A 54338-nucleotide genomic window follows, 5' to 3' on the forward strand; every position below is an offset into this window, starting at 1 on the left:
CAGCTGGCGCGCAACGTCGGCAAGGTCGTCTTCTTCGCCAAGCACGTCGACGTGATGGACCAGGCCGAGGCGCTGTTCGCCAAGCGCGGCATCAAGTCGGCCTCGGTGCGCGGCGACCAGACGCCCAAGACCCGCCAGGCCAACATCGACGCCTTCGTCAACGACCCCGAGGTCGCGGTCGCGGTGTGCTCGTTGACCGCCGCCGGCGTCGGCCTCAACCTGCAGGTCGCCTCCAACGTCGTCCTCGCCGAGCTGTCCTGGACCGACGCCGAGCAGACCCAGGCGATCGACCGCGTCCACCGGATCGGCCAGGACCAGCCGGTCACCGCGTGGCGGATCATCGCCGCCCAGACCGTCGACACCAAGGTCGCCGAGCTCATCGACAGCAAGGCCGGCCTCGCCGCCCGCGCGCTCGACGGGTCCGACGAGGAGGTCGGCTCCTCCGCCGACATCCAGACCGAGGCCCTGGTCGCCCTGCTCACCGACGCCCTCGAGGCGCGCGGCGCCTGAGCCGGAGCGCCCTAGGGCACCAGCACGACCTTGCCCTGCACGCCGGTGGTGAGCTCGGCGTGCGCGTCGGCGGCCTTGGCGAGGTCGAAGACGGCCGACACGTGGGGCACGAGCAGGCCCTGCTCGACCAGCCCGACCAGGGCGCTCAGCGCCGCGGGATCCGGGCGGACGTCGATGCGCTCCACCCGGACGCCGCGGGCGTCGGCGGCCGCCTGTGTCGCGTCGTCGACGCCGAGGAGCACGGCCAGCACCCCGCCGTCGCGCACGGCGGCCAGCGTGGCGGCCCCTCGCTCACCCCCGAACGGGTCGATGGCCACGTCGACCGGCTCGACCCCGGTGAGGTCGCTGGTCGTGTAGTCCACGACCTCGTCGGCGCCGAGCGAGCGGACGAACTCGGTCTTGCGCGGGCTGGCGGTCGCGACCACGCCGGCGCCGAGCGCCTTGGCGATCTGGACGGCCAGGTGGCCGACGCCGCCGCCGGCTGCCGGCACGAGCACCCGGCTGCCGGGCCCGATCGGCCCGGCGCCGAGGAGGGCCCGGTGGGCGGTGAGGCCGGCCAGCGGGAGGGCGGCAGCGTGCTCGTCGTCGAGGGCATCGGGCGTGCGAGCCAGGTCGGCGACGGGCGCGACGACCTGCTCGGCGTACGTCGCGGCCTGGGCCGGGTAGCGGGGCATGCCGAAGACCCGGTCGCCCACGGCGAACGCCGTGACGCCGTCGCCGAGCTCCTCGACGACGCCGGCGACGTCCCAGCCGACGGTGAAGGGTGCGTCGCCGAGGAGGGGGAACGCCCCGGCGCGGACGGCGGCGTCCACGGGGTTGACGCCGATCGCGCGGGTGGCGATGCGGACCTCCCCGGGACCGGGGGTGGGGGTCGCGGTCTCGGTCACCTCGAGGACCTCGGGTCCGCCGACGGTGAGCTGGGTGATGGTGCGCATGGTTCCTCCTGGTTGACGCGGCTGGATGGGTGTGACCACTATTGGTTCCCTAGGAACCACAAGTAAGTAGGCACCTGGAAGTGCCTACGGATCGGGGAGGACCCCATGGCGACGATGACCGCGGCCCAGCGCCGCGACGAGGCGAGGCTCGCCTTCGACGCCTACCTCGCCGAGTGCCCGTCACGGCACCTCTTCGACCTGATCGGCAACAAGTGGGTGGGGCTGGTCATCACCGCCCTGCACGACGGTCCGCTGCGCCACGGCGAGCTGCGCACCCAGATCGCGGGGGTCAGCCAGAAGATGCTCACCCAGTCCCTGCGCGAGCTCGAGCGGGACGGCCTGGTCACCCGCACCGTCACCGCATCCGTCCCGCCCCGGGTCGACTACGAGCTGACCGACCTCGGCCAGGACCTCCACACCGTCATCCAGCCGCTCAAGCACTGGGCCGAGACCCACATGGGCGAGATCCTCGACCGCCGGGCCCAGGCCGGCACGTCGGGCGGGGGTTCCTGACGGCGGCGCCTCGGCCGGGATGCGCGGCGCGGGTGTGAGGCCGTGGAGCCCGCCGCGCGGAGCGCGGCACGTCGGGTCGCGGCGGGGTTCCTGACGGCGGCGCCCTGGCCAGGGTGCTCGCGGCGCGTGGCGTCGACGGCGTGGTGCTCGGGCCCCCGGGTGACCGGGCCCAGGTGACGGTCGGGCGCCGTACGACGGCCGTCGGCGCCACGCGCAGCGCCCCGGCCGGGGCGCCGCCGTCAGCCCGCCGTGACCCGACAAATCCAGCACGGCGAGACGACAACTTCAACACTGTCGGTCCCCCCGCCTAGGATCCTGCACGTTCGGACGGCCGCTCCCACCTGCGAACTGGAGGACCCCTTGCGCGCCAGGCTGCTCGCTCGCGTCCCCCTGGTCGGACGCGTCGCCCTCGTTGCCGTGCTCACGGCGCTGCTGGTCGCTGTCACCAGCGGCGCGAGCGGCGAGCGGGCCGGTGGGATCGTGCGCAGCGAGCTCGGGGGCCAGGCGGTCCAGGTCACGCTGCCCACCGGCGACGCGGAGCCGCGCGGGCTGGCCCTCTACTTCCACGGCCAGGGCGGCGGCGTCGACGACCGCCTTGACGGTCCGTGGCTGGGGGCGCTGCTCCGCTCCGGGTGGGCGGTGGCGTCCTCGGCGTTCCACGACGAGTCGTGGGGCAACCCCGCCTCCACCGCCGACACCGAGGCGCTCATCACCTGGGCGGAGGAGGAGGCCGGGGTGCCGGTCAGCCTGTGGGTCTCCGGCTCGATGGGCGGCGCGGTCTCGCTCAACGCCCTGCTGCACGGCGCCGAGCAGCCCTCGTGCTGGTACGGCGTGAAGCCGGCGATCTCGCTCACCGAGATGGACCGGGTCAACGGTGCCAACCGGTTCATCGCCGAGGCCTACGGCGGACCGGTCCCGCGCGACCGCAACCCGGTCCGCAACCTCGCCCGGCTGCCCGACGACGTCCGCTACCGCGTCGTCGCCTCGCCGGACGACGAGCTGGTCGACCTCGGCCAGAACGGCGGAGCACTGATCTCCGAGCTCACGCAGCGCGGCGACGACATCACCTACCACCTGGTGGTCGGTCCGCACGAGGACCCGTCGCACTTCAGCCCCGAGGACCTCGTCCAGTTCGGCGACTACTGCCTCGGCGACGGCGACTCCCCGCCGTCCGACACCCCGCCCTCAGGCTGAGCCGACGAACCTCGACACCGTGATCCTGATCGCCACCCGCTCCGGGTTGGGCTGCGGGGTGCGGTAGCGGGCGGCGTACCGCTCGCAGGCGCGGGCCACCGACGCCGGGTCGTGGACGACGACCCCGGTGCCCTCGAGCGTCGACCACCGGCCGCCGTCGACGGCGCACGCCGCCAGCGGACCGCCCTCGGGCCCGGCCGCCAGCAGGTTGCGGACCTTGCGCGACCCACCGCGCGTGATCACCCACGCGCACTCCTGCTCGAGGTCGAGCGCCACCCCGACCGGTACGACGTGCAGCCGCCCGTCGGGGCGCAGCGTCGTGAGGCTGCACAGGTGTCGCTCGGTCCAGAACTCCAGCAGCGACGGCGGGAAGGCATCCCAGCCGGGGGTCCACGACGTCATGCGGTCACGCTAGTGCCCTCGTGGTCGGGGTCAGGGGAGGTGCTTGCCCAGCGGTGGTTTCGAGACGGTTGCTAGCGCAACCTCCTCAACCACCGTCGGGGAATCGGCCGTCGTACGAGGCCGCGACCCACGCTGGTCGAGCCGGGCGAGCGCCAGCGAGCCCGAGTCGAGACCCCAGCGAGGTGCTCGCCGACGGTTCGGATCGAGGTCACGACCGAGGCCCGGGGGTTCCGACGCGCTCGCGCGGGTTCGCAGGCTCACCCGCGTCGCTTGCTCAACCTGCGCACGCCACGGCCCTCCGCTCGTTCCTCGCGGAGCGCCTGCGGGCTTCAGATCCAGCGGGAGAACCACATCCGGTCCAGCCAGTCCGACTTCGGGATCGTCTCGTAGGACAGCACGGGGTAGAAGTAGGCGAAGTTGAGCACGACGAGCACGAGGAACGATCCCGCCACGACCACCCCGGTCGTACGCCGGGTCGAGGGGTCGCGGGACGGGCCGATGAGGCGGCCGAGGACGAGGGTGATCGCCAGCACCAGGAACGGCAGGCACGCGATCGCGTAGAAGAAGAAGATCGGTCGGTCGTCGTACATCAGCCAGGGCAGCCAGGTCGACAGGGTGCCGACGACGGCGACCCCGAAGCGCCAGTCGCGGGCGCCGAGCCACAGGAGCCCGGCCGCCACCAGGGCGATGACGCCGCCCCACCACAGGATCGGCGTCCCGATCAGCAGCACCTGGCGGTAGCACTCGCTGCCCTCGGGGGCGTCGCACCCGGCGGCGTCGGGCGGGATGTCGAGCTGGGTGGCGGCGCCGACGGGGCGGTTGATGAGCAGCCAGCCCGACGGCTGCGACTGGTAGGTGTGGCTGCTGCAGTTGAGGTAGTGGGTGTGGAACGTGTAGACGTCCTGGTGGTAGTACCAGAGCGACCGCAGCGACTGCACGACCTCGGCCGGCCCGCTCGCGTCCGGCTCCTTCGCCGTCGGCCAGGTGGCGCCGTCGCGGCTGAGGTTGTCGTAGGTGAGCTTGCCGTCCTCGCCCTCGATGCAGTCACGCTCCTCGTAGAAGCCGGTGTACTGCGTCGACGACAGCGACTCCTCGAACTCGTCGGCGTGCACCAGCCAACCGGTCCACGACGCGACGTAGACGACGAACGCGACCAGGACCAGCTGCACGAACGCCGGGACGCCGTCGACCAGCACCGCGCGCAGCGTCGCCCACGACACCCCGAACGACCGCCGGGCGCCACCGCTCCACAACCAGACGAGCAGGCCGAACGCGGCCAGCGGGTAGAGCGCGGTCCACTTGGTGCCGATGGCCAGGCCGAAGCAGACGCCGGCGGTGACCAGCCACGGCCGGAACAGCAGGCCCCGGACGGGGCCCCAGCCCCCCGGCTCGACCGGCCCGTCGCCGACCAGCCGGGCGAGCCTGGCGCGGTGCCAGTCGCGGTCGTTGACGATGGCCGCGACGCCGCAGAGCAGGAAGAACGCGAGGAAGATGTCGAGCAGCGCGAGCCGGGACAGCACGAAGTGGAGGCCGTCGAACGCCAGCAGCAGCCCGGCCAGGCAGCCGAGCAGCGTCGACCCGGTGAGGCGGCGCGCCAGCCGGCACATCACCAGCACCATCAGGGCCCCGACCACGGCCGCGGAGAACCGCCAGCCGAACGGGTCCATGCCGAATGCCTTCTCGCCGAGGGCGATCACCCACTTGCCGACCTCGGGGTGCACCTCCATCGACGGGCCGTCGTCCCAGATGCCCTGGGTGCGGCCGTCGAGGATGGCGTCGTTGATCTCCTGGCCGCCGGGCTGGTCCTGGTAGTCGCGCACGAAGCCCTGGTTGAGCAGGCCCCAGGCGTCCTTGGCGTAGTAGGTCTCGTCGAAGGCGAACCGGTCGGGCCGGCCGAGCTGCCACAGCCGCATGCCGAGGGCGAGTGCAAAGATGCCGAGCGCCGTCGACCAGGCGAGCAACCGGCCCTCGAGCCGCGCGTCGGCGGCCGTGAACCGCCCGCGGGCCCGCTGCCACGCCGTCGGCACCGGTCGACCGCCCGCCGTCTCGGACAGCCCGGTCCCGGGCGGCTCCTGCAGGGCGGTCACGAGGCGGAAGCCTACGTGCGCGACCCCCTGCGATGATCGACGGCGTGAGCGCGACGGAGCCCGGGGTCCTGGTCCTGGCGGCGACCCCGATCGGCCGGGTCGCCGACGCGCCGCCGCGGCTGGCCACCGAGCTCGCCGACGCCGACGTCGTCGCCGCCGAGGACACCCGGCGGCTGCGCCGGCTGACCACCGACCTCGGCGTCACGGTCTCGGGGCGGGTCGTGTCCTACTTCGAGGGCAACGAGCAGCAGCGCACCCCGTCGCTGCTCGAGGCACTGCTGGCCGGCGAGCGGGTGCTCCTGGTCACCGACGCCGGCATGCCCAGCGTCTCCGACCCCGGCTACCGGCTGGTCGTGGCCGCGGTGGCCGCCGGCGTCCACGTCACCGCGGTGCCCGGCCCGAGCGCGGTGCTCACCGCCCTGGCGGTCAGCGGGCTGCCGGTCGACCGCTTCTGCTTCGAGGGGTTCCTGCCCCGCAAGGCGGGGGAGCGCGCACGCCGGCTGGCCGAGCTCGGCGACGAGCGGCGCACGATGGTGTTCTTCGAGGCGCCGCACCGCACCGCCGCCACCCTGGCCGCGATGGCGCAGGCGTGGGGCGACGACCGGCCGGCCGCGGTGTGCCGCGAGCTGACCAAGACCCACGAGGAGGTACGCCGCGGCGGGCTCGCCGAGCTCGCGGCCTGGGCGGCCGACGGCGTCCGCGGCGAGGTGACGCTGGTGGTGGCCGGGGGTGACGACGTGCCGGCCGTCTCGTCCGACGAGGCCTCGCTGCGGGCCGCGGTGGTCGAGCGGGAGGATCGGGGCATGAACCGCAAGGACGCGATCGTCGAGGTGGCGCGACTGGCCGGGGTGCCCAAGCGCGAGGTCTACAACCTGGTCCACGGGGGCGCGCGATGACCGCGGCCGGGCGGGTCACGGAGTACGACCACGACGGGCTGACGTTCGACGTGCTCGACGCCGGACCGGTCGACGGCGACCCGGTGGTGCTGCTGCACGGCTTCCCCGAGCGGGCGACCTGCTGGCGCGACGTCGCGCCGCTGCTGCACGCCGAGGGCCTGCGCACCTACGCGCCCGACCAGCGCGGCTACTCCCCGCGCGCCCGGCCGGGGCGCCGCCGCGACTACGTCATCGACCGCCTGGTCGAGGACGTCGTCGCGCTGGTCGACCGGATCGGCCGGCCGGTCCACCTCGTCGGCCACGACTGGGGTGCGGCGTGCGGGTGGATGGTCGCGGCCAAGCGGCCCGACCTGGTGCGGTCGTGGACGGCGGTCTCGGTGCCGCACCCGCGAGCCTTCGTGCGCTCCTTCCTCACCTCCACGCAGGGGCTGCGCTCCTACTACATGGCGCTGTTCAACGTGCCGGTGCTGCCCGAGCTGCTGGTCGACCGGGCGCCGCGGCAGTTCGAGCGGGTCCTGCGCGGCTCGGGGATGACGCGCGCCGACGTCGAGCGCTTCCGCCGCGAGATCGTCGCCGACGGCGCGTTCCCCGGCGGGCTCGCCTGGTACCGCGCGCTGGTCGTCCCCGACCCCTCGCTGCGGCTGCCCCGGGTGACGGTGCCGACGACGATGGTCTGGAGCGACGGCGACGTCGCCCTGGGCCGCAAGGGCGTCGACCTGACCCGGCAGTGGGTCGACGCGCCGTACGAGCTGGTCGTGCTGGAGGGGGTCAGCCACTGGATCCCGACCCACGCGCCCGAGGCCCTCGCCGAGGCCGTCCTGGCCCGGGTCGGGTCGGTGTGAGCGAGCGGGACGCCCGCCCGCCGGCTCCCGAGCCGCTGCCGCACCCGGTCGTCGACAACCACTGCCACCTCGACATCGCCCGCGACGGCGGGACCGTCGACGTGCCGGCGGCCCTCGCCGCCGCGGCGGCGGTCGGCGTGCCGCGGATCGTGCAGATCGGCTGCGACCTGCCGGGCGCGCGCTGGGCGGTCGAGGCCGCGGCGACGTACGACGCGCTGGTCGCGGGCGTCGCCCTGCACCCCAACGAGGCGCCCCTGCTGGCGGCGCAGGGGCGGCTCGACGAGGCGCTCGCCGAGATCGAGGCGCTCGCCCGCAGCTCCGACCGGGTGCGCGCGGTGGGGGAGACCGGCCTCGACCACTTCCGGACCGGGGACGACGGGCGGGCCGCGCAGGTCGCGTCGTTCCGGGCCCACGTCGACCTGGCCAAGCGCCTCGACAAGACGCTGGTCATCCACGACCGCGATGCCCACGACGACGTCCTGCGGGTGATCGACGAGGAGGGCGCGCCCGAGCGCTGGGTGATGCACTGCTTCTCCGGCGACGCCGCGTTCGCGCGCCGCTGCCTCGACCGCGGCGCCCACCTCTCCTTCGCCGGCACCGTGACGTTCAAGAACGCCCAGCCCCTGCGCGACGCGCTGGCCGTCACGCCGCTCGACCGGGTGCTCGTCGAGACCGACGCGCCGTTCCTCACCCCGACGCCCCACCGCGGCCGCCCCAACGCCTCCTACCTCGTGCCGTTGACGGTCCGCGCCATGGCCGAGGTCCGCGGCGACGACCTCGAGACCCTCTGCCGCGCGATCGACGCCAACACCGAGACCGCCTTCGGGGGCCCCTGGTAGGCCGACCCGTCGTACATGTACGACGGGTCAGCGACGGGTGAGGCCGGTGTGACTGGTGTGACCTCGAAGGGGTGACTTCGGCCACCAGGTGGTCCACAGGGGCGTGTCGGGGTTTGCATTCGCGGCGGGGGCGCTGCTGTTCTAGACGGGTTGGCCGGGATCGGGAAGACCCGTCCGGCGCGCGTCGGGTCCGTCCCGACACCCGCAGACGAGCGGTCCCGACCAGGGCCTTCACGTGCGCGGGGTGCCGGCACCCGAGGCCCGGGGAGCACGACGTACGGAACCAGATGCCAGTTCACGACCAGTCCACCCCGTCCGCAGACCCGCAGCCGGAGCAGACCCGCGGCCGATTCCGCCGCGCTCTCCACAGCCGTGCCGTCCTCCTCGCCCTGGTGGCCGCCGTCGTGCTGGCCGTGGCCGGTACGACGGTCGGGTACGCATCGCTGTCGAAGTCGCTGACGGTGACCGTCGACGGCGAGGCCCGCGAGGTCAGCACGCGGAGCGACACGGTCGGTGAGGTGCTCGAGGCGGAGGGCATCGAGGTCGGCGAGCACGACTCCGTCGCGCCCGCCCTCGACGAGTCCGTCGAGGACGGCACGCTGATCAACGTCCGCTACGGCCGACCGGTCGAGCTGACGGTCGACGGCGAGACCACGACGCACTGGGTCACCGCGACCGACGTCGCCACGGCACTGGGGCAGATCGGCACCACCTACAGCAACGCGCGCCTCGACACGAGCCGCGGCCTCGAGATCGGCCGCGACGGCCTCGAGCTCGAGGTCGTCACCTCCAAGCGCGTCACCTTCCGCCTTGCCGGCAAGAAGCCGGTCACCCGCTGGGTGACCGCGCTGACCGTCAAGGAGGCCCTGCGCCAGCTCGGCGTCCGCCTCGACGCGCAGGACACCACCACGCCCGCGCCGGCGGCCGAGCTCGAGACCGGCGACCGGATCGTCTTCACCGACAAGCGGTTCATGCGCAAGGTCGTCGAGGGCGAGCCGATCGACTTCTCCACCGTCGAGGAGGAGGACGACTCGATGACCGAGGGCACCACCGAGGTCGTCCGCGAGGGCCGCGCCGGCCTGCGCGACGTCGTCTACCGGCTCATCATGGTCAACGGCGAGATCACCGAGCGCCGGGTGCTGGAGTCCACGGTCGTGCGCGAGCCGGTCTCCGAGCTCGTCGCGATCGGCACCGCCGAGCCCCCCGCCCCCGAGCCGGAGGTCGACTACTCCGGCGGCGGCACGGTCTGGGACTCCCTGGCGCAGTGCGAGTCCGGCGGCAACTGGGCCATCAACACCGGCAACGGCTACTACGGCGGCCTCCAGTTCAACCTCGGCACCTGGCAGGCCTACGGCGGCTCCGGGCTGCCCAGCGACAACTCCCGCGAGGCGCAGATCGCCGTCGCCGAGCGGCTCCGCGACGCCACCGGCGGCTACGGCTCGTGGCCCGGCTGCGCCGCCAAGCTGGGCCTGCCCCGCTGACGATGAGCCCCGCTCGCTAACCTCGCACGCATGACGCCGGCCGCTCCGAGACTCCTCGGGGCGGCCGACGTACGTCGGCTGGCCGACCAGCTCGACCTGCGCCCGACGAAGCAGCGCGGGCAGAACTTCGTCATCGACGGCAACACCGTGCGGCGCATCGTGACGACCTCCGGCATCACCGGCGACGACGTCGTCGTCGAGGTCGGGCCCGGGCTGGGGTCCCTCACGCTGGCGCTGCTCGAGGTCGCCCGGCGGGTGGTGGCGATCGAGGTCGACGACAAGCTCGCCTCGCTGCTGCCGCAGACCGTGGCCGAGCACGCGCCCGAGCAGGTCGCGGCGTTCGAGCTCGTCCACGCCGACGCCCTGCGGGTGACCGGGCTGCCCGGGCCGCCGCCCACCGCACTGGTCGCCAACCTGCCCTACAACATCTCGGTGCCGGTGCTGCTGCACCTGCTCGCCCTGCTGCCCAGCCTCGAGCGGGGCCTGGTGATGGTGCAGTCCGAGGTCGCCGACCGGCTGGCAGCCAAGCCCGGCAGCAAGACCTACGGCGTCCCGTCGGTCAAGGCCGCCTGGTACGCCGACGTGCGCCGCGCCGGCGCCATCGGCCGCTCGGTCTTCTGGCCGGCGCCCAACGTCGACTCGGGCCTGGTCGCCTGGACCCACCGCGAGCCGCCCGCCACCACCGCCACCCGCGAGCAGGTCTTCGCCGTCGTCGACGCGGCGTTCGCCCACCGGCGCAAGGCGCTGCGCGGCGCCCTCCGCTCGCTGGCCGACGGCGAGGTCGTCGACCGGGCGCTGGCGCAGACCGGCATCGACCCCCTCGCGCGCGGCGAGATGCTGGGCGTGGAGCAGTTCTCCGCCCTCGCCGAGCACCTGGGCGGGGCCGCCGCATGATCTCGACGTCCCACGCGGTCACCGTGCGCGCCGCCGCCAAGATCAACCTGCACCTCGGCGTGGGTGCGCCCCGCGACGACGGCTACCACCCGCTGACCACCGTCTACCAGGCCGTCGGGCTGTGCGACGACGTCACCGCCCACCCCGCCGACGACCTCTCGGTCGAGCTGAGCGCCACCGACTGGATCGACACCGCCGTGATCCCGCTCGACGCCGACAACCTCGCCCACCGCGCCGCCGTCCTGCTCGGCGTCCACCACCACCGCACCCTCACCGGCCGACTCCTCGTCGAGAAGGCCATCCCGGTGGCCGGCGGGCTCGCGGGCGGCTCGGCCGACGCCGCGGCGACGCTGGTGGCCCTCGACCGGCTGCACGACCTGCGCACCAGCGACGACGACCTGCTCCACATCGCCGCCGAGCTCGGCAGCGACGTCCCCTTCGCCCTGGTCGGCGGTACGGCGCTCGGCACCGGCCGCGGTGAGCTCGTCGAGCCGGTGGCCGACGTCGGCACCTGGTGGTGGGTGATCGTGCCGAGCGTGGAGGGGATGTCGACGCCCGCCGTCTACCGCCACTTCGACAAGCTCTTCCCCGACGCCGACCCCACCCCGCCCGACGCCGACCTGCTGCTCGGCGCGCTGCGCACCGGGCAGCCGCTCAGCCTGGCGCGTGCACTGCACAACGACCTGCAGGAGCCGGCCATCGACCTGCGTCCCGAGCTCGGGACGCTGGTCGAGCAGGGTGAGTCAGAAGGTGCGCTGCGCGGGCTGGTCTCCGGCTCCGGCCCGACCGTGGTGTTCCTGTGCGAGTCGGCCGACCACGCCCGCGACCTCGCCGGCGCGATGATGCGCTCGGGCCACCCCGTCGTCCTGGTCGCCAACGGCGCCGTCGCCGGATCCCACGTGGTGCCGGCCCATGTCTAACCTCCTCAACCTCGAGTCCGTCTCGAAGTCCTACGGCGTCCGCCCACTGCTCAGCGACGTCTCCCTCGGCATCGGCGCCGGCGACCGGATCGGGATCGTCGGCCGCAACGGTGACGGCAAGACGACCCTGCTCGAGGTGATGACCGGGCTCGAGGAGCCCGACGGCGGCCGGGTCTCGCGCAGCCGCGGCCTGCTCGTCGGCTACCTGCACCAGGGCGACGAGCTCGACGACACCCACACCGTCCGCGAGGCGGTGCTCCGGGGCCTGCAGGACCACGAGTGGGCGGCCGACGCGACCCTGCGCGGCATCGTCACCGAGCTCCTCGCCGGCGTCGAGCTCGACCGGGCCGTCCACGGTCTCTCCGGTGGCGAGCGTCGCCGCTGCGCCCTGGCCGCCCTGCTGCTCGGCGACCACGAGCTGATCGTCCTCGACGAGCCCACCAACCACCTCGACGTGGAGGCCGTCGCCTGGCTGGCCGGCCACCTGCGCCGTCGTACGTCGGCACTCGTCGTGGTCACCCACGACCGCTGGTTCCTCGACGAGGTCTGCCAGTTCACCTGGGAGGTCCACGACGGCGCCGTCGACGTCTACGAGGGCGGCTACGCGGCGTTCGTGCTGGCCAAGGCCGAGCGCTCGCGGCAGGCCGAGGCCAGCGAGACCCGCCGGCAGAACCTCGCGCGCAAGGAGCTCGCCTGGCTGCGTCGCGGACCGCCGGCGCGGACGTCGAAGCCGCAGTTCCGCATCGACGCCGCCAACCGCCTCATCGAGGACGTGCCGCCGCCGCGCGACCGCCTCGAGCTGCAGCGGTTCGCCACCCAGCGCCTCGGCAAGGACGTCGTCGACCTCGAGGACGTCGACCTCGTCCGCGGGGAGCGGCGCCTGCTGACCGGGGCGACCTGGCGGCTGGGTCCCGGCGACCGCGTGGGCATCGTCGGTGTCAACGGCGCCGGCAAGTCCTCGGTGCTCAACCTGCTCTCCGGCGGGCTGGCGCCGAGCGCCGGCAAGGTCAAGGTGGGACGCACCGTCGCCCTGCAGCACCTCACGCAGGACGTCACCGCCGAGGACCCCGAGGCCCGGGTGCTCGCGACGATCGAGGGCCAGCGGCAGGTGGCGAGGACCGCCGACGGCGAGATCACCGCGACCTCGCTGCTAGAGCGGTTCGGCTTCACCGGCGACCGCCTCACCGCCCGGCTCGGCGACCTGTCCGGTGGCGAGCGGCGCCGGTTCCAGCTGCTGCGGCTGCTGCTCACCGAGCCCAACGTGCTGCTGCTCGACGAGCCCACCAACGACCTCGACATCGAGACCCTCACCGTGCTCGAGGACTTCCTCGACGGCTGGCCCGGCACCCTCGTGGTCGTCTCGCACGACCGCTACTTCCTCGAGCGTGTCACCGACTCGGTCTGGGCGCTGCTCGGCGACGGCCAGGTCTCGATGCTCCCGCGCGGCGTCGACGAGTACCTCGAGCGCCGCGCGGCCACCGCCACCGCCCCCGTCGTGCTCGGCGGTTCGGGGTCCGGCTCGTCGTCGTCGGCGTCCGCGTCGTCCACGTCGTCGGCCAAGGTCAAGAGCGGCTCTGCCGAGGAGCGCACCGCCCGCAAGAACCTCGCCCGCCTCGACAAGACCCTCGCGCGCCTCACCCGCCGCGAGGTCGAGCTCAACGAGGCCGTCGTCGCCGCCGGCTCCGACTACGCCCGCCTCGCCGAGGCCTCCGCCGAGCTCCAGCAGGTCCTCGCCGACAAGGAGTCCGTCGAGCTCGAGTGGCTCGAGGCGGCCGAGCTCCTCGAGTGACCCCGGCGGGGTGGTCCCGGACGAGATGGCCCCAGAAGACCGGCCTCAGGGGCCATCTGGTCCGGGACTATCCCGACGCCCTCTCCCCGAACGGCACCAGCAGCTCGCGCAGGAGCGCGGCGAGCCGGGCCTGCTCGGGGGCGGGGAGGCCGGCGAGGAGGTGGCGCTCGGCGTCGAGGAGGGCCTCGAAGGCGCCGTCGACCGCGGCCTTGCCCTCGGCCGTGAGCCGCACGATCACGCCGCGGCGGTCGGCGGGGTCGGGGTAGCGCTCCACCAGGCCGCGGGCGGCCAGCCGGTCGACCCGGTTGGTCATCGTCCCGCTGGTCACCAGGGTCTCGCGGAGCAGCCGCCCCGGCGAGAGCTCGTACGGCGTCCCGGCGCGGCGCAACGCGGCCAGCACGTCGAACTCCCACGGCTCGATGCCGTGGGCGCTGAACGCCGCGCGGCGGGCCAGGTCGACGTGCCGCGAGAGCCGGGAGATCCGGGAGAAGACCGCGACCGGGTCGAGGTCGAGGTCGGCGCGCTCACGGGCCCAGGCGTCGACGAGCTCGTCCACCTCGTCGCGCACCCGGTCCGTCACGACCCCCACTCTAGCCAAACGTCGAGAATCTTGATATCAAGATACACATGGTCAAGACATCTCACTCCTGGGACCCGGCCCGCTACCTGACCTACGCCGACGAGCGCGGCCGCCCGTTCGTCGACCTGCTCGCCCGCGTGCCGGCCCCCACGCCCGCCGCCGTGGTCGACCTCGGGTGCGGCCCCGGCAACCTGACCCGGCTGCTCGCCGAGCGCTGGCCCGGCGCCACCGTCACCGGCGTCGACAGCAGCCCCGAGATGGTCGACCGCGCCCGGCGCGACGTGCCCGGCATTGCCTTCGAGGTCGGCGACCTGCGCGACTGGCGCGGCCGCGCCGACGTCGTCGTCTCCAACGCCACGCTCCAGTGGTTGCCGGACCACCTCGACCTGCTGCCGTCGCTCGTCTCCGCCGTGACGCCCGGCGGCTGGCTCGCCTTCCAGGTGCCCGGGAACTTCGACGAGCCGAGCCACACGCTGCGCACCGCGCTCGCCGCCGAGCCGGCGTACGCCGAGCACACCCACGGCGTCGCGGTCCCCTCGAGCCACGACCCCGTGACCTACCTCGACGCGCTGACCGGCCTCGGGTGCCGCGTCGATGCCTGGGAGACGACCTACCTGCACGTCCTGACCGGCGACGACCCCGTCTTCACCTGGGTCAGCGGCACCGGGGCCCGGCCGACGCTGCAGGCCCTGCCCGACGACCTCCGGCCGCGGTTCGAGGTGGAGTTCCGCGCTCGGCTCGCGGCGGCGTACCCCACTCGCGACGACGGCACCGTCGTGCTGCCGTTCCGCCGGGTCTTCGTCGTCGCCCAGGCGCCGGGAGGCCAGCGATGAGGCTCCACCACGTGCAGGTCGCCTGCCCGCCCGGCGGCGAGGACGCCGCCCGCGCCTTCTACGCCGGCGCGCTCGGCCTCACCGAGGTCGCCAAGCCCGAGCCGCTGGCCGGCCGGGGCGGCGTCTGGTTCCGGGCCCACGACGACGCCGGCACCGTCGTCGCCGAGCTCCACGTCGGCGTGGAGGACCCGTTCGTGCCGGCAGCCAAGGCCCACCCGGCCTTCGAGCTCGCCGACGAGGAGGCGCTCGACGCCGCGGCCGCACGGATCGAGGCCGCGGGGTGCCCGGTCGACCACGCCGAGCGGACGACGTTCCCCGGCTACCTCCGGGTCCACGCGCGCGACCCGCACGGCAACCGGGTCGAGCTCGTCACACCGACCCGGGGACCGGCTGTCCCGTAACCCGGTCGGGCGTGCGCCGTTGTGCCTGACGATCCGACGTCCGCTGGGGGGCGTCGACGCCGGGAGGCGGTGGGCGACGAGGGACGACGAGGGACGACGAGGCGACATGGCAAGTGAGACCGACCGCGCCGCGGTCGTCAACCGGGTCAAGCGGGCCCAGGGACAGCTCGCCGGCGTGCTGCGGATGATCGAGGAGGAGCGCGACCTCTCCTCGGTGCTCCACCAGATCAAGGCCGTCTCCAGCGCCCTCGACCGCGCCGGGTTCGCGATGGTCGCCGCCGAGTGGCGCACCAGCCTCGGCGACGAGGCCGACCTCCCGCGCGAGCGGCTCGAGGAGCTGGAGCGGCTGTTCCTGTCGCTGAGCTAAGTTACCGTGCGGTAACGATCTGCCCTAGAGTGGCGGCATGAGCCAGGTCCTCTCCGTGTGGCGCACCGCCAGCGGCCTCCCCGTGGTCGGCAGCACGCTCGGCAAGCGCGTGTTCTCGGTGCTGTTCAGCCAGAAGGCGCCGTACTTCGCGAGCGTGCGGCCGCGCTTCGTCGAGATCCGGCCCGACTACGCCGAGCTCGTCGTCCCCAAGCGGCGTGGCGTGCACAACCACCTCGGCACCGTGCACGCGATCGCGCTCTGCAACGGCCTCGAGGCCGCGATGGGCGCCCTCGCCGAGGCCACGATCCCCGCCGACAAGCGGTGGATCCCCCAGGGCATGGAGGTCACCTACACCGCCAAGGCCACGAGCGACATCACCTGCACCGCCGAGACCGACCCCGAGCAGTGGACCGGCGACGACCCCCACGTGCCCGTGCGGGTCACGGGCGTGCGCGACGACGGGACGACCGTGATCGAGGGCGTCATCAGGCTCTGGGTGACCCCGAAGCCGGCGAGGTAGCCGGGAACCTTTCCCCGCGCCCCGGCATCCTGACTGTGATGGACCGGGACGACGACTTCTCCGCCTATGCCGCGGCGCGCTGGCTCACGCTGGTGCGTGCCGCGGTCTCCCTCGGGTGCACGCTGCACGAGGCCGAGGACGTCGCCCAGGCGACGTTGGTCAAGTGCTACGTCGCCTGGGGGAAGGTCAGCCGGGCCGACCACCGCGACGCCTACGTCTCGAAGGTGCTGCTCAACGCCCACCGCGAGTCAGTACGCCGCCACCGCCGACGCCCGGAGACACCGGTCGAGCTGCTCCCGGAGGTCGTCGAGCCCGACGAGGCCGACCGCGTCGACTCCGCCGACGCGCTGCGCCGGGCCGTCGCCGGACTCACCCAGGGTCAGCGCGAGGTGGTCGCGCTGCGCTACTACGTCCGCCTCACCGTGCCGCAGATCGCCCAGGTGCTGGGCATCGCGCCCGGCACGGTCAAGAGTCGGCTGTCCCGCGCCCTCGCCACCCTCGCCGCCGACAGCGGCCTCGCAGAGCTCCGCGACGGAGGACCCGCATGACCGACCACCCGACCGACCACCCGACCGACCACCCGACCGACCACCCGACCGGCGTCGAGGACCACCTCCACCACCTCGGCCACGACATCGCTCCGCCACTGCCGCCGGGCCTGCTCGCGACGGCGAGAGCCGCGCGCCGACGTCGAGCGCACGGGCGGCTGGCCGTGCTCGGCGGGGCGGCCGTGGCCGTGGTCGCCGTGGTCGCCGTGGCTGCCCTGGCGCTGCCCGCCGACCCGGGGAGGACGGTCGATCCCGAGCCGCCGGTCGCCACGCCACCGGACGCCGCCACGCCACCCACGGCGCCGCCCTCCGCCGACCCCACCCGCGCGCCGGTCGCACCCCCGGGCCGTACGGTCACCGACCGCGGCGACGTGGTGGGGGACTGGGAGGTCGTGGAGGTCCGCGGCGGACCGGTGCCCCCGGGCGCCGAGCGCGACTTGTGGATCCGCCGATCGGGCGCGCGGGGTATGGCCCTGGGCTGGAGCGACGGGCTCAACAGCCTCCAGGTGACCCGCCGACTCGGTCCGGACGGCGCCCTGACCGGAGGCAGCCTCGCGTCCACCCTCGTCGGGTGCATTCCGGCCACGCAGTGCGCTCGGCCCAGCGGGTTCGGCGTCCCGGGCGCAGCTCGGCTGCTCCTCACGCCCGGCGGCGACCTCGTCCTCGTCAGCCGCGCGGGGCGCGCGCTCGCGGTCTACGCACGGGTCGGCTGAGTCATCCCTGCCAGGTGCGGCTCAGGTGGCAGGGACGACGGCCTCGGCAGCCGCCGGGTCGGCGCTCCCCGCCTTGGAGCGGCTGAGCCGCCGCTCGACCAGCACCGCGAGCCGCGAGAGCGTGTAGTTGACGAGGATGAAGAGCAGCCCGATGACGAAGAGGACCTGGATCGGGTTGTCGAGGGTCTGGTAGAGCCGCTGGCCGGTGTCGAGCAGCTCGGCGTACAAGGCCACCAGCGCCGCCAGCGAGGTGTCCTTGAGGATGACGACGAACTGGCTGATCAGCGCCGGCAGCATCACCCGGAACGCCTGCGGCAGCAGCACGCTGCGCATCACCTGGCGCTCGGACATCCCGACCGCCAGCCCCGCCTCCCGCTGCCCCGACGGCAGGGACAGCACCCCGGCGCGCAGGATCTCGGCGATGATCACCGAGTTGTAGAGGGTCAGGCCGATGACGAGGTACCACAGGCCGTCCTTGCCCGGCAGGAACCCGATGTCGATCTTGAGCTGCTCGAAGGCGCGCCAGACGAAGACGATGGTGATGATCACCGGCAGGCCGCGGAACAGCTCGATGAAGCCCACGAGCGGGATGCGCGTGACGCGCCCCGTCAGCAGTCGTGCCGCCCCGAGGAGGGTGCCCACGATGATCGAGGAGGTGATCGCGAGGCCGGCCGCGACCAGGGTCGCCCTAGCGCCCTCGCCGATGAGCGACCAGACCCGCGGGAACTCCTCGGCGGAGGGGTCGATCAGCGGTGCCCACAGCTCGCGCTCGAACTGTCCCCGGTCGGCCAGCCGCATGACGACGACCGCGACCAGCGCGGCGATCAGCAGCAGACCCAGCACCGTGGCGATCAGGGCGCGACGCCGCGCCCGGGGGCCCGGCTCGTCGTAGAGCACCGAGGTCATCGGACGATCGCCACCTTCCGCTCGAGGACCCCGAGCAGTGCTCCCGCGGTCAGGGTGATCGCCAGGTAGCCGACGGCCACCCCGGTGAGCACCGGGATGTAGTCGTACCCCTGGGCACTGGTGAGGTTGCGGCCGACGCTGTAGAGGTCGCGTCCGACGCCGAACGCGCCGAGGACGGCGCTGTTCTTGAACATCGCGATCAGCACGCTGCCCACCGGCGGCACGGAGGTGCGCAGCGCCTGGGGGAGGATGACGCTGCCGAGGTTCTGGGTGAAGGTGAGGCCGATCGCTCGGGCGGCCTCGGCCTGGCCGGCCGGTACGGCGTTGATGCCGGCGCGCACCGCCTCGCACACGAACGCCGAGGTGTAGATCACCAGCCCGAGCACCCCGAAGAAGTAGAACGAGCTGTTGATCCCGATCTCGGGCAGGCCGAAGGCCATGCCGAACAGCACGACCGTCAGTGGGCAGTTGCGGATCAGCGTCACCCAGGCGGTGCCGAAGGCTCGTAGCGAGGCGACGGGCGAGACCCGGAACGCCGCGATCAGCGTGCCCAGCAGCAGCGAGCCGACCAGGCCCCACAGGCAGATGCCGAGGGAGCGGAGGAAGCCCGACCAGTACAGGTCGAGGTTCTCGGTCACCGCGTCCACGGGACTCCTTCAGGGTCGGGACCGGTGGGGGACGCCGCGACGTCCCCCACCGGGCAGCAGGGCGTCAGGCGCAGGTGTCGGGCTCGGGGAGCTCGGGGGTCTCGGTGCCCTCGACCTGCCCGGCGGTCTCCTCCCAGGCCGTGACGTAGGCGTCCTCGTTGTCCTGCAACGTCTTGTTGATGAACTCGCAGAACGCGACGTCGCCCTTGGCGATGCCGATGCCGTAGGGCTCCTCGGTGAACTGCTCGCCGACCAGCTTGAACTCGTCGTCGGACTCGCTGACGAACCCGGCAAGGATGACGTTGTCGGTGGTGACCACGTCGACCTGGCCGTTGCTCAGCGCGTCGGCGCACTTGTCGTAGATGTCGAAGAGCACCAGCTGGTCGTCGCTGGCGAGGTACTCCTTGATCTGCTCCGACGGCGTCGACCCGGTGACCGAGCAGACCTTGCTGTCGGGGTTACCCGCGAGGTCCTCGGGACCGGCGATGTCCTCGTTGTCGGCGGCCACCATCAGCATCTGGCCGGCGGTGTAGTACGGCCCGGCGAAGGTGATCCGCTGCTTGCGCTCGTCGTTGATCGTGTACGTCGCCACGACCATGTCGACGGCGCCGTCCTCGATCACCTGCTCGCGGATGTCGGAGGGTGTCTCCTCCCACGTGATGTCGTCCTCGGCGATGCCCATCGCCCCGGCGATGATCTTGGCGACCTCGACGTCGAAGCCCTCCGGGTCGTCCTCGAGTCCCTGCAGGCCGAAGCCCGGCTGGTCGAACTTGGTGCCGATCGTCATCGTGCCGCGCTCGGAGATCTCGGCCATGGTGGTGCCGGCCTCGAACTCGGCGTCCGTCACGACCTCCGTGTCGCTGCCGCCCTCGTCGTCGCCTCCGCAGGCGGCCAGGGTGCTGGCGACCAGGACGACCGCGGCGGCGGCCTTGAACCTCGTGGGGATGCGCATCCGTTGCTCCTTCAGTGTTTGAGGATCTTGCCGAGGAAGTCCTTGGCTCGATCGCTCTGGGGGTTGGTGAAGAACGACTCGGGCGTGCCCTCCTCGGCGATGGCGCCATCGGACATGAACACGACGCGGTCGGCCGCCGTCCGGGCGAAGCCCATCTCGTGGGTCACCACGATCATGGTCATCCCGCGCTCGGCGAGGTCGATCATGACGTCGAGGACCTCCTTGATCATCTCGGGGTCGAGCGCGGAGGTCGGCTCGTCGAAGAGCATCACCTTCGGCTCCATCGCCAGCGCCCGCGCGATCGCGACACGCTGCTGCTGACCCCCGGAGAGCTGCGCGGGGTACTTCTCCGCCTGGTGCCCGACCCCGACCCGGTCGAGCAGCTCGCGCGCCCGCTTCTCGGCATCGGCCTTGGGCAGCTTGCGCACCTTGATCGGCCCCAGCGTGACGTTCTCGAGAATCGTCTTGTGCGCGAACAGGTTGAAGCTCTGGAAGACCATCCCGACCTCGGCCCGCAGCCCGGCCAGGGCCTTGCCCTCCTGGGGGAGGGGCTGGCCGTCGAGCGTGATCCGGCCCCGGTCGATCGTCTCGAGCCGGTTGATCGTGCGGCACAGCGTCGACTTGCCCGACCCCGACGGGCCGATCACGACCACGACCTCGCGCCGCTTCACGGACAGGTTGATGTCCTTGAGCACGTGGAGGTCGCCGTACCACTTGTCGACGCCCTCGAGCACGACCAGCGGATCGCCCTTGGCGCCACCGGCACCGGGTTGGGAATCCTTGTCCAGCACCGTCATGCGACCGGACCCTAGTCCCCCCTGGCCCGATCGGGCCATCACCACGCGCACCGGCGGGCTCGGGTTCCCCGCCCTAGGGTGGGCGGGTGAGCGACCCCGACCGCGAGTCCTGGCTGCGCCGGATCCCGGTGCTGGGCTTCGTGGGGGTGGCGTTCATGGTCCTGGGGCTGGTCGTGCACGACCGGTGGGCCTTCTACGTCGGCGGCGCGCTGCTGGTGATCGCCTCCCTGCAGTGGGGTCGCCCGACGTCCTGATGCCCCGTCGGGGCCGTGCTCGATTCCGGTCGACCCGCGCCACCGCCGTAGGCTTGGCGACTGTCATGCGCACCTACGAGGTCCGCACCTACGGGTGCCAGATGAACGTCCACGACTCCGAGCGGCTCAGCGGTCTGCTCGAGGACGCGGGCTACGCCGCCGCACCTGCCGGCGCGCAGGCCGACGTCGTCGTGTTCAACACCTGCGCGGTGCGCGAGAACGCCGACAACAAGCTCTACGGCAACCTGTCGCACCTCGCGCCGGTCAAGGCCAAGAACCCGGCCATGCAGATCGCGGTCGGGGGCTGCCTGGCGCAGAAGGACCGGGCCACCATCACTGAGCGGGCGCCGTACGTCGACGTCGTCTTCGGGACCCATAACATTGGCTCGCTGCCGGCGCTCCTCGAGCGGGCGCGGGTGCAGGAGGAGGCGCAGGTCGAGATCCTCGAGTCGCTCGAGGTGTTCCCCTCGACCCTGCCCACCAAGCGCGACAGCGCCTACGCCGCCTGGGTCTCGGTCTCGGTCGGGTGCAACAACACCTGCACGTTCTGCATCGTCCCCGCCCTGCGCGGCAAGGAGAAGGACCGCCGCCCGGGCGACGTGCTCGCCGAGGTACGGGCGCTGGTGGCCGAGGGCGTCTCCGAGGTCACCCTGCTCGGCCAGAACGTCAACGCCTACGGCGTGGAGTTCGGCGACCGGCAGGCGTTCTCCAAGCTGCTGCGCGCCTGCGGAGCGATCGAGGGGCTGGAGCGGGTGCGCTTCACCAGCCCGCACCCGGCCGAGTTCACCGACGACGTCATCGAGGCGATGGCCGAGACGCCCACCGTGATGCCCCAGCTGCACATGCCGCTGCAGTCGGGCTCCGACCGGCTGCTGCGCGCCATGCGCCGCTCCTACCGCCGCGAGAAGTACCTCGGCATCATCGAGCGGGTGCGCGCGGCCATCCCCGACGCCGCGATCACCACCGACATCATCGTCGGCTTCCCCGGTGAGACCGAGGAGGACCACCAGGCCACGATGGACGTCGTGCGCGAGGCGCGGTTCGCCGGGGCGTTCACCTTCCAGTACTCCAAGCGGCCCGGCACGCCGGCCGCGACGATGGCCGACCAGGTGCCGGCCGACGTGCTGCGCGACCGCTACGACCGCCTGGTCACCGTGGTCAACGACGTCGCCTGGGCCGAGAACAAGGCGCTCGTCGGCCGCACCGTCGAGCTGATGGTCTCCGAGGGCGAGGGCCGCAAGGACGCCGCCACGCTCCGGCTCTCCGGCCGCGGGCCCGACAACCGGCTGGTCCACTTCGCCGCGCCGTCCGGCGACCTGCCGCCGGTGCGCCCCGGTGACGTGGCGACGGTCGAGATCACCTACGCCGCCCCGCACCACCTGGTGGCCGACCGGGTCGTCGCGACGCGGCGTACCCGCTCGGGCGACGCGTGGGAGGCCCGGACGCTGGCTCCTGTGCCCGCGTCCGTCGGGGTGGGGCTGGGCATGCCGGCGGTCGGCGTACCCGCGCCGCTGCCGCCCGCGCCGGCCTGCGGCTAGGACGTGCCGAGGCCGTGCCCTAGGTTGGCGCGGTGCCCTCGGACACCCCGACGATCCTGGCCACCTCGGGTGGCGTCACCTACGGCACCCGGACCCGGTGGTCCGCCGGTGCCCTGACCCGCCACGCGGTCGATCTCGCCGGCGTCGAGGGACGGGCGCCCCGCGTCTGCTACCTCGGCACCGCGTCGGGCGACTCGACCGAGGGCATCCGCAACTTCTACGACGTGGCGATCGAGGAGCGGTGGCACGGCTCGCACCTGCAGCTGTTCACGATGCCCAACGTGCCCGACGTGACCGAGCACCTGCTCGAGCAGGACGTGGTGTGGGTCTTCGGCGGCAGCGTCGCCGGCCTGCTCGCGATGTGGGAGCTGCACGGCGTCGGCGAGGCGATGCGGACGGCGTGGCAGGCCGGGGTCGTCCTCACCGGTGTCAGCGCGGGTTCGCTCTGCTGGCACGTCGGGGGCACCACCGACTCCTTCGGCCCGGACCTGCGACCGATCACCAACGGGCTGGGGTTCCTCCCGTTCTCCAACGGCGTCCACTACGACTCCGAGGAGCAGCGCCGGCCGGTCTACCACTCCCTGGTCGCCGACGGCACCCTGCCGGCCGGCTACGCCACCGACGACGGCGCCGGCCTGCTCTACCGCGGCACCGAGATGGTCGAGGCGCTCGCCGAGACTCCCGGCGCCGGGGCCTACTTCGTGGAGCGCGGGCCCGACGGCGCCGCGGTGGAGACGGCCCTGGAGACGCGGCTGCTGGGGTGAGGCCCGGTGTCGGGCCGCGCCGGACTCAGCCGTCCTCGGGACGCCGGTCGACCTCGCGCTTGCCGGCCGCCGACGTCGGCTCGTCGCCGTCGGCGCGCGGGTCGGTATCGGAGTAGCCGGCCTTGGGTGGCAGGCCCTGCGGGTTGGCCTCGTGACCGCCGGCCGACTGCTCCGGCGGTACGTCGGCGGCGGGGTCGCGGTCGGCCGGGCCGACGTCGCGGACGCCGGTCGTGCCGTGCTGGCCCGGACCGGTCGGCCCCTCCCGCTCGGAGCTGACGCCCATGCCGCCGGCGGTGTCGATGTCGGAGTCGGTCAGGTCGTAGGTGTCCGCGTCGCCGGGCGTCTCGGTGCTGGCGTGCGCGGTCATCTCCTCGTGCGCGTCGTCGGGCTGGCCGTTCACTCGGTCTCCACCTCGCTCTGCTCGGTGCCCTCGTAGCTGTCGCCCTCGCCGCCCTCCGCGGGTCGCCTCGGTGGAGGTGTCCTCGCCCTGCTTGATATCCAGCGGGATCTCGCCGGTCTCGGGGTTGTCGTCGGGGTCGAGGTCGCGCGGCGTCGGGTCGGCCTCGGCGTCCTCGCCGTCGACCCCGTCGGCGTGGGGGACGGAGTCGACGCCGCCCGGGGCGGGCTCGCCGGGCTCGATCTCGGCGTCGGGCTTGGGGCCCAGGTCGGGGTCCGGCATGAAGTCCTCCGTGCTTGTGAGCGTGCTGGTGGCGGTCAGAATCCGAAGGTGCTGCAGGGCTCGATGCTTCCGTTGCGCAGACCCTCCAGCACCACCCGTTCGTGCGGCACGACGGGGTCGGGCAGGTCGTCGAGGGCGAACCACCGCAGGTCGGCGCACTTGGTCGGCTCGATGATGCGCGGCTCGCCCGACCAGGAGCGGGCGGTGAAGAAGAAGTCGATGCGCTCGTCGATCGCCCGGTCGCGCCGGGTGCGCTGCATGGCGGTCACGAACTCCAGGTCGAGCCCCGAGACGCCGACCTCCTCCAGCGCCTCTCGGTGCGCCGCGTCGTACGCCGTCTCGCCGCGCTCGACGTGCCCCGCCGCCGCGGCCGCCCAGTGGTCGTCCATGTAGCCGGTGCCCCGGCGCAGCTGGAGCAGCACCTCGCGCCGTCCGTCCGCACCGGCACGGAGCAGGAACACGTATGCCGCCGGCACCACGACGAAGCGGCCGTGCTCGGCGGCGTACGACTCGGTGTAGCCCTCGGTCGTGGGGCCGGTGTCGGCGTCGGCCACTAGGAGTCGATCGACGGCTGGTCGAGCGTGGTCCCGGCGTTCTCCTCCTGCAGCCGCTCCTCGTCGGAGTGTCCGTCGGCCGGGCCGGGCGCCTCGCTCACGTGCTCGCCGGGCGGGGCCTCGTCGACGTCGTAGGCCTCGTTGTTCTCCTCGGGAACGGGCTGCGTCATCGGGTCCTCCTCGGTGTCGATGGTGGGACGTCGTCACACTACTGACATGGCGCAGCCCCCGATCGTCGCGGTCGTCGGACCCACCGCGGCGGGCAAGACCGGGCTCTCCCTCGATGTCGCCGAGCGGCTCGGCGGCGAGGTGGTCAACACCGACGCGATGCAGGTCTACCGCGGCATGGACGTCGGTACCGCCAAGCTCCCACCCGCCGAGCGGCGTGGCATCCCGCACCACCTGCTCGACCTGCTGTCGGTGCGCGAGCCCGCGACCGTCGCCCAGTTCCAGGGCTGGGCGCGCGCGGTGGTCGCCGACCTGCGGGCGCGGCGTACGACGCCCGTGCTGGTGGGCGGTTCGGCGCTCTACACCCGGGCGATCCTCGACCGGTTCGAGTTCCCCGGCACCGACGACGTCGTGCGGGCCCGCTGGGAGGCCGAGCTCGCCGAGGTGGGTCCGGCGGCGCTGCACCGCCGGCTGGTCGAGGTCGACCCGGAGGCGGCCGCGCGGATCCTGCCCGACAACGGCCGCCGGGTGGTGCGGGCGCTGGAGGTCGTCGAGATCACCGGCCGCGCCTACTCGGCGTCGCTGCCGCAGCTGACCTACGCCGACCCGCGCACGGTGCAGGTGGGCGTCGAGATCGACCGGCCCACCCTCGACGCGCGGATCGCCGACCGCGTCGCCCACATGTACGACGCCGGGCTGGTCGCCGAGGTCGAGCGACTGCTCGGCCAGGGGCTGGCCGAGGGGCGCACGGCCTCCCGCGCGATCGGCTACCAGCAGGTCGTCGCCCACCTCGCCGGCGAGCTGTCCCTCGACGAGGCGCGCGAGCGGACCGTCGCGGCGACCCGGAGGTTCGCCCGGCGGCAGATGGGGTGGTGGAGCAAGGACCCGCGCATCGTCTGGGTGCCGTACGACGCCGACGACCGGGTGGAGCGGGCCCTGGCCGCGGTGTCAGCCGTCGACGTCGGCTAGCACCGACCGCACCCGGCCGACCCCGCCGCCGCGCTGGTCGAGCACCCGCGCGGCGATGCCCCGTCCCTCGCGCACCATGCCGCGCAGGAGGTCGGCCGGGGTGACGAGGTCGTGTCCGAGCTCGGTGGCCGCCGCCGCGGCCAGGTCGACGGTCTTGCGGCAGCGGGCGGTGAGCAGCGGGGGGCGGGTGACCTCGACCTCGCCGCGGCCCACCATCGCCAGCGCCGTCTCGAGTGCGTCGTCGGCGGCGACCCCCAGCGCCTCGGCCAGGGGCGCGCTGGTGCGCAGCACCCCGACCAGGACGTGCTCGGTGCCGACGTAGTGGTGCCACTGCGCCATCGCCTCCGTGCGCGCGCGCTCCAGGGCTCCGCGGGCGTCGTCGTCGAGTCCGGCGAGGTCATCGATGTCGTAGGAGCGGCCGGCCTCGCGCTGCTGGGCGCGCTGCTGGGCGGCCTGCTTGGTCACCCCGAGCGCCGAGCCGATGTCGGCCCACGACGCCCCGCCCTCCCGAGCCCGGGCGACGTAGTGGCCGACCAGGTCGTCGGCCGTGGCGGTCAGCTCCTCCGACCCCAGCGCGGCGAGCGACAGCCGCCGCAACGCGTCCTCACCCGGCGTCGCGGTGTCGATCTGCTGGACGAGCTGCTCGAGCGAGAGGTGGACCATGCGTCAACGGTGCCTTGACGGGGGCATGTCCGTCAAGGGTCGGTTGACGCCGGCCGCGGGATAGTTCGTGACGTCATCAACGTCCTGGCGCCCGTACGACGTCGATGACGTCACGGAGTATCCCCGCCGGGTGCAGCAAGAACGGTCGGGCACACCCACGCCGTACGACGGCACGATGGACGTCATGACCACCCCGGGCCGCGACCGCCTGCGTGAGCTCCTCGACGCCGTGCTCGACGAGGACAGCACCGACCTCGAGGCGATGGCGGGCCGCGCCTACGCCTCGCCGTTCCACTTCAGCCGCCAGCTGCGGCGGGGGGCGGGGGAGCCGCCGGTGGCGATGCGGCGGCGGGTGATGCTGGAGCGGGCGGCGTGGCAGCTGCAGCGGGGGAGCAGCGTCACCGACGCGGCCTTCGCCGCCGGCTACGAGTCGGTCGAGGGGTTCGCCCGGGCCTTCGCCCGCGCCTACGGCCACCCGCCGAGCGAGACGGCGGCGACGCAGCGCCGCGACACCTGGCTCCCGGCGCCCAACGGCATCCACTTCCACCCGCCCACCTCGCTGTGGGTGCACACCACGGAGCAACCGATGAACCCGGTCACCGAGCTGATGGTCGCCCACGACCTCGACGACACCCGCGCCCTGCTCGACGAGGCGAAGTCCCTGTCCGAGGAGGCCTACCGCCGCGAGCGGCTGCCCGCCCACCAGGTGCTCGCCTGGGACGGCGAGGAGGGGTCGGTGGCGGCGGTCCTCGACCACCTGGTGTGGAGCAAGGAGGTCTGGCTGGCCGCCATCGACGGCGACGACCTCCCCGGTCGCGGCGGTGACGACCTCGCCGCCCTCGTGGCCCGCCACGACGACGTCGCCCCGCGGTGGCGGGCGGCCTGGCGCGACGTCGACCGCCGCGGTGCCTGGGACGACGTCCTCGTCGACGCGCTGTGCGACCCGCCGGAGAGCTTCGTGCTCAGCAGCGTGCTCGCCCACGTGCTGACCTACTCGGCCCACCGTCGTCAGCTGGTGCGGCTGATGCTGCGCGCCGGCGGCCACCCCGCCGACGACGGCGACCCCATCACCTGGCTCCGCAGCCGCACCGACCCGCAGGAGGACCCCGTCCCGTGACCCGCTACCGCTACTACACCGCCACCAGCCTCGACGGCTTCCTCGCCGACGAGCACGACTCCCTTGCCTGGCTCTTCGTCCAGGACCTCGACGACGCCCCCGACGCGCCGGGCAGCATGGACGCGTTCATGCCGGGCATCGGCGCCATGGTGATGGGCGCGACGACGTACACCTGGATCGGCGACCACATGGCCGCCGAGGGCGAGCCGTGGGCCTACGACATCCCGTGCTTCGTCTTCACCCACCGCACGCTGGAGCCCCTGGGCGACGGCATCCGGTTCGTCTCCGGCACGCCTGCCGAGCACCGTGCCGCGATCGAGGAGGCCGCGGGCGACAAGGACGTGTGGATGGTCGGCGGCGGCGCGCTCGCGGCCGACTTCGCCGAGGCCGGCATGCTCGACGACGCGGTCGTCTCGATCGCCCCGGTCACCCTGGGCGCCGGCCGGCCGATCTTCCCGCGCCGCTTCGACCTGAGGCTGCGCGAGAGCGGTCGCAACGGCGCGTTCCTGGTGGCGACGTACGACGTCGTCGGCCCGGGGAGCTGGGAATAGCCGACCCCCGCGCACGGTTGGTGGCGGTCGCGCGACCACCCGCCCCACGAAAACCACGTGCCGATGAGTCCGCCACCCTGAAAGGGTCTGACCCACCATGACGACGCCGCCCGACGCCTCCAAGCCGGTGGCGCCCACGACGACCACCGCCGCCGACTACGGCGTGCTGCGCTGGCTCGTGGCCGCCACCTTCATCGTGATCCTCAACGAGACGATCATGATCAACGCCATCCCGCGCCTGACCGTCGAGCTCGAGGTCAGCAAGTCCACGGCCCAGTGGCTGACGAGCGCGTTCATGCTGACGATGGCGGTGGTCATCCCGATCACCGGCTGGTTCCTGCAGCGGGTGACCACCCGCCAGGCCTTCGGCTCCGCGATGGCGGTCTTCGCCACCGGCACCCTGCTCGCCGGGCTCGCCCCGACGTTCGAGGTGCTGCTCGCGGCTCGGATCGTCCAGGCCTCCGGCACCGCGATCATGATGCCGCTGCTGATGACCACCCTGATGTCGGTCGTGGCCGAGCAGGACCGCGGCCGGGTGATGGGCAACGTCACCCTGGCCATGTCGGTCGCCCCCGCGCTCGGTCCCACCGTCTCGGGCGTGATCCTCGAGGTCGCGTCGTGGCGCTGGATGTTCCTGCTGGTGCTGCCGGTCTCGGTCGCGATCGCGGTGGTCGGGCTGCGCCGGCTGACCGACGTCGGCGAGACCCGTCCCGGGACCGTCGACTGGCTCAGCGTCGCACTCTCCGCGCTCGGCTTCGGCCCGCTGGTCTACGGCCTCTCCGAGCTCGGCGGCGAGGACGGCGCCACGGCGACCGCGTGGCTCACCCTCGCCGTGGGCGTCGCCGCGATCGCGGCGTTCGTGCTGCGCCAGCTCTCGCTGCAGCGCACCGGCACCCCCCTGCTCGACCTGCGCACCCTGCGGCACCGCACCTTCACCATCGGGCTGCTGCTGATGTCGGTGGCGTTCATGGCGATGCTCGGCTCGATGATCCTGCTGCCCTTCTACCTCCAGGACGTGCACGGCCTCGACGAGCTCGAGTCGGGCCTGATGATGATGCCGGGCGGCCTGGCCATGGGCCTGCTCGGCCCGCGGGTGGGGCGCATCTACGACAAGGTCGGCGGCCGCCCGCTGCTGGTGCCCGGCTCGATCGGCATCCTGGTGGCGCTGGTGCTGTTCACCCAGGTCTCGGTCGAGCAGTCGGTGTGGCTGGTGCTGCCGGTGCACGTCCTGCTGATGGTCTCGCTGGCGCTGGTCTTCACGCCGGTGTTCACCCTCAGCCTCGGCGCACTGCCGCCGCACCTGTACTCCCACGGCAGCTCCACCCTCGGGGCCCTGCAGCAGGTGGCGGCCGCCGCCGGCACGGCGATCGTGATCGCGGTGCTCACCGCGCGCTCGACCGCGCAGGCCGAGGGCGGCGCCGACCCGCTGCACGCCCTGGTGGGCGGCATGCGCTGGGGCTTCGGGGTCGGTGCGGCCCTCGGCGTCGTGGTGCTGGCGCTGGCGTTCGTGATGCCGGGCCGACTGCCGGCGTCCGAGAGCGCCGCCGACGAGCAGACGGCGCCCGCCTCCCACTGATCGGGGAGGCGGACGCCGTCCGGGCGTCGCTGCGGTTCGGTGGCCCGAGGGGTCAGCGCACCGCGTCGTGGTGGTGGTGCTCCTGCTCCACCAGCCGCTTGGCCGCCGGGCGTCCGCTCGGCACGTCGATGGTGCGGGTGCTGCGACCCAGGCTCATCGTCAGGTGCGCGATCGCGTTGGAGAAGATGTCGACCGAGCGGCGGCTGACGTTGTCCAGGTCGTCGCGCGGCGTGTGGTAGTTCGGGTCGTACTGGATCCCGGCCGTGCCGCCGAAGAGCTCGACCTCGCGCTCGGTCTTGATGCCGTCGGCGCCGCTGAACAGCCCGCCCGAGGCCACGCCGTTGACGATGAACGCCTGGTAGTCGGAGCGTCCGGAGAACGCCGTGTCGACGACCGGCTGCCGGATCGCCCGGAAGTAGCGCCGGATCGCGCGCTCGGTCTCGATCGACCCGGCCGGCACCGGGGCGCTGGCCGCCTCGCCCGACTCGTCGGCGTCGTAGACCCCGACCCGGTAGTTGGGCGAGCCGACCATGTCGAAGTTGAGGTAGACGGCGATGTCGTCGAGCGCGGCGGGACGGTTGGTCACCAGGTCGTTGACGTACGCCGTGGAGCCGACGAGCCCCACCTCCTCCGCGCCCCACCAGGCGAAGCGGACCCGGTTGTTGAGCCGCTTCTCCTGCTTCTTCAGCTGCACGGCGATCTCGAGGAGCGTCGCGCTGCCGGAGCCGTTGTCGTTGATGCCGGCCCCGTCCTGGACGCCGTCGAGGTGGCCGCCGAGCATGACGACGTTGTCGGCGCGGCCGCGGCGGGTCTCGGTGATCACGTTCCAGGTGCGGCGCTGCTCGACCAGCACGCGCAGGTCGACGGTCGCGGTGACCGGGCCCTCGGCGAGCTCGGCCACCAGCGCCTGGCCGTCGGCCTGGTCGATACCGGTGGTCGGGACGACGCCGGTGAGGTCCTCACCCAGGGTGCCTCCGGTGAACGGCGACGCGGCGTTGTTCCACAGCACCATCGCGACCGCGCCCGCGGCGCCGGCGGCCTTGGACTTCTCCGCGAACGTGCAGGAGCCGCGGTTGACGAGGGCGATCTTGCCGGTGGCGTCGATGCCCGCCCAGTCGGCGGCGGCGCAGCCGAGGCCGGCGGGTGCGACCAGCTCAGCGGTGACCCCGCCCTCGGGGGTGCTCGGCGACCCGGTCAGCACGACGTTGCGGATCTCGTCGCCGTCGACGGTGACGGTGTTGGCCAGCACGCGGGTGTAGGTGAACGGGAAGTACTGGCGGCGTGGCTGGTAGCCGGCCTCGCGCAGCACGTGCTCGACGTACCGCGACGAGGCGGCGTAGCCCTCCTGGCCGGCCGCGCGGTCGCCGTAGCGGTCGGCGACGACCTGGAGCTGGCGCAGGTGGGACATGATCGCCGGCGTCCGGACGGCGCGCTGCAGCTTGGTGCTGTCGTTGCCGAGGGGCGGCTTCGGCGGCACGGCCGAGGTGGCGCGGTCGCCCGTCGGGGGGGCTGAGGTGGCGGTGGTGCTGGCCGTGAGGGTGGCCGCGGCGCTGGCTGCGATGACGGTGGCGACGGCGATGGCCGCGCGACCTCGTGATGCTCGCACGAGTGTTCCTCCGAGAGTTCCGAGAGCCCGAGAAGGCCCGATGGGCACCGGGCGGGTAGCCCGGTGTCCACACCTTGTCCTGCCGGGGCGCGTTGGTCCAGGGGTCACCCGGTCGTCATGTCCCGGCACCCTCCCCGCTGCCCGTCCGTCACTCGCGCGTGCTCGCGGCTGTCGGTCCCTCGTGGCAGGCTGCACGGAGCGTCCGATCTCGGGAGGATCCATGCGTCGTCGCCCCACCGTCCTGTCCACCCTCGTCCTGGCCCCGGTCGTGGCCCTGACCGCCGCCGGCACGACCGCCGTCGACGCGGCCGGCCCCGGCGGGTCGCCCGGGTCGCCCGGGTCGCCGCCGGCAGCGGCGTCCGCTGCCGTGAGCGCCGAGCGCGTCCCGCCGCCGGCCAAGCGCGCGGTCGCGGTCGGCCGCGGTGGCGGGGTCACCTCGGTCGACGCCGACGCGTCGCGCATCGGCCTGCAGGTCCTGCGCCGCGGCGGCAACGCCGTCGACGCGGCCGTCGCCACCGCGGCCGCGCTCGGCGTCACCGAGCCCTACAGCGCCGGCGTCGGCGGGGGCGGCTACTTCGTCCTCTACCAGGCCCGCACCGGACGCGTCCGCACCGTCGACGGTCGCGAGACCGCGCCCCGGGCGATCCCGCGCGACGCGTTCCTCGACCCGGCCACCGGCGAGCCCTACCCCTTCACCCCCGACCTCGTCACGAGCGGCGTGTCGGTCGGGGTGCCCGGCACGCCCGCCACCTGGCGCGCCGCGCTGCGCCGCTGGGGCACCCGCTCGCTGGCGCAGGTGCTCGAGCCCAGCGCGCGCCTGGCCGAGCGCGGCTTCGTCGTCGACAAGACGTTCCGCTCCCAGACCGACGACAACCGCGAGCGGTTCGCGGCGTTCACCAGCACCAAGCGGCTGTTCCTGCGTGGCGGCCTGCCGCGCGTCGGCACCCGCTTCCGCAACCCCGACCTCGCCCGCACCTACCGCGCCCTCGGCCGCAACCCACGGCTGTTCGCCGAGGGCGCGCTCCCGCGCCAGATCTCCGCGACCGTCCGCCGCCCACCCACCGTGCGCGGCACCGACCTGCCGGTGCCGCGCGGCTACCTCCGCCCCGACGACTTCCGCCGCTACCGGGTCTCGGTGCAGGCCCCCACCCGCACCCGCTACCGGGGCCTCGAGGTGGTCGGCATGCGCCCGTCGTCCAGCGGGGGCACGACCGTGGGTGAGGCGCTCAACATCCTCGAGCGCCGCGACCTGCGCTCGATGTCCGCCGGCAACTTCCTCCACCACTACCTCGAGGCCAGTGCCCTGGCCTTCGCCGACCGGGGTGCCTACGTCGGCGACGCCCGCTACGTCGACGTGCCGGTCCGCGAGCTGCTCGACCAGCGGTTCGCCGACGAGCGCGGCTGCGGCATCGACCCCGAGACCGCCGCCACCAAGCCGCTGCCGGCCGGCGACGTCGACGACTACGACGGCGTCTGCGGGGGCTCGACCCGCCCGACGTCGCCGGAGGACCACGAGAACGTCTCGACGACCCACCTCACGACCGCCGACCGCTGGGGCAACGTGGTCTCCTACACGCTGACCATCGAGCAGACCGGCGGGTCCGGCATCGTGGTGCCCCGCCGCGGTTTCCTGCTCAACAACGAGCTGACCGACTTCAGCCTCGTCCACGACGCCGACGACCCCAACCGGCTGCAGCCCGGCAAGCGTCCGCGCAGCTCGATGTCTCCGACGATCGTGCTGCGCGACGGCAAGCCGTTCCTCGCGGTCGGCTCGCCCGGCGGGTCCACCATCATCACCACGGTGCTCCAGGTGCTCCTGCAGCGGCTCGACCGCGGGCTGCCGCTCGCCCGCGCCGTCGCTGCGCCGCGGGCCGCCCAGCGCAACACCCCCACCGTCACCTCCGAGCCGGCGTTCCTCGAGCGCTACGAGGCGGTGCTCGAGGCCTACGGCCACGACCTCGTGCCCGCCGGCGACGCGTTCACCAGCGCGGCCGAGATCGGCGCGGTCACGGCGATCGAGATCTCGCCGGGCGGCAGGCTCACCGTGGTCGCCGAGCCGACGCGTCGCGGGGGAGGGTCGGCGCGGGTGGTCAGGCCCACCGGCTGAGGCCGGTCGGCGTACCGTGGACGGGTGACCGAGACCCTCGCCACCGACCGCTCCGCCTGGACCGAGGTCGCCGACGCCGCCGCGCTCGTCGCGCTGCTCGGTGAGCCGAACCAGCGTGCCCGGGACAAGGGCCGTCCCGCGCTGCTCGAGGTCGACCGGCAGTGGCTGGCCGCCTCGCCGTTCTGCGTGATGGCGACGGCCGGTGCCGACGGCAGCTGCGACGCCTCGCCGAAGGGCGACCCGGCCGGCACGCTGGTGCACGTCCTCGACGACACGACGATCGCGATCGCCGAGCGGCCGGGCAACCGTCGCGCCGACGGCTACCGCAACATCCTGGCCAACCCGCACGTCGGGCTGACGTTCGTGATCCCGGGCCGGGGCGACACCCTGCGCGTCAACGGCCGGGCACGGCTGGTCAGCGACGCGCCGTTCTTCGACGAGATGGTGGTCAAGGGCCACCGGCCGGTGCTGGCAGCGGTGGTCGACATCGACGACGTGTTCTTCCACTGCGCCAAGGCGTTCCTGCGCTCGGGGCTCTGGGAGCCCGAGACCTGGGACCCCACCGGCGTCGTCCCGCGCCGCGCCGTCATCGCCGCGGCGGTCGAGCCCACCGGGCAGACGGTCGAGCAGCTCGACGACTACTACCGGCCCGAGAACTACGCGAGGGGGCTCTACGGATGAGCTACCCGTTCCTCAAGGGCCACGGCACCCGCAACGACTTCGTGCTGCTCCCCGACCTCGACGGCACGGTCCACGGAGACCTCGCCGCCGAGCGGGTGCGCGCGCTGTGCGACCGCCGCGGCGGCATCGGTGCCGACGGCGTGCTCCGGGTCGTCCGCGACCAGGGCCGCTGGTTCATGGACTACCGCAACGCCGACGGGTCGGTCGCCGAGATGTGCGGCAACGGCATCCGGGTCTTCGCCCGCTACCTCGCCGAGGAGGGGCTCGTCGACGACCACTCGCCGCTCGAGGTCGACACCCGCGACGGCGTCAAGACGATCACCTTCGACGGCGACCAGGTCACCGTCGACATGGGCGTCCCGCGGGTGCTGGGCGAGAGCAAGGTCGCGGTCGGCGACCGGACCTGGGTCGCGACCCACGTCGACGTCGGCAACCCGCACGCGGTGGCGTTCGTCGACGACCTCGCCGAGGCCGGCAGCCTGCTGGAGGCGCCGGCGTACGACGCGGGGGTCTACCCCGACGGCGTCAACGTCGAGTTCGTCGTACGCCGCGGCGACGCGCACCTCGCGATGCGGGTGCACGAGCGCGGGTCGGGCGAGACGCAGGCGTGCGGCACCGGCGCCTGCGCCGTGGCGGTCGCTGCGATGCCGGCGGCCGGGGAGGCGTCGTACCGGGTCGACCAGCCGGGCGGCACCGTCACCATCTCCCGCACGAGCGAGGGCCGGGTGCTGATGAGCGGGCCGGCCGTCATCGTGGCGCGGGGCACCACCGACCTCTGAGGCGGGCCCACCGGTCGTGACAGCGACGGTGTCACGGTGATTATGCTCCGGGTCATGGACCTCACCGGATCTTCTGCCCTCGTCACCGGCGGCGCCTCGGGCATCGGCGCCGCGAGCGCCCGCCGCCTCGCCGCCCTCGGCTGCACCGTCGTGGTCGCCGACCTCCAGGCCGACAAGGGCGAGGCCCTGGCCGAGGAGATCGGCGGCGTCTTCGCCCGGGTCGACGTCACCAAGACCGAGCAGATCACCGGCGCGGTCACCGCCGCCGCCGACATCGCACCGCTGCGCGCGGTGGTCAGCTCCGCCGGCATCGGCTGGGCCCAGCGCACGATCGGCCGCGACGGCCAGATCGAGTCGGCCCACGACCTGGAGGCCTTCACCCGGGTCATCCACATCAACCTGATCGGCACCTTCGACGTCGTCCGCCAGGCGGCCACCGTGATGAGCCGCAACGAGCCCGACGTCGACGGCTGCCGCGGCGCGATCGTCAACCTCGCCTCGGTCGCGGCCTTCGACGGCCAGATCGGCCAGGCGTCGTACTCCGCCTCGAAGGGCGGTGTCGTCGGGATGACCCTCCCGGTGGCGCGCGACCTGTCGGCGTCCGGCATCCGGCTCAACACCGTCGCCCCGGGCCTCATCGACACCCCGATCTACGGCGAGGGCGAGGCGGCTGAGGAGTTCAAGGCCAACCTCGGCAAGAACGTGCTCTTCCCCAAGCGCCTCGGCACCGGCGACGAGCTGGCCTCCATGGTCGTCGAGTGCCTCACCAACTCCTACATGAACGGCGAGACCGTCCGCCTCGACGGCGGCATCCGGATGCCCCCCAAGTGACCCCCCGACGCTGACCCGTCGCATCGTTGCGACGGGTCAGCGCCAGATCAACGGTGACCCGTCGCATTGATGCGACGGGTCACCGTCATTCGGGGGTCAGTCGGCGAGGTCGGCGCGCTCCTCGGCGGTGTACGCCGGCATCGGCGCGGCGGCGTCGGACATCCGGGCAGCGCGCATCTGGCGGATCTTCTCGCTCTTCTTCGACATCGCCTCGCGGCTCTTGCCGCGGCCGTAGGTCATCGACTGGGCGGCCGGGACGCCGAGGGCGGTGCCGACCTCGACGGCGTCCTGGTCGGCGCCCATGTACATGAACTGCCAGCCCCACTGCTGGGTCTGCTGCTCGACGAGGGCCTTGACGGCGGGGCCGGTCCACTCCTTGCTGGCGTTCTCGAGCCCGTCGGTCATGATCGCGACGATCACGGTGCCGGGGCGTCGCTCCTCCGGCAGCGCGGCCAGCTCGGCGCCGGCGTCGGTGACGAGCCGGCCGATCGCGTCGTGCAGCGCGGTCCGGCTGCGCGGCTGGAGCACCAGCGGCGGGACGTCGGCGACGTCGCGGCCGGCGTAGACCACGTCGTACTGGTCGTCGAACTGCGCCAGCGTGACCCGGCACGAGCCGGGGGTGCCGCGCTGCTCGTCGACGAACGCCGCGAAGCCGCCCTCGATGTCGGACTTGATGGACTGCATCGACCCGCTGCGGTCGAGCAGGAAGTAGAGGTGGGTGAGGGTCTGGTCGGTCATGTGCTGCTGCCTCTCGTCGGGCGGCGCGCCTTGAAGCGCATCGGTGCGGGTGTGGTCGGCCTGGGTGCCGGGGGAGGGGCGCCGGTCTCGGCGTCGTAGCGGGCGCGCTCGACGCCGGCCGCGGTGACCCGGCCGTCGTCGTTGGCGTAGGCGCCCAGGGTGGAGGTGCGGGCGAGCCGGGGGCCGACGGCGTTCTCCGAGAGCCCGGCCTTCTGCCCGGCGGCACGGATCGACGCCCGCTGGTGGACCACGGCCTCGGCCAGCGACTCGTCGATCAGCCCGGCGAGCCGCTCTGCGGCCTCCCGCAGGTGCGGGAGTGCCTCGTCGGGCTCGAGACCGGCGGCGGTGTCGAGGGCCTGCCGGACGTCGGCGTAGGCACGGGGGTCGGGACTCATGACGGGAACTATGCCGCACAAACTGCGGATACGCAAGTGATGCGGATCCGCGGTTGCTGCGTATGGGCTGCTGGGATCGGGATGGTCCCGGACCTCCTGGCCCCTCAAGACGCGTCTCAGGGGCCATTCGGTCCGGGACTATCCCGCCGGCAGGTCCGTCAGGTCGATGACGAGGTCGGCCCGGGCCGCCGCGGCCTCGACGAGGCGGGCGTGGGGGTCGTCGACGCGGGCGACCCAGGCCCGGGCCTCGTCGAGGGTCTTGCCGAACTCGACGTGGCGGGCGAGGAGGCGCTCGCGGCGCAGGTCGTCGTCGGTGCGCAGGTGCCAGACGACGTCGAGCTGCTCCCGTACGGCGTGCCAGCGCGGCTCGTCGAGCAGCAGGTAGTTGCCCTCGGTGACGATGGTCCCGGTGGCCGGCACGGGCAGTGCGCCCGCCAGCGGCTGCTCCAGCACCCGGTCGAACGCCGGTGCCACCACGTCGGCCTCGCGCGCGGCCACCCGGCGGAGGAGGGCGGCGTACCCCTCGGCGTCGAAGGTCTCCGGTGCGCCCTTGCGGTCGAGCAGGCCGCGCCGGACCAGCTCGACGTCGGCGTAGTGGAAGCCGTCCATCGGCACCACCGGCAGGCCCAGCGCCGCGGCGTACGTCGTCTTGCCGACGCCGGGCGCGCCGGTGAGGCCCAGGAGCCGGACGGCGGGGGGTGTCGGCGGCGTCATGTAGGAAGCATGGATGAGCTCGACCAGCCGTGCGCGGATGAAAGCCGCTCGTCAGAGTGTTGCCCCGGAACTAACCTGGAGGCATATGACTCACCAAGCGCACGACTTCACCCTCGACGCCGAGCTCGAGGAGACCGACGACTGGGCCGAGGACGACGACTTCGTCTCGGGCTACGACGGCGAGCCCGACCCCGAGGTCGTCGACCCGACGACCGGCGCGATGGACCTGGCCGAGCGCCACCAGCTCCGCCGGGTCGCCGGGCTGCGCACCGAGCTCGAGGACATCACCGAGGTCGAGTACCGCCAGCTCCGGCTCGAGCGCGTCGTGCTCGTCGGGGTCTGGACCGACGGCAGCGTGCAGGACGCCGAGAACTCGATGGCCGAGCTCGCGCTGCTCGCCGAGACGGCCGGCTCGGAGGTGCTCGAGGCGATCTACCAGCGCCGGCAGACGCCCGACCCCGCGACGTACATCGGTCGCGGCAAGGTGGAGGGCCTCGCCGAGATCGTGCAGGCCACCGGTGCCGACACCGTGATCTGCGACGGCGACCTCGCGCCGAGCCAGCTGCGCAACCTCGAGGACCGCACCGGGGTCAAGGTCGTCGACCGCACCGCGCTGATCCTCGACATCTTCGCCCAGCACGCCAAGTCGCGCGAGGGCCAGGCACAGGTCGAGCTGGCGCAGCTGCAGTACATGAAGCAGCGGCTCCGCGGCTGGGGTGGCAACCTGTCGCGCCAGGCCGGTGGCCGCGTCGGCGCCGACGGCGGCGGCATCGGTGGTCGTGGTCCCGGTGAGACCAAGATCGAGACCGACCGGCGTCGGATCAACGACAAGATCGCCAAGCTGCGCCGCGAGCTCAAGCACATGAAGGGCACCCGCGACACCAAGCGGGCCGACCGCAGGCGCCACCAGATCCCCTCGGTCGCCATCGCCGGCTACACCAACGCCGGCAAGTCCTCGCTGCTCAACCGGCTCACCGACGCCGGCGTGCTGGTGGAGGACTCGCTGTTCGCGACCCTCGACCCGACGACGCGCCGCACCACGACGTCCGACGGCCGGGTCTACACGATGAGCGACACGGTCGGCTTCGTCCGGCACCTGCCGCACCAGCTGATCGAGGCGTTCCGCTCGACGCTGGAGGAGGTCGCCGACGCCGACCTGATCCTGCACGTCGTCGACGGCTCGCACCCCGACCCGGAGGGCCAGATCTCGGCCGTGCGCGCGGTGCTCGCCGACGTCGACGCCGCCGAGGTGCCCGAGCTGATCGTGATCAACAAGGCCGACGCCGCCGACCCGATGGTGATCGCCCGGCTGCGCCAGCACGAGCAGCGCTCGGTCGTGGTCAGCGCCAAGACCGGCGAGGGCATCGCCGAGGCGCTCGCGACCGTCGAGCGCGAGCTGCCGCGTCCCGGCGTGGAGTTCAGCGCGCTGCTGCCCTACGAGCGCGGCGACCTGGTCAACAAGCTGCACCAGCACGGCGAGATCGACTCGATGGAGCACACGGGCGACGGCACGCTCGTGCGGGGGCGGGCCAACGCCGACCTCGCCGGCGAGCTCGAGGCCTACGCCGTGGTCGGCTGACCCGTCCGGCGGTGCGTCGGTCTGCTCGGGCCCGCCACCGCTCCGCGCGTCGCCACCGCCCCGCCGTCGCCGCGGCGGGGCTGCTGCTCGCCGCGGCGCTGCCCGCCTTCACCCTCGGGGCCGGCGACGGGGGCGACCGCGCCGGCGACCCCGGCCTGGTCTCGGGCTGCACGCGTGCCCACGTGGTCGCCGCGGCCCGGCGCGCCCACGACACGGGCCGCGGGCCCGACGTCGTGGTGATCGGCGACTCCTACGCCGTGGGCGCCGGCGCCGACCCGCGCCACGCGTGGCCCCGGCGCCTGCCGGGACGGGTGCACGTCGAGGGCTTCTCGGGTTCGGGGTTCAGCGCCGGGGCGAGCCCCTGCGGGGCCGTCTCGTACGCCGACCGCGCGGCGCGGGCGGTGGCCGGCCAACCCGGCGCGCTCGTGGTGGTGCAGGGCGGGCTCAACGACCACCAGCAGGACGACGGCGCGATCGCCCTCGGGCTCGCGCGGCTGCTGGACGTGCTCGCCGGACACCCGGTGCTCGTCGTCGGCCCGCCCCCCGCACCCGACCGCGTCGAGGAGGTGCCGCGGGTCGACGCCGTCCTCGCGCGGGTCTCGGCCGAGCTCGGCGCGACGTACCTCTCGATGGTCGACGCCGACCTCGACTACGCACCCGGCGGCCTGCACCCCTCGCGGCGCGGGCACCGCCAGCTCGGCGACGACGTCGCGGCCGAGGTGGCCCGGATGCTCCCCGCTCAGCCCTCCAGCCGCAGCGCCAGCCGCGGGCAGGCCCGCACGGCCTCGGCCGCGTCCGACCGCAGCGCGTCGGGCACCTCGCCGCGGACCAGCGGGTAGCCCCACTCGTCGAGGTCGACCACCTCGGGCAGCAGCTCGTGGCACAGGCCGCGGGCCCGGCAGTGCGGCCAGTCGACGCGCAGCCGGGTGCTCATGCCGCCACCACCGGACGGCGCAGGCACGCGCCGGCCGCGTGCGCCCGCACCTCGCCACCGAGCGTGCTGAGCAGCGACCGCACCAGCCGGATCGTGCCGTCGGGGTGGGCGCAGGCACCCCGACGCTCGACCAGGTGGGTCAGCGCAGCCACCCGCGCGGCGGTCCCACCACCGTCGAGCACGTGGTGCAGGGCCGACGCCAGCGCCGGCAGCCCGTTGAAGCACGGCCCGCACCGGCGGGCGCTCTGCCCGGCCAGGTGGTCGACGATCCGCACGGTGAGGGCCAGGGGGCACGCGTCCCGACCGGGTACGACGAGCACCCCGGCGCCCAGCGGCACCCCGACCGCCCGCAGCCGCGAGGCCGAGACGCGCGCGCTGGCGAGCGTCGGCCAGGTCGCCCACGCGCCGTGGAACCCGCCGACCAGCGTCGGCGCGCCGACCGCGGCGGCCGGCAGCACGTCGCGCAGCCGGGATCCGTGCTCGACCTCGACCACCTCCGGCGGCCGGCCGGGACGGGTGAGCTCGTTGACGGTGAGCAGCGTCGTCCCGGGCTCGTCGGCGGTCCCCAGCCGGCGGTAGGCGACGGCCCCGCGGAGCGCGAGCAGCCCCACGTGGGCCCAGGTCTCGGCGTTGGACAGCAGCGTCGGCCGGCCGTCGAGCCCGTCGAGGGCCTCCGGCTTCCACGCCGTGACGGGCAGGCCGGGTCGGCCGCCGATCAGCTCGAGCACGGCGCGGGCCTGCCCGGCCACGAACCGCGGCTCCGCCACGTGCGTGGTGATCCGGAGCCGGTCGGGACGCTCGCGCACGGCCTCGCTCATCGCGGCCGCCACCTGGGCGCGCTCGCCGGGCAGGACGACGTGCACCTCGCGGGTGCCGAGCGCCCGGGCCGCCGCGGCGGCACCGTCGAGCACGAGGTGCGGGCGGTGCTGGGCCAGGGCGCCGTCCTTGGCGGAGGCCGGCTCGCCCTCGCTGAGGTTGACGACCACGACCGGTCGCCGACCCGGCCCGACCCGGCGTGAGCGCGAGCGGACGGCGTCCAGCTTGGTCGCGAACGGGAACCCGGCGCCGCCGCGTCCGCGCACCCGCGCGTGCTCGGTCAGGGCGTGCAGGGCGGCGCCGTCGAGCGGCGGCAGGTCGCCGTACCGGTCGCGGTGCGCGGCGAGCGACGGGCCGTCGTCGAGCCAGGCAAGCAGGGCCGGCCCCGGGCGCACGGTGACGGTGGTCGGGTAGGGGACCGGCGACGGGGAGCTCACGACCCGCTCCGGATCAGCGCCGACGCCGGCTCGACGTCGTCCTCGGCGCTGCGGGTCAGCCGCACGATCGCGGCGGCGACGACCGCGAGCACGCACACGCCGGTGGTCCAGGTGGCCCAGGTCTCGCCGGCCCGGACGTCGGTGCCGATCCCGATGCCGTGGACGACGCCGAGCAGCCAGCACAGCCAGGCGCCCTGGTGGACGACCCGCCAGGTGCGGTGCGGGAGCCGGGTGCGCAGCAGGCTGGTCGCCACCATCACGAGCAGGACGTCGAGCGACAGCGCGCCCAGCCACAGCCACAGCGGCTCGTACGACGCCCCCACCGGCACGAACGCGTGCCACCAGCGGATGTCGACGAACGTGTCGACCACCGCCGTCACCACGTGCACGACGAGCGCGACCACGGCCAGCAGTGCGAGGTTGCGGTGCAGGTGCTGGGTGACGAACCTCGGCAGCCGCCCGGCCGGCCGGCCACCGACCGACAGCACCCCGAGCACGACGGTCGCGGTGAGCAGCACCAGCAGCGTCAGGCCGGTGGCGCGGTTCAGGTACCAGAGCAGCGGTCCCTCGGTCATGCTGCGCTTCTCTCGGCGGGCCAGCCGCCGGTGACGTGGACGTGGCCGGTGCGGTCGACCAGCCGGGCGGGCGCTGGCAGCAGGGCGGGGTCGACCAGCACCGCGGTCGACGCGGTGTTGGCGGCGACGCAGGTGGCGGCCGCGACGGTCGCGGTGCGCCAGCGGCCCTCGGCCGGCAACCCGGTCCGCGGGTCGAGCAGGTGGTGCCGCACGACGCCGCCGGAGGTCCAGCGGCGCACCCGCGTCGTCGACGTGGCCAGGCCCCCGCTCGCCACCAGCACGGTGGTCGCCGGACCGCCGGGGTGCTCGGAGACGGCGACCGGCCACGGGTCGCCGTCGGGTGCGGCGACCCGCAGGTCGCCGCCGACGCTCACCAGCGCCGAGCCGCCCAGCCGGTCCTCGTACGCCGTCGCCACCAGGTCGGCGGCGAAGGCCTTGCCGGTGGCGCCGAGGTCGAGGGCCGTGCCGTCGGGCACCCGCACGGCACCGTCAGAGATGCGCAGGTCACGCCAGGCGCCCGGCCGGGACGGCACGGGATCAGCGGCGGGCCCGGGTGCGCGCACGACCTCGCCCAGGTCGCGGTCGTAGCCGAGCGCGACCAGTGCGCGGCCGAGCAGGGGGTCGACCAGGCCATCGGTGGCCCGGGCCGCGCCGAGGGCGACGTCGACGGCCGCGACCAGCACGGGGTCGACCTCGACCCACGTGCCGGGGTGCCGGTTGGCGCGGCTGAGGTCGGAGTCGGGCCGGAACCGGCTGCAGGTCTCGTCGACGTCGGTGAGCACCTCGCGGGCGACCCGCTCCGCGCGCTCGAGGTCGGCGGGGCGGCGTACGGCCACGAAGACGGTGGTGCCGAGCGCGGCGAACGTCGTGTGGGTGCGCACGTCAGGATCCCGACGACGGGGCCGGCGGCGGAGCGGGCGCCGGGGCCGGCTCGGGCGCGGGGGCAGGAGCGGGCGCCGGTGCGGGGGCTGGGCCGGGCGCCGGTGCCGGTGCCGGCTGCGTCGAGCCGCCGGCGGAGTCCTGGTCGACCACCCCGCCCTCGGCCGAGACGTAGCGCGTGGTGACCCGCACCCGCGTCGGGCGCTCGCGCAGCCGTGGCTGGCGGGGCTGCGGCCGAGCAGCGGGACGCTGCTGGGCGGCCGGCTGCTGGGCGGGCTCCGCCTCGGCCGCGGCGGGTTGCTGGGCCAGCCGGCCGGCGAGGAAGCCGGTCACGGTCAGGGAGGCGACGGTGGCCACCCCGGTGGTCGCCGCCACGGCGAGCCGGTGGCGGTCGCGGGTGCGGGCGTCGTAGGTCATGGCGGCAGCCTCGCCGCGCCCGTGCTGAGCGCGCCCCAACCCGACGTCAACTCCGGCCCCCGGTCGGGTTGAGGTGGAGTTGACGTCGCCGCGAGGCGCCCCTGACGTCGTCCGCGGCACCGTGGCCCGCATGAACATCGCCTCCACCGGAGTCCTCGTCTCCGCCCTCGCGATCGGCCTGGCCGGTGCGCTCGTCGGCTACGACGCCGGCCGCGGGGACGACGCCGCACCCGCGCCGGCCGCGGCGTCCGGCGCGACGCCCGCGGCCGACCCGGCTCCCCGGCACGCGGGGCCCCGCTTCGCGCCCTGTGACGTCCCGGCCGTGCTGGAGCGGGGCGTGTGCGTCACCGACCGCACGCGCACCGTCGTGCTCCCGGCTCCGGCCTCGGCCGCCGCGCCGGCCCCGGCCCCGGCACCCGCACCGGCGCCCGTCGCGCCGGTCCGGGAGGACCAGCCGGCGCGCGACGACGACACCCCCGAGCTCACCGAGGTGGCCGACGACGACCACGACGACGACCACGACGACGACCACGACGACACGCGCACCCGGTCCCGCGACACCCGGTCCCGCGACACCCGGACGAGCACCCGCACCCGTGGCGACTGACGGCTCATCCCAGCCGGGGCAGCCGGACGACGACCTCGGCCCCGCCGCCGGACGTCGTACCGGTGCTGAGCGCGCCGCCCACCGACCGCGCCGTGCGCCCCGCGAGGTCGAGGCCGAGACCGGTGGTGCCCACCCGGTCGGGGTCGCGCCGCTGCCCGAACCCCGGCCCGTCGTCGCCGACCCGGAGCACCACCTCGCTGCCGGCCTCGAGCGAGACCTCCAGCGCGGTGCCCTCGGGCGTGTGGGCGATGACGTTGTCGACCAGGACGTCGACCAGGTCGACGAGGTCGTCGTCGGCGAGCCCCACCCGGGCCGGTCCGGGCGCGACGTCCACCGTCAGGGGCCGATCCTGGTCGGCGGCCAGCGGCGCCCAGAAGTCCAGGCGGCGGCGTACGACGTCGGCGGCGTCGCCGACCGCGGCGAGGTCGGTGCGCACCGGCCGGCGCGCCTCGATGACGATCGCGTCGATGGTGCGCTGCAGCACCACGATGTGGTCCTGCAGCCGCCCGGCCTGCTCGGGGTCGGCGACGGCCTCGGCGTCCAGGCGCAGGGCGGTGACCGGCGTCCGCAACCGGTGGGAGAGGTCGGCGACGGCGGCGCGCTCGGTGGCCAGCAGCTCGGTGGTGCGCTCGGCCAGCGCGTTGAGGGCCTGGGCGAGCTCCTGGGTCTCGCCGGTGCCGGTGACCTCGGCGCGGGCGGCCAGGTCGCCGGCCCGCAGCCGGTGGGCGGTGTCGGCCACGTGCAGCAGCGGCTCGCTGACCCTCCGCCCCAGTCCGGCGGCGACGGCGAGTGCGGCGAGGAGCAGCACCGCGCCCAGCCCGATGATCCCGAGCCACGCCTCGGTGACGCCGTCGTGCAGCTCGTCGCCGGTGACCCGGGCGCGGACGACGGCCGTCCCGTCGGGGCCGGCCACCGGCAGCACCACGCGTCCGCCGTCGTCGTCGACCACCGAGAACGCCTCGCCCCCCGCCGCGCGCGCCACCTCTGCGTCGCCGGCCATCGCCGGGCCGGTGCCGAGCTCGGTGCCCGACGCCGTCAGCACCTGGGTCGCCGGGGCGCCCGGGTCGGTGGTCACGACGTCGGCCAGCTGGTCGGCCGGCAGTGACGCCACCAGCAGCGCGATGGTGCGCGCCTCCTGGTCGGCCTCGGCCATCGCGCGGTCCTCGGCGAGGGTGCGCACCAGCAGGCACAGCGGCACCACGAACGAGACGACGACCGCCGAGGTCGTCGCCACCACCAGCCACGAGATGCGCCGGCGCATGTCAGTGCGGGTCGGTGGGACCGTCGGGCGCCGCCAGCTTGACGCCGACCCCGCGCACGCTGTGCAGGTAGCGCGGCTCGGCCGCCGACTCGCCGAGCTTGCGCCGCAGCAGCGAGAGGTGGACGTCGACGGTGCGGTCGCTGCCGCCGTACGGCTGCTGCCAGACCTCGGTCAGCAGCTCGCGCTTGGTGACGACCTCGCCGGCGCGGACGGCGAGCAGGTGCAGCAGGTCGAACTCCTTGCGCGCCAGGTCGAGCGGCTCGCCGGCCAGGGTGGCCGTGCGCGAGCGCTCGTGGACGACGAGCTCGCCGACGGAGACGGGTGGGGTGCGGGTCGTGTCGCGCCCGGCGCGGCGCAGCACCGCCCGGATCCGGGCGTCGACCTGGTCGGTGCCGAACGGCTTGACGACGTAGTCGTCGGCGCCGCCGTCGAGCGCCCGGACCATGGTCGGGTCGTCGTCCTGGGCGGTGATCACGATGATCGGGACGTCGCTCGCGGCGCGCACCATCCCGATCAGGGTCAGGCCCGGCACGTCGGGCAGGCCCAGGTCGAGCAGCACGACCTCGGGGTGCTCGGAGAGCACCGCCTCCACCGCGGCGACGCCGGTGCCGACCGAGGTGACCGCGTGGCCGCGTTGCTGCAGCCCGCGGTGGAGACCGCGGCGGATCGCCTCGTCGTCCTCCACCACCAGGATCGCGGCCATGGCGGGAACCGTAACGCCTGCCCCGTCGCCCCACCTCGCCTGGCAGCATGAGGACGGTGACTCGCGTGCGGACCCCGCTGACCTGGGCGGTCGTCTGGGTCGTGGTCGTCGCCGTCGTCGCCAGCACCGTGTGGGTGGTGATCTCGCGCGCGGGCCAGGGTGTGTCGTCGTCGGAGACCCGCGTCGGGTCGGGTCCGGGCCCCTCGCCGTCGCGCACGATGACGCCGAGCACGTCGACGCCGACCAGTTCCGCCACCGCCCCGCCCACCGGTCCCGCTCCCGACGCCCGACCCGTCGTCCGCACCACCTCCGGCAGCCGCGGCACCCTCACCGTCGCCTGCACGGGACCGGCCGCCGAGCTGCGCGGGGCGATCCCGCGGTCGGGGTCGGCGTACGAGGTCGAGGACGGCGGGCCCGGCCGGGTGCGCGTCGACTTCGAGGACGACGACGGCCGCACGCGCATCGAGGCCTCCTGCGCCGACGGCAGCCCGACGTTCTCGGTCGACGACGACTGATCGGGGCCGGACGTGTCGTTCCCGCGCGATCGCGCGGCAATGGCAGATCTCGGGCCGGCGGATGTGTCGTTCCCGCGCGATCGCGCGGCAACGGCAGTTCTCGGACCGCCGGATGTGTCGTTCCCGCGCGATCGAACGGTAACGGCAGATCTCGGGCCGCCGGATGTGTCGTTCCCGCGCGATCGCGCGGCAACGGCAACCCCCGACACCAACCGGCCGCACCGGCGGTGAGCCTCCGTCCACAACCGACCGAGTCGTCCGCACGGCCGTCCGTGGCCGTCGTTAGGGTGCACCAGTGCCCGACCGTCCCGCCGTCAGAGAGGTGCTCGAGCGCGCCGTGACCGCCCTCGGCGGCAGCGAGCGCGAAGGCCAGGTCGAGATGGCCGAGGCCGTCAGCGAGGCCCTCGCCTCCGAGCGGCACCTGCTGGTCCAGGCCGGCACCGGCACCGGCAAGTCGCTGGCCTACCTGGTGCCCGCCCTCGTGCACGACCAGCGGGTCGTGGTCGCCACCGCCACCCTCGCCCTGCAGCACCAGCTGGTCGAGCGCGACCTGCCCCGGCTCGTCGAGGCCGTCAAGGACGTCGCGGGTGTCGACACCTCCTACGCCGTGCTCAAGGGGCGCTCCAACTACGCCTGCCTGCACCGGATCCGCGAGGGGGTGCCCGACGACCAGGGCGTGCTGGTCGACGTACCCCAGGGCTCGATGGCCGGCAAGGTGCTCGAGCTGCGCGCGTGGGCCGAGCGGGAGGCCACCGACGACGGTTCGGGCGAGCGCGACAACGCGCCGCGCCACACCGACCGCGAGTGGCGCCAGGTCAGCGTCGGGCACCGCGACTGCCTCGGCGCGTCGAAGTGCCCCTTCGGCCAGGAGTGCTTCGTCGAGCAGGCCCGCGAGAAGGCGCACCGCTCCCACCTGGTGATCACCAACCACTCGCTGCTGGCGATCGACGCGATCGAGGGGGTGCCGATGATCCCCGACTACGACGTCGCGGTCGTCGACGAGGCCCACGAGCTCGTCGCGCGGGTCACCCAGGCGGCCACCGACGAGCTCAGCCCCGCCGACGTCGAGCGCGCGGCCCGGCGCTCCCAGCGGCACGTCGAGGGCATGGAGGCCGACGACCTCGCCGACTCCGCCGACGCGCTGCGCGACGCGATGGCCGAGGCCCGCCCCGGCCGCTTCGACTCGGTGCCGCAGCAGCTCGCCGACGCGCTGGTGCTGGTCCGCGACGCTGCCCGCGCGTGCCTGTCGGCCTACCCCAAGGGCGCCGACAAGGACGGCGAGGGCGATGCCGGGCTCACCCAGGCCAAGGGGTCGGTGCAGGAGATCTTCGTCAACGCCGAGCGCATGGCGGCCGGCTCCCAGGCCGACGTCCTGTGGCTCTCCGAGGGCGGCGACCGGGTCCCGCCGCGGCTCCACGTCGCGCCGCTGCAGGTGTGGGGGCCGATGCGCGACAAGCTGCTCACCGACAAGACGGTGGTGATGACCTCGGCCACCCTGATGCTCGGCGGCGACTTCGACGCCGTGGCCACCAGCGTCGGGCTCAAGCCCACCGAGCGCGGCGACGGCGAGCGCAGCGAGACGGTGCTGCCGTGGAGCGGTCTCGACGTCGGGTCGCCGTTCGACTACGGCAAGCAGGCCATCCTCTACGTCGCCCGCCACCTGCCGCCGCCGGGGCGCGACGGCCTGGTCAAGGCGGTGCTCGACGAGATCGTCGAGCTGGTCGACGCCGCCGAGGGCCGCACGCTCGGGCTGTTCTCGAGCCGCCGGGCCGCCGAGGCCGCGGCCGCGGAGGTCCGGGAGCGGCTGCCCCACCTGACCACCCTCGCCCAGGGCGAGGCCCAGCTGTCCGAGCTCGCCGCCCAGTTCGTCGGCGACCCGCACACCTGCCTCTTCGGCACGCTCAGCCTCTGGCAGGGCCTCGACGTGCCCGGCGACACCTGCCAGCTCGTCCTCATCGACCGGATCCCGTTCCCGCGGCCCGACGACCCGCTGATGAGCGCCCGGCAGAAGGCCGCCGACCAGGCCGGCGGCAACGGCTTCATGCAGGTCGCCGCCACCCACGCCGCGCTCCTGCTCGCCCAGGGCACGGGCCGGCTGATCCGCACCACCGCTGACCGCGGGGTCGTCGCCGTCCTCGACCCACGGCTCGCCACCGCCCGCTACGGCAGCTTCCTCAAGTCCAGCCTGCCGCCGATGTGGTCCACCACCGACCCGGCGGTGGTGCGCAAGGCGCTGGCCCGCCTCGCCGCGGGCTGACCCGAGACACGGTGGTCGAGCCGCGGGCGCGCACCGCGCCGGGTCTCGACTCGGGCTCGCGGGCGCTCGCCCGGCTCGACCAGCGTGGAGTGGTCTCGAGACGACCGTGATCGGCCTCCTCGACCAGCGTGGGTCACCGACCGACGGTGGTTGAGGAGGTTGCGCTAGCAACCGTCTCGAAACCACCACAGCGTGCGCACCTGGCCGGGTGTCGACCCGGGCTCACTGGTGCAGCGTCAGCGCACCGCCGTGGCGGTGAGTGCCATCGGCAGCCGGTTGTCGAGGGGCGTGCCCTGGCAGGAGTAGGCGCCGCGGGTGAAGCACCGGAACCGGCCGCTGCCGTTGACCAGGGTGACCTCGACCCAGGCGATCCGGCGCGAGCTGAACGGCACCCGCTTGACGGCGTTGCCCTGCTTGTCGAGCGCGACCCGGGTGGTGGTGACGCGGCCGCCCTTCGCGGCGCTCGTGACCAGGGCCGAGGACCCGCGGAACCGGGGGGCGAGGTCGAGGGCCAGCCGCAGCCGCCACCCGGCGGCGCCGAGCCGAGCCGGCGTCAGCCGGGCGGTCGCGGTGGTGAGGTGGTCGAGCCGGACGTCGACCCGCACCCGCTTGCCCGGCGTGAGGGTCGCGCGGCGCGCGAGCGGCGCCTGGGGGTAGCGGTTGGCGCGGCCCTCGTCGTAGGAGCTCGCCGGTCGGCGGTTGGCCACGGCGTAGGCGCCGAGCATCTTGGCCGCGGAGGTGCGCTTGGTCTTGAGCACGGTGTCGACGGCGCGCCAGGAGTACTGGTCCGGGCCGCCACGGGCGCCGTCGGCCTTGCGGAACACGTCGAGCACCAGCCGTGGCAACCGCCCCTGGCGCTGGCGGAACTTCTCGGTCAGGAAGCGGAAGAACGACCACGTCCCGTAGTGGAAGCCGGTGCGGTTGTTGAACGTGTCGAGCGGGACCCGCGGCTGCCGGAGCTGGCTGGCGGCGAGGTACTGCCGGTTGTCGTCGACCCCGTCGTACATCTCGTCCTCGACCCACGCGGCGGTGGCCTCGAGGAGCCAGGCGTCCTCGTAGCGGTCGTAGGCGTACTGGGTGGCGTGGAAGTACTCGTGGGCCGCGGTGACCTGCAGGTTCTGCAGCGGCGTGTTCGACGGGAACTCGGCGAAGTCGTTGTCGAGGGTGCAGTAGGCCCACCGGTCGAAGGTGCTGGGCGTGGGGTCGGGCTCCGGCTGGTCGGAGGTGCAGTAGCCGTAGATGCCCTGTCGGCCGGTGTCGCCGAGGTAGACGTCGATCCGGTTGTCGCCGCCGCGGCCGTTGTCGGCGCGGGGCTCGCGGTAGCCGGCGGCGAGGTAGGCATCGTGGATGCGGGTCAGGGTCGCCAGCGTCTTCTGGACGAACGCCGGGGTGGCGGCGTCCCGCGTCGTCGCGACGGAGTGGACGCAGATGTCGGCGGAGCACCTGGGCCTGCGCTCCCCGACCTGGTAGTCGAGGCTGACGTCGTCGCCGCCCGGGTCGGTGGGCCGGCGCAGCAGCGCCTCGGCCTCGGTGCGCTCCTCGCCGGTGAGGGCCGCGCGGGTGTTGGCGACCTCGCGCAGCGCCATGGTGAGGTCGCCGGTCACCTCGCCGTCGGCGATCTCCGCGGCGCGGTGGACCGCGGCGTCGGCGGACCGCTCGGCGCGGACGCCGGCCGCCGGCCGCTTGTCGGGGCCGTCGGCACCGGTGGACGTCGCGTCGGGCGTCGCTCCGGCCGGGCCGGCGTACGCCGTGAGCAGCGAGGCCAGGAGGGCGGCGACCGCGCTCAGCGCGAGGGCGGACGTGGGACGGCGGGACGGCATCGGGGCTCCGGGACGGGTGGGGGGCTGGTGAGCCCGCCCACGGTAACCGGGACGGGCCCGATGGCTCAGATCCGCGCGCGTCCGTCGTAGCCGCCGCGCGGGCCGCTGACGCCGAAGAACTTCGCGACGGTGGGGGCGACGTCGACCGTCTGCGCCACCAGTGGCGAGGCCGAGCGCCTCGGCACGGCCGGGTGGCCGCCGCTGAGGAAGAACGGGATCGGCACCGTGGCGGGGTGGCCGTGGTTGCCCGGGATCGGGTTGCTGGTCGGGCTGGGGTCGCTGAAGCGCCACCCCGCGCGGCAGAACACGACGACGTCGCCGGCCTCGGGTCCGAGCCGCAGCGACCGCTTGCGACGGTCGTGCGCGGCGAGCACACCCGGCTGGGCCCCGGCGATCCGGAGCATCCGGCGGACGGCCTCCTCCTTCCGGCTGCCCGGACCGGTCCAGTAGAGGAGGTCGGCCCCGCCGTTGTCGGCGATCTGGACCCGGCCGCGCAGCAGCGGGTCCTCGTCGAGCGGCCCGGCGAGGCTGATGTAGCGGTTGAGCGTCGACCAGTCCATCGAGTGGTCGGCCAGCACGATCACCATCGAGTGGCGCCACTTGCCCTCGGCCTTGAGCAGGTCGACGAACCGGCCGACGTAGGCGTCGGTCTTGAGCAGCGCCAGCCGGCGCAGGGCCTTGACCCCGAGCGTCGAGCCGGTGAAGTCGGTGTGGCCGTAGCGGTCGATGTCGCCGAGGTTGACGAACATCAGGTGCGGGTCGAGGTCGGTGACCATCGACATCGCCGCGTTGATGGTGAACTCGTCGGGCGCGTGGCCCGAGACCGGGATGATCGGCGCCGGCTCCCACCGCGCGGTGGCGCGGGTGCCGAAGATCCCGTAGAGGTACTCCTTGCTCAGCACCGTGCCGGTGCGCAGGCCGCGCCGGTTGAGCGCGGAGATGACGGTCGGCGCCTTGAGGTCGCGGGGCCGGTCGAGGTCGCGGACCACCCGGGCCCCGCGGTCGTAGATCGAGTTGGCCGGGACGCCGGAACGGTCGGGCCGCACCCCGGTCATCATCATCACGTGGTTGGGGATCGTCTCCATGATCGGCAGGGAGCGCGCGCGGGCGTGCCGCCGCCCCGCCAGCATCAGGTCGAAGAGGTTCGGCGTCTGGCCGCCGCTGATCTCCTCCGGCATGCAGCCGTCGACGACGAGCACGTAGACCCGCTTGCGGACCCGGGCCGCCTCGGCGCTGGCCTGACCGGCCGCCAGCGCGGCGGTCGAGAACGCGACGCCGCCCCCGGCCTTGAGCAGGGTGCGCCGTCCGGTCGCGAGCTCGCCCCGCCCCACGTCGTACGGCGTGGGCTCACCGGGCGCGTGCCGGTCACCGCAGCCGCACATCAGGCACGCCCCTGGCGGTGCAGCGGGACGTCGATCTCCTTGACCCGGTTGGAGGCGGCGATCGAGATGAACGACCGGCTCCAGCGGATCGGGGTGTTCCGGTCGGCGCGGTCACCGATGACGAACCAGTCCATCTGGGCCCGCTTGGCGGTCAGGTCGAGCACGGAGAACCCGTGGTCGTCGAAGTTGAGGTACTTGATGTGCCGGTTGTTGGCCAGGATGGTCGCCTCGACCGCCCTGCTCGTGGTGTGGGGCGGGGTCCCGGTGATGTCCTTGAGGTTGTTCGAGGTCACCGAGCTGCACACGAACTCGATCGCGCCGCTGCCGGTGAGTGGGTAGCTACCGGCGTCGAACGGCACCTCGGCGGCCCACCCGGAGTGGATGTCGCCGGTGACGAACAGCGCGTTCTGGACGTGGTGGTCCTTGATGAAGCGCAGCACCTCGCGCCGGTCGGCGGTGTAGCCGTCCCACTGGTCGACGTTGTAGGGCAGCCCGTCCGACGGCAGCAGCCCGGTGACGTCGTTGATCGGGTCGATCAGGTCGCCGGGCAGCTGGGCGAAGGTGACCGGCGTGATCATCACCGGGTTGCCGACCACCTTCCAGAACGGGTCGCGACGCCCGAGCGACTGCTTGAGCCAGCGCATCTGCGCGTCGCCGGTGATGGTGCGGTCGGGGTCGCTGACGCCGGGCGACGGGGCCGGCACCGGGCTCGGCACGGGGGTCTCGACCTGCTTGGACCGGTAGGTCCGCAGGTCGAGCATGCTGATCTCGGCGAGCCGGCCGAAGGTGAGCCGGCGGTAGAGGCGGGTGCCGTCGCCGAGCGACGCCGTCCCGTCCATGCGCACCGGCATCCACTCGTCGTACGCGCGGTGCGCCCGGGCGCGGCGCCGCCGGTAGTCGCCCTCGCCGGGCTGGTGGTTCTCGGCGCCGCCGGCGTACTGGTCGTTGGTGACCTCGTGGTCGTCCCACGTGATGACCCAGGGGTACTTCGCGTGCGCGTCCTGCAGGTCGGGGTCGGTCTTGTACTGCGCGTGCCGCTGCCGGTAGTCGGCGAGCGAGACCATCTCGCGGGCCGGCACGTGCTTGCGGACGTCGACGTCGCCCTGGCCCATGCCGTACTTGCCGGGCGCGTACTCGTAGAGGTAGTCGCCCAGGTGCAGGACGGCGTGCAGGTCGTCGCGCGCGGCGATGCCGCGGTAGGCGGCGAAGAACCCGGCCTGCCAGTTGGCGCAGGACACGACCCCGAAACGGAGGTTGCGCGGCGTCGCCGTCGGGGCCGGCGCGGTGCGCATCCGACCGGTGCGGCTGCGGGTTCCGCCGAAGCCGAAGCGGTAGTAGTACCAGGTGGCGGGCTTGAGGCCGCCGACGTCGAGCTTGACCGTGTGGTCGCGGTGCGGTCCGGTGGCGAACGTGCCGCGCCGCAGCACCGTGCGGAAGTCCTTGCGGGTCGAGACCTCCCAGGTCACCTTCACCTTGGGCCCCTTGCCCGACCCCGGCCTGCTGGCCGCGGTCGGGGTGACCCGGGTCCAGATCAGCACCTTGCTCGGCAGCGGGTCGCCCGAGGCGACCCCGTGCCGGAAGTAGCGCCCGCCGGCGGGAGCGGCCTCGGCGGCGTCGGGAGCGAGGGTGGTCAGGGCGGCGCCGGCGGAGCCGGTCGCCAGGACGGTACGTCGCCGTACTCCTGCGGGTGTCGTCACAGAACTACCCAACGACCCCGACGCCCCCGGGTCATGGCAATCGACGCATCGTGACCGTCTGTTCACCTGACGTACCCCGACCGACGGCGGCTGAGGTGCGAGCGCAGCGAGCCTCGAAGCCCCCGTCGCCCAGGACGGTGGTTGAGGAGGTTGCGCTAGCAACCGTCTCGAAACCACGACTCGCTTCGGCCCACCGTGGGTCGGTCCCGGCGTCGTGCCTCAGACCTTGCGCAGCACCGCGGTGACGACGCCGAGGATCGAGGCGTGGGTGCCGTCGATCGGGTCGAAGGCGGGGTTGTGGGGGAGCAGCCAGACCTGGCCGTCCTTGCGCTGCAGCGTCTTGACCGTGGCCTCGCCGTCGATCATCGCGGCGACGATCTCCCCGTTGTTCGCCGTCTGCTCCTGCCGGACCACGACGTAGTCGCCGTCGCAGATCGCCGCCTCGATCATCGACTCGCCCGAGACCTGCAGCAGGAACAGCTGCCCGTCGCCGACGAGCTGCTGGGGGAGCGGGAAGACCGACTCGAGGTTCTCCTCGGCCAGGATCGGGCCACCGGCGGCGATCCGGCCGAGCAGGGGCACGTTGACCGGCGGGACGGCGACGTCGCCGATGCCGGTCTCGTCGTACGTCGTCTCCTCGGCGCTGCCGAGCGAGCGGCGGGCCGCCATCACCTCGGGCAGGAACACCTCGAGGGCGCGCGGCCGGTTGGGGTCGCGCTTGAGGTAGCCCTTCTGCTCCAGCACCCGCAGCTGGTGGGCCACGCTGGAGGTGCTGGTCAGGCCGACGGCCTGGCCGATCTCGCGCATGCTCGGCGGGTAGCCCCGGTGCTCGATGCTGTCCTTGATGTGCGCCAGCACGCGCTGCTGGCGCGGGGTGAGCCCGGTGGCGTCGGCGGGGCCGTCGGGCAGCTCGGAGACCTTGGCGCGGGCGGTGTCACGGGTCGTGTCGCGAGGGCTGGGCATGGCGTCAGGTTCCCATCGATCCCCGACGATTTCAAACAGGTGTTCGAACGGCGTGTCGCGCCCGGTTCCTGGGAGGATCCACCCATGAGGACCTCCCAGCGCACCTCCGCCGTCGTCACCGGCGCGGCCCGCGGCATCGGCCGCGCGGTCGCCGAGCAGCTCGTCGCCGCCGGCCACGACGTCGTGGTCACCGACGTCGACGCCGACGGCGTGGCCGCCACCGCCGCCGAGATCGGCGCCACCGGG

The 54338-nt window shown here is 73.9% G+C and carries 59 protein-coding genes (2 of these 59 cut by a window edge); 32 read left to right on the forward strand and 27 right to left on the reverse strand.

What is annotated here, in order from left to right:
• Positions 1-510, forward strand: the end of a protein-coding gene (locus AC4MBH_RS10525) for a DEAD/DEAH box helicase (protein WP_491794807.1). It extends 1620 nt beyond the left edge of the window; only the last 510 of its 2130 coding nucleotides appear in the window; its start codon lies beyond the left edge, outside the window; it ends in the stop codon at positions 508-510.
• An 11-nt stretch (positions 511-521) separates the two neighbouring features.
• Here the strand turns inward: AC4MBH_RS10525 and AC4MBH_RS10530 are convergent, their stop codons facing one another.
• The gene (locus AC4MBH_RS10530) at positions 522-1445 is read right to left on the reverse strand and encodes an NADP-dependent oxidoreductase (protein WP_491794808.1); all 924 of its coding nucleotides are present in this window, start codon (positions 1443-1445) and stop codon (positions 522-524) included.
• Positions 1446-1550: 105 nt separating this feature from the next.
• On the opposite strand from AC4MBH_RS10530, the gene AC4MBH_RS10535 reads away from it, so the two are divergent.
• Entirely contained in the window at positions 1551-1958 is a 408-nt protein-coding gene (locus tag AC4MBH_RS10535; protein WP_491794809.1) for a winged helix-turn-helix transcriptional regulator, read from the forward strand.
• Positions 1959-2318: 360 nt separating this feature from the next.
• On the forward strand, positions 2319-3152 hold the full coding sequence (locus AC4MBH_RS10540; protein WP_491794810.1) for an alpha/beta hydrolase family protein: 834 nt from the start codon (positions 2319-2321) through the stop codon (positions 3150-3152).
• Here the strand turns inward: AC4MBH_RS10540 and AC4MBH_RS10545 are convergent.
• Together AC4MBH_RS10545 and AC4MBH_RS10550 are read right to left on the reverse strand one after the other, a co-directional pair.
• On the reverse strand, positions 3144-3554 hold the full coding sequence (locus tag AC4MBH_RS10545; RefSeq protein WP_491794811.1) for a pyridoxamine 5'-phosphate oxidase family protein: 411 nt from the start codon (positions 3552-3554) through the stop codon (positions 3144-3146). The two genes, AC4MBH_RS10540 and AC4MBH_RS10545, sit on opposite strands and share 9 nt — an antisense overlap.
• 329 nt (positions 3555-3883) lie before the next feature.
• On the reverse strand, positions 3884-5641 hold the full coding sequence (locus tag AC4MBH_RS10550; protein WP_491794812.1) for a dolichyl-phosphate-mannose--protein mannosyltransferase: 1758 nt from the start codon (positions 5639-5641) through the stop codon (positions 3884-3886).
• A 44-nt stretch (positions 5642-5685) separates the two neighbouring features.
• Between AC4MBH_RS10550 and rsmI the strand changes: the two genes are divergently transcribed.
• From rsmI to AC4MBH_RS10585, 7 genes are all read left to right on the forward strand, one after another.
• A complete protein-coding gene (rsmI, locus tag AC4MBH_RS10555) occupies positions 5686-6537 on the forward strand; it encodes a 16S rRNA (cytidine(1402)-2'-O)-methyltransferase (protein ID WP_491794813.1) in 852 nt (283 codons plus the stop codon).
• Positions 6534-7379 (forward strand): alpha/beta fold hydrolase, encoded by an 846-nt coding sequence (locus AC4MBH_RS10560; protein ID WP_491794814.1) that lies wholly within the window; start codon positions 6534-6536, stop codon positions 7377-7379. Before rsmI ends, AC4MBH_RS10560 begins: the two co-directional genes overlap by 4 nt.
• Positions 7376-8218 (forward strand): TatD family hydrolase, encoded by an 843-nt coding sequence (locus tag AC4MBH_RS10565; protein ID WP_491794815.1) that lies wholly within the window; start codon positions 7376-7378, stop codon positions 8216-8218. The genes AC4MBH_RS10560 and AC4MBH_RS10565 overlap by 4 nt, the downstream gene beginning before the upstream one ends.
• Positions 8219-8505: 287 nt before the next feature.
• Complete coding sequence (locus AC4MBH_RS10570; protein ID WP_491794816.1) at positions 8506-9699, forward strand: resuscitation-promoting factor; 1194 nt, start codon at positions 8506-8508, stop codon at positions 9697-9699.
• Between the two features lie 30 nt (positions 9700-9729).
• On the forward strand, positions 9730-10593 hold the full coding sequence (gene rsmA / locus AC4MBH_RS10575) for a 16S rRNA (adenine(1518)-N(6)/adenine(1519)-N(6))-dimethyltransferase RsmA (RefSeq protein WP_491794817.1): 864 nt from the start codon (positions 9730-9732) through the stop codon (positions 10591-10593).
• Positions 10590-11513 carry a 4-(cytidine 5'-diphospho)-2-C-methyl-D-erythritol kinase gene (locus AC4MBH_RS10580; protein WP_491794818.1) on the forward strand — a complete coding sequence of 308 codons (924 nt, stop codon included), beginning with the start codon at positions 10590-10592 and terminating at the stop codon, positions 11511-11513. The genes rsmA and AC4MBH_RS10580 overlap by 4 nt, the downstream gene beginning before the upstream one ends.
• Positions 11506-13302 (forward strand): ABC-F family ATP-binding cassette domain-containing protein, encoded by a 1797-nt coding sequence (locus AC4MBH_RS10585; protein ID WP_491794819.1) that lies wholly within the window; start codon positions 11506-11508, stop codon positions 13300-13302. Before AC4MBH_RS10580 ends, AC4MBH_RS10585 begins: the two co-directional genes overlap by 8 nt.
• 67 nt (positions 13303-13369) lie before the next feature.
• On the opposite strand, the gene AC4MBH_RS10590 is transcribed toward AC4MBH_RS10585, so the two are convergent.
• On the reverse strand, positions 13370-13870 hold the full coding sequence (locus AC4MBH_RS10590; RefSeq protein WP_491794883.1) for a MarR family winged helix-turn-helix transcriptional regulator: 501 nt from the start codon (positions 13868-13870) through the stop codon (positions 13370-13372).
• A gap of 59 nt (positions 13871-13929) precedes the next feature.
• Between AC4MBH_RS10590 and AC4MBH_RS10595 the strand changes: the two genes are divergently transcribed.
• From AC4MBH_RS10595 to AC4MBH_RS10620, 6 genes are all read left to right on the forward strand, one after another.
• On the forward strand, positions 13930-14715 hold the full coding sequence (locus tag AC4MBH_RS10595; protein WP_491794820.1) for a trans-aconitate 2-methyltransferase: 786 nt from the start codon (positions 13930-13932) through the stop codon (positions 14713-14715).
• Complete coding sequence (locus tag AC4MBH_RS10600) at positions 14712-15116, forward strand: VOC family protein (protein WP_491794821.1); 405 nt, start codon at positions 14712-14714, stop codon at positions 15114-15116. Before AC4MBH_RS10595 ends, AC4MBH_RS10600 begins: the two co-directional genes overlap by 4 nt.
• A 106-nt stretch (positions 15117-15222) precedes the next feature.
• On the forward strand, positions 15223-15483 hold the full coding sequence (locus AC4MBH_RS10605) for a metal-sensitive transcriptional regulator (RefSeq protein ID WP_491794822.1): 261 nt from the start codon (positions 15223-15225) through the stop codon (positions 15481-15483).
• A gap of 37 nt (positions 15484-15520) precedes the next feature.
• A complete protein-coding gene (locus tag AC4MBH_RS10610) occupies positions 15521-16003 on the forward strand; it encodes a hotdog fold domain-containing protein (protein WP_491794823.1) in 483 nt (160 codons plus the stop codon).
• A gap of 38 nt (positions 16004-16041) precedes the next feature.
• Positions 16042-16551, forward strand: coding sequence for a SigE family RNA polymerase sigma factor (locus tag AC4MBH_RS10615; RefSeq protein ID WP_491794824.1), 510 nt, complete (start codon positions 16042-16044; stop codon positions 16549-16551).
• Positions 16548-17264, forward strand: a complete 717-nt coding sequence (locus AC4MBH_RS10620; RefSeq protein ID WP_491794825.1) for an META domain-containing protein — start codon at positions 16548-16550, stop codon at positions 17262-17264. The genes AC4MBH_RS10615 and AC4MBH_RS10620 overlap by 4 nt, the downstream gene beginning before the upstream one ends.
• A 21-nt stretch (positions 17265-17285) precedes the next feature.
• Here the strand turns inward: AC4MBH_RS10620 and AC4MBH_RS10625 are convergent, their stop codons facing one another.
• The 4 genes from AC4MBH_RS10625 to AC4MBH_RS10640 form a co-directional block, all read right to left on the reverse strand.
• Entirely contained in the window at positions 17286-18170 is an 885-nt protein-coding gene (locus AC4MBH_RS10625; protein ID WP_491794826.1) for an amino acid ABC transporter permease, read from the reverse strand.
• Positions 18167-18817, reverse strand: coding sequence for an amino acid ABC transporter permease (locus AC4MBH_RS10630; RefSeq protein WP_491794827.1), 651 nt, complete (start codon positions 18815-18817; stop codon positions 18167-18169). Before AC4MBH_RS10630 ends, AC4MBH_RS10625 begins: the two co-directional genes overlap by 4 nt.
• Positions 18818-18881: 64 nt before the next feature.
• Positions 18882-19769: a glutamate ABC transporter substrate-binding protein gene (locus AC4MBH_RS10635; protein ID WP_491794828.1), complete on the reverse strand. Its 888-nt coding sequence runs from the start codon at positions 19767-19769 to the stop codon at positions 18882-18884.
• An 11-nt stretch (positions 19770-19780) separates the two neighbouring features.
• A complete protein-coding gene (locus AC4MBH_RS10640) occupies positions 19781-20566 on the reverse strand; it encodes an amino acid ABC transporter ATP-binding protein (RefSeq protein ID WP_491794829.1) in 786 nt (261 codons plus the stop codon).
• 86 nt (positions 20567-20652) lie between these two features.
• Between AC4MBH_RS10640 and AC4MBH_RS10645 the strand changes: the two genes are divergently transcribed.
• The 3 genes from AC4MBH_RS10645 (at position 20653) to AC4MBH_RS10655 (ending at position 23122) form a co-directional block, all read left to right on the forward strand.
• Positions 20653-20820 carry a hypothetical protein gene (locus AC4MBH_RS10645; RefSeq protein ID WP_491794830.1) on the forward strand — a complete coding sequence of 56 codons (168 nt, stop codon included), beginning with the start codon at positions 20653-20655 and terminating at the stop codon, positions 20818-20820.
• A gap of 65 nt (positions 20821-20885) precedes the next feature.
• Positions 20886-22358 (forward strand): tRNA (N6-isopentenyl adenosine(37)-C2)-methylthiotransferase MiaB, encoded by a 1473-nt coding sequence (gene miaB / locus AC4MBH_RS10650; RefSeq protein WP_491794831.1) that lies wholly within the window; start codon positions 20886-20888, stop codon positions 22356-22358.
• Between the two features lie 32 nt (positions 22359-22390).
• The gene (locus AC4MBH_RS10655) at positions 22391-23122 is read left to right on the forward strand and encodes a Type 1 glutamine amidotransferase-like domain-containing protein (RefSeq protein WP_491794832.1); all 732 of its coding nucleotides are present in this window, start codon (positions 22391-22393) and stop codon (positions 23120-23122) included.
• Positions 23123-23147: 25 nt separating this feature from the next.
• Here AC4MBH_RS10655 and AC4MBH_RS10660 read toward each other — a convergent pair whose 3' ends face one another.
• Genes AC4MBH_RS10660 through AC4MBH_RS10670 form a run of 3 tightly spaced genes read right to left on the reverse strand, consistent with a single transcriptional unit; the run spans position 23148 to position 24525 of the window.
• Positions 23148-23801, reverse strand: a complete 654-nt coding sequence (locus AC4MBH_RS10660) for a hypothetical protein (protein ID WP_491794833.1) — start codon at positions 23799-23801, stop codon at positions 23148-23150.
• Between the two features lie 35 nt (positions 23802-23836).
• Positions 23837-24355, reverse strand: coding sequence for an NUDIX hydrolase (locus tag AC4MBH_RS10665; protein ID WP_491794834.1), 519 nt, complete (start codon positions 24353-24355; stop codon positions 23837-23839).
• A complete protein-coding gene (locus AC4MBH_RS10670; protein ID WP_491794835.1) occupies positions 24355-24525 on the reverse strand; it encodes a hypothetical protein in 171 nt (56 codons plus the stop codon). The genes AC4MBH_RS10665 and AC4MBH_RS10670 overlap by 1 nt, the downstream gene beginning before the upstream one ends.
• A 46-nt stretch (positions 24526-24571) precedes the next feature.
• Between AC4MBH_RS10670 and miaA the strand changes: the two genes are divergently transcribed.
• Positions 24572-25492, forward strand: a complete 921-nt coding sequence (gene miaA, locus AC4MBH_RS10675; protein WP_491794836.1) for a tRNA (adenosine(37)-N6)-dimethylallyltransferase MiaA — start codon at positions 24572-24574, stop codon at positions 25490-25492.
• On the opposite strand, the gene AC4MBH_RS10680 is transcribed toward miaA, so the two are convergent.
• Entirely contained in the window at positions 25472-26155 is a 684-nt protein-coding gene (locus tag AC4MBH_RS10680) for a Clp protease N-terminal domain-containing protein (RefSeq protein WP_491794838.1), read from the reverse strand. The two genes, miaA and AC4MBH_RS10680, sit on opposite strands and share 21 nt — an antisense overlap.
• A gap of 184 nt (positions 26156-26339) precedes the next feature.
• Here AC4MBH_RS10680 and AC4MBH_RS10685 point away from each other — a divergent pair, with 184 nt between their 5' ends.
• The 3 genes from AC4MBH_RS10685 (at position 26340) to AC4MBH_RS10695 (ending at position 29399) form a co-directional block, all read left to right on the forward strand.
• Positions 26340-27272 carry a helix-turn-helix domain-containing protein gene (locus AC4MBH_RS10685; RefSeq protein ID WP_491794839.1) on the forward strand — a complete coding sequence of 311 codons (933 nt, stop codon included), beginning with the start codon at positions 26340-26342 and terminating at the stop codon, positions 27270-27272.
• On the forward strand, positions 27269-27823 hold the full coding sequence (locus AC4MBH_RS10690) for a dihydrofolate reductase family protein (protein ID WP_491794840.1): 555 nt from the start codon (positions 27269-27271) through the stop codon (positions 27821-27823). Before AC4MBH_RS10685 ends, AC4MBH_RS10690 begins: the two co-directional genes overlap by 4 nt.
• Positions 27824-27920: 97 nt before the next feature.
• The gene (locus AC4MBH_RS10695; protein ID WP_491794841.1) at positions 27921-29399 is read left to right on the forward strand and encodes an MDR family MFS transporter; all 1479 of its coding nucleotides are present in this window, start codon (positions 27921-27923) and stop codon (positions 29397-29399) included.
• Between the two features lie 52 nt (positions 29400-29451).
• Here the strand turns inward: AC4MBH_RS10695 and AC4MBH_RS10700 are convergent, their stop codons facing one another.
• Complete coding sequence (locus AC4MBH_RS10700) at positions 29452-31005, reverse strand: M20/M25/M40 family metallo-hydrolase (RefSeq protein ID WP_491794842.1); 1554 nt, start codon at positions 31003-31005, stop codon at positions 29452-29454.
• Positions 31006-31225: 220 nt separating this feature from the next.
• Here AC4MBH_RS10700 and ggt point away from each other — a divergent pair, with 220 nt between their 5' ends.
• From ggt to AC4MBH_RS10720, 4 genes are read left to right on the forward strand one after another with little or no spacing between them, the layout of a single operon-like run.
• Positions 31226-33112 (forward strand): gamma-glutamyltransferase, encoded by a 1887-nt coding sequence (gene ggt, locus AC4MBH_RS10705; RefSeq protein WP_491794843.1) that lies wholly within the window; start codon positions 31226-31228, stop codon positions 33110-33112.
• Between the two features lie 24 nt (positions 33113-33136).
• Positions 33137-33793, forward strand: coding sequence for an MSMEG_1061 family FMN-dependent PPOX-type flavoprotein (locus AC4MBH_RS10710; RefSeq protein WP_491794844.1), 657 nt, complete (start codon positions 33137-33139; stop codon positions 33791-33793).
• Positions 33790-34572, forward strand: coding sequence for a diaminopimelate epimerase (dapF, locus tag AC4MBH_RS10715; protein ID WP_491794845.1), 783 nt, complete (start codon positions 33790-33792; stop codon positions 34570-34572). The genes AC4MBH_RS10710 and dapF overlap by 4 nt, the downstream gene beginning before the upstream one ends.
• A gap of 54 nt (positions 34573-34626) precedes the next feature.
• Positions 34627-35403: an SDR family NAD(P)-dependent oxidoreductase gene (locus tag AC4MBH_RS10720; RefSeq protein WP_491794846.1), complete on the forward strand. Its 777-nt coding sequence runs from the start codon at positions 34627-34629 to the stop codon at positions 35401-35403.
• A gap of 96 nt (positions 35404-35499) precedes the next feature.
• Here AC4MBH_RS10720 and AC4MBH_RS10725 read toward each other — a convergent pair whose 3' ends face one another.
• The 3 genes from AC4MBH_RS10725 to AC4MBH_RS10735 form a co-directional block, all read right to left on the reverse strand.
• Positions 35500-36141 (reverse strand): VWA domain-containing protein, encoded by a 642-nt coding sequence (locus AC4MBH_RS10725; RefSeq protein WP_491794847.1) that lies wholly within the window; start codon positions 36139-36141, stop codon positions 35500-35502.
• A complete protein-coding gene (locus AC4MBH_RS10730) occupies positions 36138-36536 on the reverse strand; it encodes a hypothetical protein (RefSeq protein WP_491794848.1) in 399 nt (132 codons plus the stop codon). The genes AC4MBH_RS10725 and AC4MBH_RS10730 overlap by 4 nt, the downstream gene beginning before the upstream one ends.
• Positions 36537-36674: 138 nt before the next feature.
• Entirely contained in the window at positions 36675-37250 is a 576-nt protein-coding gene (locus AC4MBH_RS10735; protein ID WP_491794849.1) for a nucleoside/nucleotide kinase family protein, read from the reverse strand.
• 85 nt (positions 37251-37335) lie between these two features.
• Between AC4MBH_RS10735 and hflX the strand changes: the two genes are divergently transcribed.
• Positions 37336-38829: a GTPase HflX gene (gene hflX, locus AC4MBH_RS10740; protein ID WP_491794850.1), complete on the forward strand. Its 1494-nt coding sequence runs from the start codon at positions 37336-37338 to the stop codon at positions 38827-38829.
• Positions 38830-39568: 739 nt separating this feature from the next.
• Here hflX and AC4MBH_RS10745 read toward each other — a convergent pair.
• From AC4MBH_RS10745 to AC4MBH_RS10765, 5 genes are read right to left on the reverse strand one after another with little or no spacing between them, the layout of a single operon-like run.
• Positions 39569-39763, reverse strand: a complete 195-nt coding sequence (locus tag AC4MBH_RS10745) for a ferredoxin (protein ID WP_491794851.1) — start codon at positions 39761-39763, stop codon at positions 39569-39571.
• Complete coding sequence (locus AC4MBH_RS10750) at positions 39760-41016, reverse strand: NADH-ubiquinone oxidoreductase-F iron-sulfur binding region domain-containing protein (RefSeq protein WP_491794852.1); 1257 nt, start codon at positions 41014-41016, stop codon at positions 39760-39762. Before AC4MBH_RS10750 ends, AC4MBH_RS10745 begins: the two co-directional genes overlap by 4 nt.
• The gene (locus tag AC4MBH_RS10755; RefSeq protein ID WP_491794853.1) at positions 41013-41591 is read right to left on the reverse strand and encodes a DUF8596 domain-containing protein; all 579 of its coding nucleotides are present in this window, start codon (positions 41589-41591) and stop codon (positions 41013-41015) included. The genes AC4MBH_RS10750 and AC4MBH_RS10755 overlap by 4 nt, the downstream gene beginning before the upstream one ends.
• On the reverse strand, positions 41588-42472 hold the full coding sequence (locus AC4MBH_RS10760; RefSeq protein WP_491794854.1) for an FAD:protein FMN transferase: 885 nt from the start codon (positions 42470-42472) through the stop codon (positions 41588-41590). Before AC4MBH_RS10760 ends, AC4MBH_RS10755 begins: the two co-directional genes overlap by 4 nt.
• A 1-nt stretch (position 42473) precedes the next feature.
• On the reverse strand, positions 42474-42887 hold the full coding sequence (locus AC4MBH_RS10765) for a hypothetical protein (protein ID WP_491794855.1): 414 nt from the start codon (positions 42885-42887) through the stop codon (positions 42474-42476).
• A gap of 130 nt (positions 42888-43017) precedes the next feature.
• Between AC4MBH_RS10765 and AC4MBH_RS10770 the strand changes: the two genes are divergently transcribed.
• Positions 43018-43494: a hypothetical protein gene (locus AC4MBH_RS10770; RefSeq protein ID WP_491794856.1), complete on the forward strand. Its 477-nt coding sequence runs from the start codon at positions 43018-43020 to the stop codon at positions 43492-43494.
• Between the two features lie 4 nt (positions 43495-43498).
• On the opposite strand, the gene AC4MBH_RS10775 is transcribed toward AC4MBH_RS10770, so the two are convergent.
• Positions 43499-44755: a HAMP domain-containing sensor histidine kinase gene (locus AC4MBH_RS10775; protein WP_491794857.1), complete on the reverse strand. Its 1257-nt coding sequence runs from the start codon at positions 44753-44755 to the stop codon at positions 43499-43501.
• 1 nt (position 44756) lies between these two features.
• On the reverse strand, positions 44757-45458 hold the full coding sequence (locus tag AC4MBH_RS10780; RefSeq protein ID WP_491794858.1) for a response regulator transcription factor: 702 nt from the start codon (positions 45456-45458) through the stop codon (positions 44757-44759).
• A gap of 47 nt (positions 45459-45505) precedes the next feature.
• Here AC4MBH_RS10780 and AC4MBH_RS10785 point away from each other — a divergent pair, with 47 nt between their 5' ends.
• Together AC4MBH_RS10785 and AC4MBH_RS10790 are read left to right on the forward strand one after the other, a co-directional pair.
• On the forward strand, positions 45506-45973 hold the full coding sequence (locus AC4MBH_RS10785) for a hypothetical protein (protein ID WP_491794859.1): 468 nt from the start codon (positions 45506-45508) through the stop codon (positions 45971-45973).
• 295 nt (positions 45974-46268) lie between these two features.
• A complete protein-coding gene (locus AC4MBH_RS10790) occupies positions 46269-48230 on the forward strand; it encodes an ATP-dependent DNA helicase (RefSeq protein WP_491794860.1) in 1962 nt (653 codons plus the stop codon).
• A 236-nt stretch (positions 48231-48466) separates the two neighbouring features.
• On the opposite strand, the gene AC4MBH_RS10795 is transcribed toward AC4MBH_RS10790, so the two are convergent.
• From AC4MBH_RS10795 to lexA, 4 genes are all read right to left on the reverse strand, one after another.
• On the reverse strand, positions 48467-50050 hold the full coding sequence (locus AC4MBH_RS10795; protein WP_491794861.1) for an MXAN_6640 family putative metalloprotease: 1584 nt from the start codon (positions 50048-50050) through the stop codon (positions 48467-48469).
• 65 nt (positions 50051-50115) lie between these two features.
• A complete protein-coding gene (locus tag AC4MBH_RS10800; protein ID WP_491794862.1) occupies positions 50116-51432 on the reverse strand; it encodes an alkaline phosphatase family protein in 1317 nt (438 codons plus the stop codon).
• Positions 51432-53129, reverse strand: a complete 1698-nt coding sequence (locus AC4MBH_RS10805) for an alkaline phosphatase D family protein (RefSeq protein WP_491794863.1) — start codon at positions 53127-53129, stop codon at positions 51432-51434. Before AC4MBH_RS10805 ends, AC4MBH_RS10800 begins: the two co-directional genes overlap by 1 nt.
• A gap of 219 nt (positions 53130-53348) precedes the next feature.
• The gene (gene lexA / locus AC4MBH_RS10810) at positions 53349-54092 is read right to left on the reverse strand and encodes a transcriptional repressor LexA (protein WP_491794864.1); all 744 of its coding nucleotides are present in this window, start codon (positions 54090-54092) and stop codon (positions 53349-53351) included.
• An 84-nt stretch (positions 54093-54176) separates the two neighbouring features.
• On the opposite strand from lexA, the gene AC4MBH_RS10815 reads away from it, so the two are divergent.
• A protein-coding gene (locus AC4MBH_RS10815; RefSeq protein ID WP_491794865.1) for an SDR family oxidoreductase crosses the window boundary here: on the forward strand, positions 54177-54338 show its start. 627 nt of this gene lie beyond the right edge of the window; 162 of the gene's 789 nt are visible here — the first part of the coding sequence; it begins with the start codon at positions 54177-54179; its stop codon lies off the right edge, out of view.

This window comes from Nocardioides sp. WJ219 (assembly GCF_058559815.1).

Coding starts and splice junctions, on each gene's coding strand:
- AC4MBH_RS10530 (WP_491794808.1), bottom strand. CDS start 1,445: ATGCGCACCATCACCCAGCTCACCGTCGGCGGACCCGAGGTCCTCGAG.
- AC4MBH_RS10535 (WP_491794809.1), top strand. CDS start 1,551: ATGGCGACGATGACCGCGGCCCAGCGCCGCGACGAGGCGAGGCTCGCC.
- AC4MBH_RS10545 (WP_491794811.1), bottom strand. CDS start 3,554: ATGACGTCGTGGACCCCCGGCTGGGATGCCTTCCCGCCGTCGCTGCTG.
- AC4MBH_RS10560 (WP_491794814.1), top strand. CDS start 6,534: ATGACCGCGGCCGGGCGGGTCACGGAGTACGACCACGACGGGCTGACG.
- AC4MBH_RS10570 (WP_491794816.1), top strand. CDS start 8,506: ATGCCAGTTCACGACCAGTCCACCCCGTCCGCAGACCCGCAGCCGGAG.
- rsmA (WP_491794817.1), top strand. CDS start 9,730: ATGACGCCGGCCGCTCCGAGACTCCTCGGGGCGGCCGACGTACGTCGG.
- AC4MBH_RS10580 (WP_491794818.1), top strand. CDS start 10,590: ATGATCTCGACGTCCCACGCGGTCACCGTGCGCGCCGCCGCCAAGATC.
- AC4MBH_RS10585 (WP_491794819.1), top strand. CDS start 11,506: ATGTCTAACCTCCTCAACCTCGAGTCCGTCTCGAAGTCCTACGGCGTC.
- AC4MBH_RS10595 (WP_491794820.1), top strand. CDS start 13,930: ATGGTCAAGACATCTCACTCCTGGGACCCGGCCCGCTACCTGACCTAC.
- AC4MBH_RS10600 (WP_491794821.1), top strand. CDS start 14,712: ATGAGGCTCCACCACGTGCAGGTCGCCTGCCCGCCCGGCGGCGAGGAC.
- AC4MBH_RS10605 (WP_491794822.1), top strand. CDS start 15,223: ATGGCAAGTGAGACCGACCGCGCCGCGGTCGTCAACCGGGTCAAGCGG.
- AC4MBH_RS10610 (WP_491794823.1), top strand. CDS start 15,521: ATGAGCCAGGTCCTCTCCGTGTGGCGCACCGCCAGCGGCCTCCCCGTG.
- AC4MBH_RS10615 (WP_491794824.1), top strand. CDS start 16,042: ATGGACCGGGACGACGACTTCTCCGCCTATGCCGCGGCGCGCTGGCTC.
- AC4MBH_RS10620 (WP_491794825.1), top strand. CDS start 16,548: ATGACCGACCACCCGACCGACCACCCGACCGACCACCCGACCGACCAC.
- AC4MBH_RS10625 (WP_491794826.1), bottom strand. CDS start 18,170: ATGACCTCGGTGCTCTACGACGAGCCGGGCCCCCGGGCGCGGCGTCGC.
- AC4MBH_RS10635 (WP_491794828.1), bottom strand. CDS start 19,769: ATGCGCATCCCCACGAGGTTCAAGGCCGCCGCCGCGGTCGTCCTGGTC.
- AC4MBH_RS10640 (WP_491794829.1), bottom strand. CDS start 20,566: ATGACGGTGCTGGACAAGGATTCCCAACCCGGTGCCGGTGGCGCCAAG.
- miaB (WP_491794831.1), top strand. CDS start 20,886: ATGCGCACCTACGAGGTCCGCACCTACGGGTGCCAGATGAACGTCCAC.
- AC4MBH_RS10660 (WP_491794833.1), bottom strand. CDS start 23,801: ATGCCGGACCCCGACCTGGGCCCCAAGCCCGACGCCGAGATCGAGCCC.
- AC4MBH_RS10670 (WP_491794835.1), bottom strand. CDS start 24,525: ATGACGCAGCCCGTTCCCGAGGAGAACAACGAGGCCTACGACGTCGAC.
- miaA (WP_491794836.1), top strand. CDS start 24,572: ATGGCGCAGCCCCCGATCGTCGCGGTCGTCGGACCCACCGCGGCGGGC.
- AC4MBH_RS10680 (WP_491794838.1), bottom strand. CDS start 26,155: ATGGTCCACCTCTCGCTCGAGCAGCTCGTCCAGCAGATCGACACCGCG.
- AC4MBH_RS10685 (WP_491794839.1), top strand. CDS start 26,340: ATGACCACCCCGGGCCGCGACCGCCTGCGTGAGCTCCTCGACGCCGTG.
- AC4MBH_RS10695 (WP_491794841.1), top strand. CDS start 27,921: ATGACGACGCCGCCCGACGCCTCCAAGCCGGTGGCGCCCACGACGACC.
- ggt (WP_491794843.1), top strand. CDS start 31,226: ATGCGTCGTCGCCCCACCGTCCTGTCCACCCTCGTCCTGGCCCCGGTC.
- dapF (WP_491794845.1), top strand. CDS start 33,790: ATGAGCTACCCGTTCCTCAAGGGCCACGGCACCCGCAACGACTTCGTG.
- AC4MBH_RS10720 (WP_491794846.1), top strand. CDS start 34,627: ATGGACCTCACCGGATCTTCTGCCCTCGTCACCGGCGGCGCCTCGGGC.
- AC4MBH_RS10725 (WP_491794847.1), bottom strand. CDS start 36,141: ATGACCGACCAGACCCTCACCCACCTCTACTTCCTGCTCGACCGCAGC.
- AC4MBH_RS10730 (WP_491794848.1), bottom strand. CDS start 36,536: ATGAGTCCCGACCCCCGTGCCTACGCCGACGTCCGGCAGGCCCTCGAC.
- AC4MBH_RS10735 (WP_491794849.1), bottom strand. CDS start 37,250: ATGACGCCGCCGACACCCCCCGCCGTCCGGCTCCTGGGCCTCACCGGC.
- hflX (WP_491794850.1), top strand. CDS start 37,336: ATGACTCACCAAGCGCACGACTTCACCCTCGACGCCGAGCTCGAGGAG.
- AC4MBH_RS10745 (WP_491794851.1), bottom strand. CDS start 39,763: ATGAGCACCCGGCTGCGCGTCGACTGGCCGCACTGCCGGGCCCGCGGC.
- AC4MBH_RS10755 (WP_491794853.1), bottom strand. CDS start 41,591: ATGACCGAGGGACCGCTGCTCTGGTACCTGAACCGCGCCACCGGCCTG.
- AC4MBH_RS10765 (WP_491794855.1), bottom strand. CDS start 42,887: ATGACCTACGACGCCCGCACCCGCGACCGCCACCGGCTCGCCGTGGCG.
- AC4MBH_RS10770 (WP_491794856.1), top strand. CDS start 43,018: ATGAACATCGCCTCCACCGGAGTCCTCGTCTCCGCCCTCGCGATCGGC.
- AC4MBH_RS10775 (WP_491794857.1), bottom strand. CDS start 44,755: ATGCGCCGGCGCATCTCGTGGCTGGTGGTGGCGACGACCTCGGCGGTC.
- AC4MBH_RS10780 (WP_491794858.1), bottom strand. CDS start 45,458: ATGGCCGCGATCCTGGTGGTGGAGGACGACGAGGCGATCCGCCGCGGT.
- AC4MBH_RS10785 (WP_491794859.1), top strand. CDS start 45,506: ATGAGGACGGTGACTCGCGTGCGGACCCCGCTGACCTGGGCGGTCGTC.
- AC4MBH_RS10795 (WP_491794861.1), bottom strand. CDS start 50,050: ATGCCGTCCCGCCGTCCCACGTCCGCCCTCGCGCTGAGCGCGGTCGCC.
- AC4MBH_RS10800 (WP_491794862.1), bottom strand. CDS start 51,432: ATGTGCGGCTGCGGTGACCGGCACGCGCCCGGTGAGCCCACGCCGTAC.
- lexA (WP_491794864.1), bottom strand. CDS start 54,092: ATGCCCAGCCCTCGCGACACGACCCGTGACACCGCCCGCGCCAAGGTC.